Source organism: Pseudomonas sp. 10C3 (assembly GCF_036346185.1).
Lineage (GTDB): Bacteria > Pseudomonadota > Gammaproteobacteria > Pseudomonadales > Pseudomonadaceae > Aquipseudomonas.
In genome coordinates, this window is the sequence record NZ_JASJVE010000030.1 from 1 (window position 1) to 56573 (window position 56573).

Here is a 56573-nt window from a genome sequence, read left to right on the forward strand (position 1 = left end):
ACTATCGAGGCCCCTCCGGGTTGTCGAACGTTGGCCAGGAGCATTACCGCACCGGAGGCGACCTGCGAGCCAATACCGTCGTCATCGCCATGCCCCGCGATCATCGGATGGCGCGACTGATCAGCGGAGTGAACCAACGGGTCAATGCGGCGTGGCAACTGAATATGGCCGAGCAGGTCACCACCAAGGGAACGGCCATACAGGATGCGGTGAAGAGCCGGAATGCATTGCAGAGCGAGTGGATGTATCGGGCGCTGAACTCGACGCCGTTTGCGGCGGCGGTGGGGATGTTGGAGTTGTGGAATTTGAGGAGTGAGTGGAACAGTCGAGAACTGGCCTATAGAGAGAAGGGTGGGGTCAGGGTTGGATTAGGTCTATTAGGCGCTGGAGCTGATTTAACAATTGCGATGGAAGCTTTAACCGTAAAGCTAGTAGGTAGCGAATCTGTTCTAGCCGCAGCTCGCAAGACGCTATTCACTATTTCCGAAACCTCAGTAGAGCGAGTTCTTGGCCCATTGAGTAAGCACTTCTTGAAGGAGTTTACAGGGCGCTTGCTCGCTCAGATCGGTGCAGGATCGATTTTTGTCGGCCTCAACCTCTACGACGCCTGGCATGCCTATCAATGGGGAGACGATGCCATGTGGGGTCATCTGCTGATGGCTGCGGGTGGCTTGACCGGCATTGCCAGCACCTTGATGGTCGGTGGCGCCACCTTCCTTGGCTTAGGCCCAATGGGCTGGATCACGTTGATAGCGATCAGCGTTGGCGTAGGCATCGTTTACTGGCTGAGTGCTTCACCCATCGAAGACTGGCTCCGCGCGGGTCCATTCGGGCCTGACAGTGGCCGAATTTCACACCTGCAAGACCCAGAGCAAGCCTTCTACTACCTGGTCAGTTTATTCGCCGACATTCGGATCACTGTTGAGCACAACCCGGAATACACACTCCCCGCCTACCACCAAGAATGGAATCCGGTGCCCGTTGAGGTACGCAGAGCGGATACCTGCATCCGCATCGAGAGCAACTTGCCCGGCCTGCTGACCGGGCTTGGTGACCTCAGCCTCACGGTCTCGTGCGCGATGCTGAAAGTGCGCAGACTTCATGACCGCTTGAATGGGCAGACTCACGAGGAAACCCAGCTATTCCCCGAGGCGAAGCCCAATGCCTACCGGCGATTGCCCGATGCCTTGGAGATATTCGTCGAGACCCCCCTGAACACGCGCATCGAAGCCTCGCACTCGAACGACTCCGTGTCGGTACACGCTGTATGGAAGGTCCGCGCCCAACTGATAGTGACCGATGGCAGTTCAACCTGGGTGTTCCCTGCACCAATGCCAAAAGACCCTACGCCCTTTGGCCCGGCTCACGCCAAACCGAACTTTGAGAAAGTCGAACAGCTGTTCTGGGCCGATGAAACCACCCATAAAGCGCGGAGCGGCGAATGACGGCCATGAACTCAACTTATTACGCGCCTACAGCCTACCGCTCTGATCAGATTCCCAGCCAACCGCCTTCGGCAGAACGGTCGTGGATCCGACATTTTGCCAAGGTGCGGTTGCCGTGGGGCATGACGCAAGAGGTTGCCCCTGACAATCTCATGACCGGAAGAAAACCAGCCACCCTTCGTCGCCAAGAACTTTTATTAAGGGAGAGGGAAGAGAAACGGGTATTGGGTACTTACATTCCAGCCCTCTATGAACACGTGGACTTTCATCACCGAGAAGACCATGAGCGCTTCAGATTTGCTTTGTGGTCTAGACGTTCGCACTTCTGGATATACATATATGGAGGAGGGAAATTTTTTACTTGGTTTATGATCCCTTTAATCCTATTTGCTTACGTTGGCATAATCACTATTGATACGGGAAAAAGCTGGGAGCACACCTCAATAGAGTTCCTTCCTTTCGTATGTTTTTTTGTTTTGCTTCCCGCCGGTTGCTGGGCACTCGCCTCACTAGTCATCCGCTACCTCCCTAAACTCTGGGTCAAACCTTCCCGAGGCCCGATCTGGGAGATCAACCGTCGCACGGGCCTTGTCACGCTGTTCGATTACAACAACAACGGCGAATACAAAAAGAACGGCACTATCGGTGAACTGACCGCGCCGTTCTATGAGTTCGACGCCTATATCGCCACGACCCCGGACCGTCAGGGCCTGCCGATGAATGTGCTGTACATCGCCCACCGCTATCGCGACATCGTCATCAACTTCGGCGCGCTGGTTCCGCCGGGCGCTGGCGAGTTGTGCTGTGCCCTGTGGGATTTTCTGCAGAACTACATGGACACCAACCGCCCGTTGCCCGACTTGCCGCGCTACGAAGAATTCCGCCACCTCGACCCTGTGACGGCCCAATACGACCGCGAAGTCGGCCGTAATCCACGGTTGTGGATCGACATGGATGACGAAACGTTTGAAGGGGCTCTCTACCACATGCGTGGCCAGATCGATCAGATCGACACCTTCCGCCGCCCTAATCTGATGGCGCGGTATGTGGAGTATGTCGACTGAGTGAGCACCGTCAGGCGGTTCATCCAGGTAACCTAACGTGGTAGGTTGTGCGGCTGGCGCAGAGTCATGCTGGTATTAAAATTTAAAGTCGTTTTAAAACAGTAGTTTAAAATTTATTCGAGTCATTTTGATAGCGTGACGATAAGTCGTAATGACCACAATGGAGTCGTAATGACTAACCCTTTACTGTTGGCACTGGTGCCGCTGGTCGCCGATCTTTCCCGCGAATTGCCGGATGATGAGCGCTATCGACGCCTGCTGCGCGCCCTGCGTCAGATACTGCCGTGCGATGCGGTGGCGCTCCTCAAGCTTGAGGGCGATGTGCTGATTCCGTTGTCGGTAGAAGGGTTGAGTCCGGACACGTTGGGCCGACGATTCAAGGTTGAGGAGCATCCTCGGCTCAAGCTTCTTCTTGAAAGCCGTGGCCCGACCCGGTTTTCCACGGATTGCGGCTTGCCTGACCCTTACGACGGTTTGGTCGAGGGTCATCAGGGGCATCTGGAAGTCCACGATTGCCTTGGCTGTCCGCTGTACCTCCAGGACAAACCCTGGGGCCTGATTACCCTGGATGCGCTGGACCCGTCGAGCTTTGGCAAGGTCGATCTGGACAATCTCGAAGCCTTCGCCAGCCTGGCTGCGGCGACAGTGATGGCCAGTGAGCGGATCAATCAGCTGGCGCGCAGCTTTGAGGATCAGCGCCAGTTGGCTGAGGTCTACAAGCGTGCGGCAGGCGGACGTCGGCCGCGTGAGCTGATTGGTCAGAGCCCTGTTCACAAAGGCATGCTGCAAGAGATTCAACTGGTGGGCAACAGCGCGTTGTCGGTATTGATCACTGGGGAAACCGGCGTGGGTAAAGAGCTGGTGGCGGAAGCCATTCACCTGCATTCGCCACGGGCGCAAAAACCCCTGATCAGCCTCAATTGCGCGGCGTTGCCTGAGCTGCTGGTCGAGAGTGAGTTGTTCGGGCATGTCAAAGGCGCTTTTTCTGGCGCTGTCAGTGGGCGCGGCGGTAAGTTCGAACTGGCCGACGGTGGCACGATATTCCTCGACGAGGTTGGCGAGTTGCCGCTTCCGGTTCAAGCAAAGTTGCTCAGGGTGTTGCAGAGTGGCCAGTTGCAGCGCGTCGGTTCCGATCAGGAGCATCATGTCGACGTGCGAATCATTGCCGCCACCAACCGTGATCTCGCCGAAGAGGTGCGCGCCGGTCGTTTTCGTGCAGACCTCTATCATCGGCTGAGTGTCTACCCGTTACGGGTGCCGCCATTGCGTGAACGAGGGCGGGATGTGCTCCTGCTGGCGGGGTTTTTTCTTGAAGAAAACCGTGCGCGCATGGGGCTGCGCAGCTTGCGCATGAACCAGGATGCTCAAAAACTGTTGGTGAGCTATTCCTGGCCGGGCAACGTCCGCGAGCTGGAGCATTTGATCAGCCGCGCTACGCTAAAGGCCTTATCCAGTCACGTCGAGCGTCCGCGTATCCTCACCATTGATGCCTATGCGCTGGGCCTGGACGAGAAAGTTCCGATGGTTGAACCGGTCACGATTGGTGACGCGCCCAAGGTCAAGGATGGCGAGGGTTTGAAAGCCTCGGTCGATGCTTATCAGAAAGTACTGATCAGTGACGCGTTGATCCGGCATGAGGGAAAATGGGTCGATGTCGCCCGTGAACTCGGTCTGGATCGTGCCAACTTGAGTCGCTTGGCCAGGCGACTCGGGATTCGTTGAGGTATGCCGTCAGGCACCAACGCCGCCAGCAGGGGAGGTACTAAGCAGATCAATCGCGTTGAGGCTTCCTTGGGCAGTTGACCAGGCGGGGATGCTGCTGGAACTTTAGCTCAGATTGAAGCGGTCGATACTCATCCCTTATTTGCCCAAGGCAATCGTTTTAAACCGGCGGCAGACTCAGTGAGCCGTCGCCCAGCGAACGCTGCATCAGCACTGTATCAACCCAACGACCATGCTTGAAGCCGACCGACTCAAAGACGCCTACCCGATGGAAGCCGAGCCGCTCATGCAAACGAATTGATGCATGGTTTTGGCTATCGCCGATGATCGCGATCATCTGCCGCCAATCGCTTCGAATACAGCGATCAATGAGTTCGCCGAGCAATGTCAGGCCAATGCCGTGGCCTCCCAATCCGTCGCGGACATAGACCGAATCCTCGACTGTAAAGCGGTAGGCAGGACGCGGTCGGTAAAGTGTTGCGTAGCCATAACCGACCACCTCTCCAGCCAGTTCTGCGACCAGATATGGCAACCCTTTTGCTAGAATATCGGCGCGCCGGTCGATCATTTGAGCCACGCTGGGGGCTTCCAGTTCAAAGCTGGCGATACCGCCGATGACGTGCTGCGCGTAGATGCTCTGCACCGCTGACATGTCGTCTTCGCAGGCATCACGCACGATCGGAATGGGGTTCATGTTCACTTCTCGTCTTATTCAATGATGGGCTAAGCCTGACTGTCGATACACGCTGGCGAATCCTCGACCGCCAGCGATGCCTCAATCCCTCAAGCGCTCAACCAGTAGGGGCAATAGCTGTTCGCAGGACGCTTCGATTTTCAGGTCCAGAAAATCGTCAGCGCGGGTTTTGCCGAAGTTGATAGCGATCAGCGGCTTGTGCTGTTCAGCCATCGCGCGGCACAAGCGAAAGGCCGAGTAGGCCATCAACGAAGAGCCCACCACCAGCAATCCTTGTGCCTGCTCGACATGCTGTGTGGCCTTGGCTGCGGTGGCCTGGGCGACGTTTTCGCCAAAAAAAACCACGTCCGGTTTTAACCGCTCACCGCTGCAGGAAGGGCAGCGGGGGATCTGGAAGCGCGCTTCGAAGGCCGGGTCCAGCAGCGTATCGCCGTCGGGTGCCTGGGTGGCATCGACCCCCGACAGGTAGGGGTTTTCCGCTTCCATGACGAGCTGGATCGTCTGACGATCAGCACGCTGGTCGCAATCCAGGCACACCACCCGGTGCAGGCTGCCATGCAGCTCAATCACTTCGTGACTGCCCGCCTGATCATGCAGCGTGTCGACGTTTTGGGTGATGAGTCCGGCGATAAGCTGCTTCGTTTGCAACGTTGCCAGCGCTTCATGGGCAGCGTTTGGCCGAGCTTGCCGGATGCGTGGCCAGCCCAGCATCGCACGGGCCCAATAGCGCCGCCGCGCTGCCGGCGTACCGAGAAACTCTTGGTACATCATGGGGGCTTTGCCTCGACGGACACCCTCGCTGTCACGGTAGTCCGGAATACCGGACGGGGTGCTGATGCCCGCGCCCGTCAGGACCAAAAACTGCTTGTTGACCATCAGTTGGTAGAGCATCTCGAGACGGTCGCTGACCTGCCTATCGATCATGTTGAAATCTCCGATAAGGTCAGCTTAATCACCGCGAATGTACTGCTCCAGTTGCTGTATCAGGTCAGCCTGCTCGGCAATGGCTTCTTTAACCAGGTCGCCAATGGACAGCAAACCCAGCAGTTTTCCCTCTTCGACAACCGGCAAGTGGCGCAGGTGTCTATCGGTCATGATGCCCATGCAGGTGTCGATGCTTTGATGCGAATCCACGGTCAATACAGGCGTACTCATGATCTCGCTGACGGACGTGCCCTCCGAGGACCGTCCCTGGAGGACGACCTTGCGCGCATAGTCGCGCTCGCTGATAACGCCTACCACTTGGCCGTTCTCCATCACGGGTAGAGCACCGACATTTTTATCGGCCATCACCTTGAGCGCTTCCAGAACCTTTTGGTCAGGGGCGATGGTGTGAACTTGCTGGTTTTGCTTGGCTTTCAACTTCAGCAGTTGCGCAACGGTCTTCATGCGAGCCTCTCCAGTGTTGTTTTTGGGGTGGCCGCGAACCGGCCTGACAGGGTCATACAGAATCGTAGAGAGAAGCTTGCAGGGCAAGGACTAAAACGGCATGCACACGACGGGAAAACGTCATCCGGGCTGCTCTCAAGACTTGCTCAGCGCTTCAAAGCCTGAAATGACATCAAATAACTCTTCGTCAATAGCGCTTTGGCGCAGACGATGGAAGTCCCGGTTGAGATCCTCCAACAGCTCGCCGATGTTTTTCTCGGCGCGCTGCATGGCCGCAAGACGGCTGGCATTTTCGCTGGCCAGCGATTCGGCGCAGGCTCGAAACAGTGAGACAAAAAGATACTCGCGGATTAGCGCCGGGAGGGTTTGGTCTGTGCCATTCATCACTTCGGGTCGATTTTTGGACGGCCAGTGATTGGCTGCCAGATTACGCCGCCACGTTTCGTCCAGCGGCAATAGTCGCTGGCTTACGGGTGCATAAATCGCACCTGACTGTGGACGGTTGTGGAACAGGTACACCTGAGAGATCTCGCCCTGTTCGCGGCGGGTTTGCATTTCGAGCAAAATCTGCCCGACCAGAGGTGTAATCGCAGTGATGGAACTGGGCAGAACGAAGCTTTGGCCCAAGTGTAAATCGCTGTCTGTCAGGCGTGACTGAATACGTTCGCCGACCGCCCAGACTCTTTTATCCCCTGGCAGTTTGCCTAGCGCATCGATGACGAACTCGACCAGAACATCGTTGAATTGGCCGACCAATCCCTGGTCGGAACCGAAGACGATAACCCCAATCCCTTCCTTCTTTTTCTGTACGCCCCCTTGGTCGGCGGTCGCCTGGCGCTGGAAACAGGCCATCAGGCCCAACTGTACAGTGCGATAGTAATCATTCAGTGAGCTGACCGCGTTTTCATACTGACCGATGTTCGATGCCGCCATTGCTTTCATTGTGCGCACAACGGATTCGAGGTCTGCGGCACCGGTGATTTTACGACGCAGGTTGGCGGGGGTGTCGCTCACGGCGCACTCCCGGAGTCTGCCGGGGCTTGCAAGTGCGCCAAGGCATTGCGCGCGATCTGAATAATCGCAGCCCGGTCGGCGTCACTCAGTTTCTCATCTCCATTGAAACGTGATCTGACCTCGACCGGGATGGCCCCTGTAGCCTCACACACTGCCTGCTCGGCCTGGACCATCTGTTCAAGCGGCACTTTATCGAAGCATCCCGCGGTCAACGCCAGCAGAACCGCAATTTGCTCGGGCACCGACAACGGTGCGAATTCCTGTTGTTTGAGACAGGCCCGGATCCGCAGTCCATGCGCGATCAGTTGGCGAGAGTCTTCATCGAGCCGGGCGCCGAAACGGGAAAAAGTTTCAAGCTCCTCGAACTGGGCATAGGCCAGTTTGAGGTCGCCGGCCACGGCTCGATAGACGCCCCGTTGCGCCTTGCCGCCCACGCGGGAAACCGATTTGCCGACATCGACTGCCGGCAGCACGCCGAGTTCGAAGAGCGCTGGAGAGAGGTAGATCTGCCCGTCGGTTATGGAGATCAGATTCGTCGGGATGTAGGCGGAAATGTCCTGTGCTTCGGTTTCGATGATGGGTAAAGCCGTCAGGGAACCACCGCCGAGCTCGGGGCGCAAATGAGTCGCACGCTCCAGTAAGCGCGAGTGAATGTAAAAAATATCGCCAGGGAACGCCTCGCGACCGGGTGGCCTGCGCAGCAGCAGAGAGAGTTCACGGTAGGCGCGAGCGTGGTGGGTCAGGTCGTCGTAGACCAGCAGAACGTCGCGTCCCTGCTCCATGAAGTACTCGGCAATGCTGGTCGCAGCATACGGCGCAACGTAGGCGAGGCCTGGCGGATCGTTGCCTTCGGTGACCACTACCACGGTATACGCCAGTGCACCTTGTTCACGCAGGGTAGCGATCACTTTGGCGACGCCGGAGGCACGTTGGCCGATGGAGCAGTACACGCACAGAACATTCTGATCGTGCTGATTGAGGATGGTCTCCAGGGCAATCGCGGTTTTGCCGGTTTGCCGATCACCCAGGATCAGCTCGCGCTGACCGCGTCCGACCGGGATCAGTGCGTCAATCACCTTGATGCCGGTTTGCAGGGGGGCGGTAACCGGTGCCCGATCCATGATGTGCGCGGCTGGCCGCTCAATCGGTAGCCGGGCGCTGGACAATAGGGGGCCCAGACCGTCCAGCGGCTGACCCGTAGGGTCGATGATACGACCGATCAGGCCATCGCCGACCGGTACGTCCACCACATGGCCACAGCGCTCGACCTCATCGCCAGTGTGCAGTTGCGAGTAGTCACCGAGCAGCACGACGCCGATTTCGTTCTCGTCGATATTGAAGGCGATGCCATGGATATCGCCTGGGAACTTCACCAGTTCCTCGAAACCGACACCGGGCAATCCGGAGACCTTGGCGATGCCAGACGCAATGCTGGTGACCCGACCGACTTCTGTTGTCTTCAACTGATGGACAAAGCCTTCCCGCGCTTCACCCATGACAGTAAAGGCAGTCGCAAAGACATCCTGAAGGCGCTCGATGCTCATGTGACTTGCCCTTCTTTCAGGAGGGGGGCCGTCACCTCCGGCCGGGCGTAGACCTGCTCCGTCGTGTCCAGCAGTTCGCTGATGCCCTTTTCCATGGACGCCAGATACTCCGCGATACTCCAGGCTACCTTTTGCCCGGCTGCGCTGAGTTCGATACCGCTCACCAAGTCCGGGGCGGTCTCGAAGTGAACGTCAGCGCTCACTGCCAGGAGCGTGTTGATGGCTGCTTGCGTGGCAGTGCGTTGCGCCTCTGGTAACTCGAAAGCGCTACGCACGATGACCGGTTCTGCCGATGCCTTTAGCGCTACCACCAAGCCTTGCTTTTCCTCAGCGTTCAACGTACTCAGACGGTTGACGAAGGTGTCGACCATGCGCTCTTCCAGGGTCGTCCCGGCCAAGTCTTTCAGGGTCTTGCGAGCAATGGCAAAAACTTCTTTCTGAGTGCGCCGCCCCAGTTCGTCATGCAGGCGGCGAGCTTCGCTCTGCAGGGTTTCCAGATGTTTGGCACTCAAGGCCGTGGCGGCCTGGTGTGCGTCATCGAGAAGGCGCTGGCGCTCTACATTCGCCGCGGCTGTTGCCTGTTGCAACAGCGCAGCCCGTTCCTTGTCGAACATCGCGTTTTTTTGCAGAAACTCATCGCGCTCCTTGTTGGCCTCGGCTTCTTTCGCCTCGGCATCCGCCAATTGCGCCGCAATACGCTGCTCTCGCGCATCGATAGCCGCAAGGATCGGGTGATAAAGGAAGCGCTTCAACAACCACATCAGGATGAGAAAGTTGAGCGCTTGAGCGCCGACAGTGAACCAATCGATGAGCATGATCTATTTTCCGGCGACCTGGGCGATGGCGTGATTCCAGAACGGATTGGCGAACAGAAGAATCATCGACACCACGAAGCAGTAAATCGCCACTGACTCGACCATGGCCAGGCCAACAAACAGCGTTCGGGTAATGGTCGCGGCAGCATCGGGTTGTTGCGCCAACGACGTTAACGCCGTCGCCACTGCACGTCCTTCACCAAGTGCGGGGCCAATACTGCCGATGGCGATGGTCAGCCCTGCAGTGATGATGGAAACCACTGCAATAATCGTCATGCTATCCATGGTAATTCCTTCCTGAGTTCAAGTTGTCGAGTCGGAGATGGAGTCTGGCGCGGGCGGGCGTGATCGTGTCGCTGCCGCGATGTAAACCGCTGCCAGAATGCTGAAAATGTAGGCCTGAACCATGCCGGTCAATAACCCAAGCGCACTGAGGGCGATGGGAAAGAGGAAGGGGGTGATGGTTAGCAGGATGGCGAGAATCATCGCGCCGCTCATCATGTTGCCAAACAGACGGGCAGCCAGTGCCAACGTGCGCGAGAGTTCGCTGACGATGTTGAAGGGCAGCATGATGAAGGTTGGCTTCGTATAGGCGCGCAAGTACTCGCCCAGACCGCAATCGGCGATGCCAAACAGGGGCACTGCGATAAACACGCAGATTGCCAACGCAGTTGTCGTCGACAGCGATCCGGTGGGTGGCTCATACCCAGGCACGATCGTAAATAAAGTGGCACTCGCCACAAACAGAAACAGCGTCCCGACAAATCCAAGGTATTTACGTGGCTGGAGGAGGCCAACCTCACCTAACTGCGTGGTAATGCCGGTGACGATGATTTCCAGCAAATTCTGCCAGCCGCTGCGCTCCAATCCACGGGACAGCCGGCGGGTCACCAGTTTTGAACCCAGCGCGAGGAATAGCATCAGCGCCCATGTAAAGGCGATAGTGGCGTTGATCTTGAAAAAGCCGTATTGCCAGAAAATGACGTCGTCCGGGCTAAGGTGCATGGCTGTCCTCCGCGAAAGGCAGGGTTGGCCGAGTCAGTCGCGTAACAAAAAAGCGGGCCACGGTAAACCCGAGCAACGCGACCAGCCAGCGCTGCCAGTCACCGTCGCAGGCAAAATAGAAACCGACCAGCACGACGCCGGTTCGCAGGAGCAGGCTGGCGAAAAACCAGAGCGCTGCCCAACGCGATGACGCTGCCTGACGAACCGTCCACCAAAGGCCACCGAAAAAGAACGCACCGAGCACAACGCCCACCGCAAATGCCGGGACCAGACTCAACATGTCACTCATCCTTATCAGACTCCTGATCGCGAATTTCCCGACCTTCTTTGGCAACCCAATGCCATGCATTGAAGCAACCGAGGCCTAGCCCCAGAGCCAGCAGCGCAAGTGTCCACGAGTGGCTGCCTGGATAGTGCTTATCTAGCCAAAAACCCAACGCGGCGCCGAGCAGCGTCGGGAGGGTCACCGACCAGCCGATCAGGCCCATCATGCCAAGACCGGACCAGACCGTTTGATTAACCTGGCGCTGCGCCTTGAGCTTGCGCGCTGCTTTAACACCGATCTGCTCGCTGAACGCCTTGCCCTTGGCGGGCTTCTTTTCTTCGCGGTCACTCATGATGCATGGCCGCGAAACGGGTAATGAAACCGCCCTCCAGCTTCGCCAGGACCGAACGTACACTGCGCTCCTGCTCATCCAGATTGAGGAACTCCTGCTCGACGGCCTTGTGCAGTTCACCCAGGTCCGTGCCGCCAATGGCGTTACGCACGGAAATGAGGACGTCGCGCCCGGTTTTGACCAATACCCCCTCATCGACCGCCACACATACTTCGCCCTCGGTCGCAGTTTCATAAATGAGAATGCCCGGTGCAAGAGCTGCCACACAGTCCAGCCGCTGGGGCAACAGGCCGAAAGAGCCATTGTGGGATTCGGCGACAATACGCAGTACGTCGACCTTCTCGGCGAAGACCTTGAAGGGCAGCAGAATTTTAAGTTTCATGTGGGTTGACGGCATTTTTAGCCTCCGTTGCAGGCTCGGGGCTGGTTTTGCCCCGCGCTTCGTCAATGCTCCCTATCATGTACAGGGCACTTTCCGGGACGTCCTTGAACTCATCGCGCAGAATGCGCTCGCAGCCGTCCAGGGCGTCCTCGAGGCTGACCCACTTGCCTGCAAGACCGGTAAATTGCTCGGTGGTAAAAAACGGCTGAGTGAGGAAGCGTTCCAGCCGCCGGGCACGGGCAACCACCTTGCGATCCTCGGTCGACAGCTGTTCCAGACCGAGCATGGCAATAATGTCTCTCAGGTCGGCGTATTGCGCCAGTGTGCGGCGGATCTCTTGAGCCAGCGCATAGTGCCGCTCGCCGATGACCCCGGGCGTGGCCATTTTCGAGTTCGACAGCAGCGGATCGATGGCCGGGTACAAACCCTCACTGGCCCGCTTGCGAGACAGCACGATGGAGGCGGAGAGGTGGGAAAAGGTATGCACGGCGGCGGGATCGGTAAAGTCATCAGCCGGCACATAGACCGCCTGAATCGAGGTGATGGCGCCGGTATCGGTGTTGGCGATGCGCTCTTCCAGTTGCGACAGTTCGGTGCCCATGGTCGGCTGATACCCCAGGCGCGAGGGCATCTGGCCCATCAGCCCGGAAATCTCCATGCCCGCCTGGATAAAACGAAAAATGTTATCGACCAGCAGCAACACGTCACGGTGCTCGTCGTCGCGGAAATACTCGGCCATGGTCAAGGCCGCGTGGCCGACCCGAAAACGCGCGCCCGGAGGTTCGTTCATCTGTCCGAAGATCATCACCATGTTCTCCAGGACGCCTGCTGCCTTCATGTCGCGGTAGAGTTCCTCGCCTTCGCGGCAGCGCTCTCCGATGCCGCAAAAGATACTGACGCCTTCGGTCTGCCCCACCATGTTGTGAATCATCTCGGTCAACAGCACAGTCTTGCCGACGCCAGCCCCACCGAACAGCCCGGCCTTGCCACCACGCTCCAGCGGCATCAACACATCAATGACCTTGATCCCCGTTGCGAATACTTCGGTTTTGGTCGAGCGATTGGCCAGTGAAGGTGGCGCGCGATGGACGCTGCGCCAGCCAACCTGAGGCGCGGGCAGACGGTCGATGGCATTGCCAAAGACGTCGAACATGCGTGACAGAATTTCCTTGCCTACGGGGGCAAGCAAGGGCCCGCCGCTGTCCTCGACCCGCATGCCGCGAGCGAGACCTTGTGTCGGCGTCAGGGCGATGCCGCGTACACGATGAGCATCCAGTTGCTCCATCACTTCGATGATGATTTTGCCTTCGGCCCCAGTGTGCAGCAGGGAATGGATCGGAGGCAGATGGGCTTCGAAGCGTATATCAACGACGCTGCCACGCACCGAAGCAACCACGCCTGTATTCGATAAGCAGGCATTGCTTGTCATGCGAGCCCCTTATTTCCGTTGTCAGCCGAGTAGGGCACCGGGAAATCTCATTCTGAAAGGCTGCGCTGGGCATTTCTTGCCGCGTGCGCAATTCCCCAGATAACCCAGTAAGGGTCTATATTGGCCCCAATAAATCCAGGGTGCATAGACCCTGATCAAGGATCGGGCGAAAAATATCCACCGGGCACCCGGTGGACGTCGCTCAACGTTCGACCGGCTGGCGTTCGGTCAGGCTTGAATTCGGCCTCCCGACAGGCGGTAAAAAAACAAGAGTATTTTCGTTCAGGCTGCGATAAATGCGTGAATAAAGTATTGTTGTTCGCATCAGCACGATGTCAGAAGCCTGGGGTGTTCAGGCGTTGTTAAATGATCGAGGGTGTCATGGGTTACGAAAGCATAAAGTGGGACAAGCTGGGATTCGATTACATCAAGACAGATCTGCGCTATTTGTCTTACTGGCGCAACGGTGCCTGGCAGGAAGGCACCCTGACAGAAGACAACGTGTTGCACATCAGCGAAGGCTCGACAGCCCTTCACTACGGTCAGCAGTGCTTCGAAGGGCTCAAGGCGTATCGCTGCAAGGACGGGTCGATCAATCTGTTCCGCCCCGACCAGAACGCGCTACGCATGCAGCGCAGCTGTGCCAGGTTGCTGATGCCTCCTGTTCCTTCTGATGTCTTCATTGAAGCCTGCAAGCAAGTCGTGCGCGCCAACGAGCGCTTCATCCCCCCCTATGGCACAGGCGGAGCGCTATACCTGCGCCCCTTCATCATCGGGGTTGGCGATAACATTGGCGTGCGTACGGCGCCGGAGTTCATTTTTTCGATCTTCTGCATGCCGGTGGGCGCCTACTTCAAAGGCGGCTTGAAACCGAACAACTTCGTGATTTCCAGCTATGACCGGGCTGCACCCAATGGTACCGGGGCCGCCAAAGTGGGCGGTAACTACGCCGCGAGCCTGATGCCCAATTCAGAAGCCAAGAAGCATAACTTCGCCGACTGCATTTACTTGGACCCCCTAACCCATTCGAAAATTGAAGAAGTGGGGTCTGCCAACTTCTTCGCTATTACGCGCAATGATGAGTTCGTGACACCGAAGTCACCTTCGGTACTCCCTGGTATTACTCGCTTGTCGTTGATCGAGCTGGCGCAAACTCGCCTGGGCCTGAAAGTCATCGAGGGCGATGTGTTTATCGACCGCCTTGATGAGTTCAAGGAAGCCGGCGCCTGCGGTACGGCTGCGGTGATTACACCGATTGGCGGCATTGAGTACCAAGGTAAGTTGCACGTGTTCTACAGTGAAGAAGAAGTAGGGCCCGTGACTCAGCGGCTCTATAACGAACTCACGGGCGTGCAAACAGGCGATATCGAAGCGCCTGAAGGCTGGATCGTGAAAGTCTGATAACAGCCCCCTGCATACACTGTATGGGCTCATCCACCCGCATGAAGGTGGATGAGCACCGGTATCTATCGCCGGACAGTGAGGTCTGCACAGGGTGACGTCATGTTATGGAACTCTCCCAAACACAGTGTTCCTGCAACGGGTCACCGGTTAAACCGTTCAACCAGCGCGCGCAAACCACGAGATGTACTTTCCAGTTCGTTGCCACGCATCACCGCTGCATGTGCATTGTTTGCTGTTGTCTCAACGGTCCCTGCAACATTATTGATTTGCCGGGCTATATCTTCAGCGACATGGGCCTGCTCTTCTGAAGCCGCTGCCATCTGGTGACTCATGCTGCTGATGCGCTCAACGGCTTCCCGGATTCCCTGAAGTGCCTGTTGTGCCTCAATGACTTGCAGGACACCGTGATCGGCCTCGTTGATGCCCATCCGGGCAATGCTGACAGCCTCATCGGCACCCTTTTTCAGGGTTTCAATGACGTGTTGAATTTGCTGGGTTGATTCGCGAGTTTTGCCGGCCAGTGCGCGGACCTCATCGGCCACTACTGCAAAGCCCCGACCTTGTTCACCTGCTCTGGCTGCTTCAATGGCGGCGTTGAGGGCAAGCAGGTTGGTTTGGTCGGCAATGGATTGAATCATCCCTGCAGCACTCATGATCTGCTGAGTTTCGTTGGCCAGGTTATCCACGGCGTTGCTGATGTTGGTTACAGTGCTTGCCAGCAGTTGAATGGCTTCTCTAGACGTCCCGGCCACTTCGCCAGCCCGTTGAGCCAGTTCATGTGCTGTTTGTGCTTCATGTGCAGTGTGTTGCACATGACCGGACACCTCGTTGATCGACGCGGCCATTTGAGTCATGGCAGCGGCCGTCATGTCAGTTTCGGCTCTTTGCTCAAGCAAAGCCTGTTCAGTCTGGCTGGAAAGCAGTGAGGAGTGTGCCGCCGCCTCAGACACCTGGGAAGCGAGATCGCTCAGGCGCGTGAGGGCGGTCTTGAGCCGGGCGTCTTCACTGATCAGTATCATCGCCAGCTGCGCCGACGGGCCATAGGCGTCGCTATAGGTGAGCGCACTCACCGGGTCTGTAAACGCGTCGGGTGCACTTTCAATGATGTGCTTTAGTTGGCGCCCGATCCGTTTATATGACCACACACCTACGATTAAAAATAACCCGGCGGTCGCGGCCTGGGCGACCGGATTGGGCAGGTAGTTAGTAGCGCCAATAGCGAGAACAGCCGCTATTGCGGGGAAAAGCATTTGCCCGGCAAAAGCAGCCAGGTGATGTTTTGTGGACACGGCATTTTTACCGGCACGCAAACGCTCGTACAGCCGATGTGCTCGGTCTATCTGCTGTCGGGTCGGCTTGACCCTGACGGACTCGTAGCCGACTAACTTGCCCTCTTCAAAAATGGGGGTTACGTACGCGCTGACCCAATAAAAATCTCCGTTCTTACAGCGATTTTTTACAACACCCATCCAGCTTTTTCCCGCTTTCAAATAACGCCACATCAGCGCAAAAACAGCAGGTGGCATGTCGGGGTGACGCACCAGGTTGTGAGGGCTGCCGATCAGCTCTTGTTGAGAGTAACCGCTTATCTGGGCGAACTCGCTGTTGCAATAGGTGATTTTTCCGCTGGTATCAGTCGCTGAAATCAGGCGTTGTTGAGCCGGAAATATTTGCTCGACAGCAGTGGTAGTACGGGCAGTTCGCAAGGTAAATATGTCCTGAAGAGTTAATGTTTAATGATGTAAAGCCATACGAGTTATGGGTTATTCCCTAACGATGGCTCATGCTAAATCAAGGGCGTAATGATAGTGCGGAGGCCTATTGATTTCAGGTGTGGGTGATAGCAGTTAGCCTCTACGCTTATCAACTATAAAACATGCGCGTGCAGTGAAGTGGTGTGGCTGCTATTCAGGGATAGCTTTATATGCCAAGGGCGGCAATTGCCGCTCCCTACACAGGGCGAAGTCAGGCCGCTAATCTGCTCCCGCGCTTCGAGCGAGCGCTTGGAGTCCTCCATCAAGGCGGCAGGGCTCGTTGGGGGAAGGCACAATCTGCCTTGATAAAAAGGTGTACGCGGATTCTAGCCTGCTTTTTTGTGCCAGAGCGGTTATTTGTCAAATTGTCATACTTTTTGCTCTCACTGAGGCGCGGTGCGTTGAGCAGGCTTTCGAACCAAAGCGCCTATCACGCTTGGCCGCTCTGTTAGAATCGGTGCACTTGATATTCAGAGGTGCACAGATGAGCTCGCCGATTCGCCTTACCCAGTACAGTCACGGTGCAGGTTGCGGCTGCAAAATCTCTCCACAGGTGCTGGAGGTGATTCTGGCTGGCAGTGGTGCGCAGAACCTTGATCCAAAACTCTGGGTTGGCAATGCATCGCGCGACGACGCGGCGGTGTACGCCATCGATGAGGAGCGCGGTGTGGTGTCGACCACCGATTTCTTCATGCCTATCGTCGATGATCCATACGATTTCGGACGGATTGCCGCCACCAATGCCATCAGCGATATCTACGCCATGGGCGGTGATCCGTTGATGGCGATTGCAATTCTGGGTTGGCCGGTCAATGTGCTGGCGCCGGAAGTTGCCCGTGAAGTGATTCGCGGCGGGCGTGCAGCCTGTGATGCTGCCGGCATCCCGCTGGCGGGTGGGCATTCGATTGATACGCCGGAGCCTATTTTTGGTCTGGCAGTGACGGGATTGGTCGAGAAGCGATTCATGAAGCGCAATGACACCGCGACCGAAGGTTGCAAGCTCTATCTGACCAAGCCTTTGGGCATCGGTATTCTCACCACGGCCGAGAAAAAGGGTGTATTGCGCGCAGAGGATCAAGGGGTGGCGCGCGACATGATGTGCGCATTGAACAAGCCCGGCAGCCGTTTCGGCAAGCTGGAGGGGGTCAAGGCGATGACCGATGTCACCGGTTTTGGCTTGCTTGGCCACCTAGTGGAGATGGCGGACGGTAGCCAACTGACAGCGCGCCTCGACTTTGCAGCCGTACCTCGATTGGCCAGTGTCGACTTCTATCTTGAGCAGGGCTGCGTCCCGGGTGGGACCCACCGTAATTTCGACAGTTACGGCGAGCGCATCACCGCGTTGACGCAAATGCAGAAGTTGCTGTTGTGCGATCCGCAAACCAGTGGCGGTCTTCTGGTTGCCGTCGAAGAGGGTGAGCAAGCGAACTTCCTTGCGCTGGCCTCTGAACTGGGGCTGGAGTTGTCTGTAATTGGCGAATTCGTGGGCCGACAGCGTCACGCGGTTGAGGTGTTCTGATGCGTCAAAACAGCACCGACTACCGCGACATTTTTCTCAACGACCGCCCCTTGATGGACGTTCGTGCGCCGGTCGAATTCGACAAAGGTGCTTTTCCCCTGGCGTGCAATCGGCCACTGATGAACGATCTGGAACGGGAGAAAGTGGGCACCTGCTATAAGCAGCAAGGGCAGCAGGCGGCCATTGAACTGGGCCATCAACTGGTGTCCGGCCAGACCAAACAAGCGCGCATCGAGGTCTGGGTGGACTTTGCCCATTCCCAACCTCAGGGCTACCTGTATTGCTTTCGGGGAGGATTACGCTCGCAACTGACCCAGCAATGGCTCAAGAGCGAGGCCGGGATCGAGTATCCACGGGTTATCGGTGGTTACAAGGCTCTGCGAACGTACCTGATCGACGTTACTGATAGCGCGGTGGCCGAGTGCGATTTTGTGCTGGTGGCCGGGCTGACAGGCTCCGGCAAGACCGAAGTATTGACGCAGTTGGCCAATGCCCTAGATTTAGAGGGGCTCGCGAATCACCGCGGCTCCAGTTTCGGCAAGCATGCGACGCCGCAACCGGTGCAGATCAGTTTCGAGAATGCCTTGGCGATCGACATTCTCAAAAAGCGTGCTGGAGGTATCAGTCAGTTCGTTCTCGAGGACGAGGGGCGTGTTGTCGGTAGCCGCGCGATCCCGCTGACATTGTTCCAGGGCATGCAGAAGTACCCGCTGGTCTGGCTTGAGGAGCGCTTCGAGGATCGGGTCGAGCGAATTCTTAAAGATTATGTGATCGATTTGTGCGCCGAGTTCATAGGTGTTCATGGCATCGAGCAGGGCTTTGGCGTCTTTGCTGCGCACCTGCGCCAGAGCTTGTCAGGCATCGTCAAACGTCTGGGCGGAGAGCGCTACCAGCGCCTGGCCTTGATCATGGACAGTGCACTGATCGAGCAGGAAAAGTCCGGTGCGGTCAATCTGCACCGGGACTGGATCATCGGGATGCTGAGTGAGTATTACGACCCCATGTATGCCTATCAGAGAGACAGCAAAGGGCCGCGTATCGAGTTTTCCGGCGATCATGCGGCGGTGCTTGAGTACCTGAGAGAGCGTGGCCGCCGACTCGACTGAGTACCGGGTTCGGCTGTGCGTCATCCGTTGATGACGTACAGACAGATCGACAGGGTCACCAGCGAGCCAAGGGTCGAGATCAGAATCGTGCTTGAAACCACTGATGCCTCGCGCCGGTAGTATTCGGCCAGCATGAACGGCCCGGTACCTGTGGGGAGCGCGCTGAGTAATAGCGCCGAATTGGCCCACAACGGCGGCAGGTGGAATACGCGGAACACCAGAAACCAGGTCAGCAGTGGATGCGCGATCAGCTTTATCAGTACCAGCATCGTTGCGCCTTGCCGTGGGCCTTGCTGTTTCTGGGCGAGGAACAGCCCGAGTGAGATCAGTGCACACGGTGTGGTTGCTGCGCCGAGCAGGCTCAAGAATTTTTCAAGTGCCCCGGGCAGCGGCACGCCGGTATAGGCCCAGCAGGCGCCCAGAATCGGCGAGACCACCAAGGGGTTTTTCGCCAGCGCGAGTAGCACCTTGAGCACGATGCGATGCACCCGACGCTCGCTCTGTAAACCGATCTCGATGCACACCAGCGCCAGCCCGAACAACACACAGACCACCAGCAAGGACGCAATCAGAGCCGGTTCAAGACCCTCTGGCCCCAGCACCATGATGCACAGCGGTATGCCGATATAGCCGGTATTGGCATAGGACGCGCTGAGTGCATCAATACTGGCATCGGCGAAGTGGCCACTCTTTTTCCAGCGAAGTAACAGGGTCAGCACGAACATCGCAAGCGTGCTGCCTGTAAACGCGAGCACAAAGCCTGGGTGCCAGATTTTCTCCCAGGTTGCGGTGGCAGTCGCCGTGAATAACAGCGCGGGCAGACACAGCCACACCACCATGCGGTTGATTTCCGAGGCCGCGTTCGGGCCCAGACGATGGGTGCGTCGGCATACAAAACCGATGAGGATCAGGGCGAAGATCGGCAGCAATACATTCAATACAGAAGACATCGACCCCGACCCCTTGAACCGCTAACAAGCCGGCAAGGTTAAAGTCGGAAATCGTTAGCGTCCAATCTTTATTGATGCGCTCGGGATCTGCAATCTCTCTGTATCAACGGTTTCAGGGCAGCAGAGCGGACTCTTGCCCGGCCACAAAGTCGCTATTCAACGAGAAGATCAACGCCTTCAACCCGCCTTCAGGGTGGATGTCGGCAAACTCGGGCGGGTTTTCCAGGCGCTGCTGAAAAATCAAGTCAGGCGCCTCGACAGCGGCGCTGTCGATTAAAAAGTCCGGGCCGATGGCGGGGTCATTGATACACGCCAGTACAAGACCTTGCGGGTTGAGCAAATCAGGCAGGCGGCGGAGGATTTTCTGGTAGTCCTTGGTCAGCACAAAGCTGCCTTTCTGAAACGAAGGCGGGTCGACGATGATCAGGTCGTAGGGGCCGTCTCTTTTTACTCTCGCCCAGGATTTGAAAAGGTCATGCCCTAAAAAACTCACGCGGCTCAAATCATGCTGGTTAAGGCGGTGATTATCTCGCCCTCGGCTCAAGGCGGCCTTGGCCATGTCGAGATTCACTACGTGCTCGGCGCCCCCGGCAATGGCGGCGACAGAAAAGCCACAGGTATACGCGAACAGATTCAGCACCCGTTTGCCGTGTGCCTGAGCTTGAACCCAGCGGCGACCATAGCGCATATCCAGGAACAGCCCGGTGTTCTGGTTTCTGCCAAAGTCCAGTTTGAAATGCAGACCGTTCTCGGTGACAACCCCATTATCAACGGTCTCCCCCAGCAACCATTCGGTTGTACTGTCTTGAAGGTAGCGGTGTTGCAATAACAGGGTATGCGCCTGGCTGTGCAGCCAGGCGGGAGACTGACTCAGGGCCAGAAGCATGTGCTTCATGGCAGCCAACTCGGCTTCATCCGGTTGCTTGTACAGCGACACCAATAGCACGCCCTGCAACCAGTCAACGGTCACTTCTTCAAGCCCCGGCCAGCGTAGCCCTCTGCCGTGAAACAGGCGGCGAGCTTCGTCAGGTACTGCACTTAAAGCGGAGATTAAATGCTGTTGCAAGATAGAGAGGGCTTCGGAATTCATTGCGGGCTATCAGTCATTCGAAAGCGCGCAGTTTAAGCGTAATCGCCGGGGGGTTGGTGGCGTTTATTTTGTTAGCCTAGGCAAAAGCCGCTCGAGTTTACTGAGCGGCACCACGCGAAATAATCGGGGGAAAGGATGAAAAGCGAAACAAACGACGTGGTAACGGTTCCGTATGAAACTGCTGCTTTCTATACCAGGACAGCTGTCGAGTGATCTTGATCAAAGCGTCAGGGCTGGTCCGAAACGACGCCAAAACCCAGAAGTGTCTGCTTAATCCTACGGATTTCACCTTGGCAGGTGGAGATCGCATCGCCCTCACGGGACCGTCGGGGTCGGGAAAAAGTGTATTTCTTCGTGCCCTGGCGCTGCTTGATCCGCTGGAGGAGGGCCGCGTTTTTTGGCGCGATAAACCGGTGTCGGGTTCCGGGATTCCGGCGTATCGCCGCCATGTCAGTTACATCGCTCAGCGCCCCGCAATGCTTGAGGGCACAGTTGAAGACAATCTGCGTTACCCCTTCAGCTTGAAGGTCTATCACGACCTTACCTTCGACCGCGCCGCCGCCTTGCGGTTGGCCGAGCAGGCGGGTAGGGGGGAGCGTTTTCTCGACCAGCAGGCCAGCGAACTGTCGGGGGGTGAAGCGCAAATTGCAGCGTTGATCAGGGTTCTGCAATTGCAGCCTGATGTGCTGCTGCTTGATGAACCCACCGCGTCACTGGATCCCGAATCATCTCGAGAAATCGAGTCACTGGTGGCGGCCTGGTTCAGTGGCGCCGCGCAAGATGATCGCGCCTACATCTGGATCTCCCACGATCAAGAGCAGGCTCAGCGCATGAGTGAGCGAAGGCTGACGATGCAGGCAGGCACATTGAGCGAGCACACGACCTGATGGACTATCAGAACTTATCGCTACTGGATATTGGAATTGCTTCCTCGTTGATCCTGATTAACGGCGTACTGTCCCTTGTCCTGAAGCTTGATCTGGAACGCAAACTGGTGTGGGCGGCGATCCGCACCGTTGTGCAGCTACTCGCCATTGGTTATGTCTTGGGTTGGGTGTTCAACTTCGCCCAATGGTATGTCGTGCTGCCGTTGATGGCCGGGATGACCTTGATTGCGGGGCTGTCGGCCTCAGGACGAGGCAAGCGGACGTATGCGGGGCAGCGTATCGACAGCATTGCGTCGATCTGGCTGAGTTCATGGCTGGTCACTGCCGTGGGGCTGTTCGCCGTTATTCGGATTCATCCCTGGTATGAGCCGCAGTATGCAATCCCCATTCTCGGGATGATTCTCGGCAACACCCTGACCGGGGTGTCGTTGGGTATTGAGCGGATGACTCAGGAATTGACGACCGGGCGCAACGTCGTGGAAATGAGTCTTGCCCTCGGCGCTACCCGCTGGGAGGCCGCACAAGGCCCGGCCCGCCAAGCGGTGCGTGCCGGGATGATCCCTACGCTTAATCAAATGACTGTGGTCGGGCTGGTCAGCCTGCCCGGGATGATGACGGGGCAGGTGCTGGCGGGGCAGTCGCCAATTCAGGCGGTGCGTTATCAAATCATCATAATGTTCCTGATCGCGGCGGCATCGGCGCTGGGAACGGTGTGTGCAGTACTGCTCACCTACCGGCGGCTGTTTTCAGCGGATCACCGGTTTTTGGCGTCGAGGCTGATGGTGCGCAAATAGTTGGCAATGACATTCCCTTGCGCACTCTGATTTGTCGGCGAGGCATCGCCGCCGTTGATCAGAGGTGCAATATCCGGGGCTACTTCTTGGTATTGTGCGTCACAATTTGTGACGTTTCCCCCTTTTTTAACGAGAAGCTGTAGCAATGCCTGAACCAATTCCCTTGAAGGACCACGAGAAAGAAACGCAGCTGGTCAATAAGCGTTTGCTTGCGTGTGGTCTGCTCGTGGCCGTGTTGAGCTGCATTCTGGTGGGCAGAATGTATTTTCTGCAGGTAACCGAGTTTGCTTATCATTCGACGATTTCAGAGAACAATCGGGTGCATGTCCTTCCGATCCCGCCGGAAAGAGGCATGATTTATGACCGTAATGGTGTGGTGCTGGCGGACAATCGGCCCAGTTTCAACCTGATCATGACCCGCGAGCGGTCCGGGGACTGGAGCCAGGTGCTGGACTCCCTGATCAGTATTCTTCAGTTGCCTGAAGAAGACCGGATTTTGTTCGACAAGGATCTGAAGCAAGCCCGTCATCGCTTCGACCCTGTGACGTTGCTGTATGAGTTGACCGAAGAACAAATTGCCCTGGTCGCCGTCAATCAGTTTCGCCTGCCGGGGATCGACGTCGAGCCGCAGTTTGTTCGACATTATCCGTTGGGCGCGCATTTCGCCCATTCCATTGGTTATGTGGGCAGGATCAACGAAAAAGAGTCCAAGCAACTGTCAGTGGATTATCGCGGCACTCAATCGATCGGCAAGACCGGTATCGAGCGCTTCTACGAGTCTGAACTGCATGGCCGGGTCGGTTATGAAGAGGTCGAAACCAATGCGCAAGGGCGGGTGTTGCGCGTGCTCAAGCACACGGACCCTATCCCCGGTAAAAGTATTGTCCTGAGCCTGGATATCGGTCTTCAGGAGGCGGCGGAAGATGCCCTGGGAGATCGGCGTGGTTCGGTGGTGGCGCTGGACCCGGAAACCGGCGAAGTACTGGCCATGGTCAGCAAACCCAGTTTCGATCCCAACCTGTTCGTCACCGGGATTAGCTTCAAGGAATACGCGGCGCTGCGTGACTCTGTCGACCGGCCCTTGTTCAACAGGGTGCTGCGCGGGTTGTATGCGCCCGGTTCGACGATCAAACCTGAGGTCGCGATTGCAGGGCTGGACAGCAGTGTTGTTACCGCGCAGACCCGGGTGTTCGACCCTGGCTACTTCCAACTGCCGGATTACGATCACAAATACCGAAACTGGAACCACAGCGGTGATGGTTGGGTGGACATGGATGCCGCCATCATGCGTTCCAACGACACCTATTTCTATACGCTGGCGCACAAGCTCGGCATTGATCGCATGCATGACTACATGACCATGTTTGGCCTGGGGCAAAAAGTGTCGCTGGACATGTTTGAGGAGTCGGCGGGGCTGATGCCTTCCCGTGAGTGGAAGCGGGCCACGCGACGTCAGGTCTGGTTTCCGGGTGAAACCGTCATCTTGGGTATCGGGCAGGGGTATATGCAGGTGACACCGCTGCAACTGGCCCAGGCCACCGCGTTGATTGCCAACAAAGGCGTGTGGAATCGGCCTCATCTGGCGAAAACTATCGATGGTGTGTCACCGGTCGATGAACACCCGATGCCTAACATCGTGTTGCATGACTCCAGTGAGTGGGATCAGGTCAATCACGGTATGCAGATGGTGATGCATGACCCGCGTGGCATTGCTCGGGCTTCTGCCCTCGGCGCGCAATACCGGATTGCCGGTAAAAGCGGCACGGCCCAGGTGGTTGCGATCAAGCAGGGTGAGCGCTACAACCGTTTGAAAACCCTGGAGCGCAACCGCGACAACGCCTTGTTCGTTGGTTTCGCCCCGGCGGCACATCCGAAAATCGCGGTCTCGGTCATGATCGAGAACGGTGAAGCGGGCGGTCGCGTGGCGGGTCCTGTCGTGCGCCAGGTGATGGACGCCTGGTTGCTCGACAAAGAAGGCCACTTGAAGCCGCAATATGCGACGCCGGTCAAAGCGCCGGGTGAGCCGCACGTCTGATACGCCGCATCAAGCTCACGTTATGCGCGAACAAATGCGCTCCAACAGGACGCGCATTTGCCCGCGAAGCAGGCTGGTCAGATCCCGGTTTATGCCCGTAAACCGGGCGTTCAAGCTTCATCGTGCACCACTGTGAATCAATAAAAATCTTCCTGAAAATTTCTGCAAAAAAGTCGTTGTATCCGTCTGAATTTGAATGTTATGTTGATAACATATTGAAGATTAATGACCGTCTTCTAACATTTATGGCTGCGCCAAGGCGTTGAATCCGGCATGAACTCCACTGAAAAAAGCAGTTTTCTGGTGACGCTGGAACAGCGCTTCACTGGCCTGACGCCTACAGGGAAGCGTATCGCCGGTTACCTGTTGGCCAACCCTCAGAAGTTGCCCTTCGAAACAGCGGACAGCATCGCGCAGCAAACCGGAACCACGGGCATTTCGGTCGGACGCTTCTTGCGTTCGCTGGGCTACCGTAATCTGGACGACGTCAAACAAAGCTTGCGCGGTGACTCGGGTAATACCTGGCTGATCACCGACCGGCTTGGCGCCTTCCGTGAAGAAGCCACTCACGGCGATGCGCTGGATCGCTCGTTGAGCCGAGAACTGGACGCTATTCAGCACGTGTACGGCCTGGCCCGGAGCGAACAGTTTGCCCACATCGTCGAGCGTCTGTACGCCGCCGATGCGGTATTCATTGTCGGTATTCAGACCACTCGCGGCATTCTCAACGCGTTTCATAGCCACCTCGAATACATCCGGCCAAAGGTCTACTACGTCGATGGCCTGTCCGGGACTTATGCGGAGTCCCTGAACTCAAGTTTCGAGAATCCCTACGCGATCATTTCCGATTTCCGTACCTATTCCAGCGTGGCCCGCACATTCTGCGAGGTTGCCAGCAGCAACAGTCTGCCATTGGCATTGGTCACCGATTTCCACTGTCCGTGGGCCAGGGATTACCCCATGGACCTGTTGCAACTGAAGACCGACGTGGGTCAGTTTTGGGATTCCCTGGCACCGCTGACATGCCTTTTCAACCTGATGGTGTCGGCCGTGGCGGAAAAATACGGTGACCGTCTGGACGAGCGTCTGGCGAAAAATCGGCACCTGCAAGAGCTTTTTGGCCAGTTTGAATAGCGCTGCTCAGGGCTATCAAACCGGCAACATGATGACCAGCGTCTTACTTTTGATTGGAGTGTTTACGTGAACAGCAGCCTACTTGTCGAAGTCGATGCCCACGCGCTGCAGGTCGAAATCGATCTGATCTACGCTGGCGCCGATAACCTGGCTGGCACGCCGATTTATCAAGATCCACGCTGCTTGTTGCACCGCGACGCCGAACGCTGCCTGCGCATGGCCAGCCGTCTGGCGCGCCAGGCAGGGTTGAGCCTGCGCATCCTCGATGCCTACCGCCCGCCGTATGCCCAACTGTTGTTGTGGCAGGCGCTGCCTAACCCGGAATACGTGCGTGATCCAACACTCGGTTCGCACCATAGCCGTGGCGTGGCGGTCGATTTAACGTTGATCGACGCCGACGGCCAGCCGCTGGACATGGGCACCGGTTTCGATGACATGCGTGAGCAGTCTCACCAGTTTTTCGCCGACCTGCCTACCGCCGTGCAGCGCAACCGTTTGTTGCTGCTGGGGATCATGCTGAGCGCCGGGTTCCAGCCGATTGCCAGCGAATGGTGGCATTACGAATTGCCCGACGCCGAGAGCTATCCGTTGATTGACGACGGTTCGATCCGTCCGGCCAACCACTGAATAGATGACACCTGCTTGACTGTGACACAGCCTGACATGACCGGGACGACAATGAATCCCGGCGTAAATTCGGTGCAATCCTTTTCCAGAACAGGCAAGGATTGGCCGTTTTCGAACACTCATTGCGAGTGGTCGAGCTTTAACTGCCCGGTATAGCTTTAATAAAAAACCTGACGAACTTCCACATATCGAATGATCAAGGAACCGGCATGAATCTAATCTTCACCCCGCGCAAATTGGCCATGGCCTTGCTGTGTTCGGCTCTGGGTCTCGGTGCCTGGCAGTCGGCCAGCGCCGCCGTGCCGCAACACACGCTGATGATCGGCAAACCCGCCGACCCGCAGACCCTCGACCCGGCCGTGACCATTGATAACAACGACTGGACCGTGACCTATCCGGCGTACCAGAAACTGGTGGCCTACAAGGTCGAGAACGGCAAGGGCAGCACCGAGGTGCAAGGTGATCTGGCCGCCAGCTGGACCACATCAGCCGACAGCTTGATCTGGGAATTCAAGATCAAAACCGGAAACCTGTTTGATGATGGCGCCGAAGTGGACGCCAACGCGGTAAAGTTTTCTTTCGACCGGTTGATGAAACTCAAGCAAGGCCCGTCCGGTGCGTTCCCCGACGACATGGTGGTGGCGGTGGTCGACCCGATGACCGTGCGCTTTACCCTGAAAGCACCGTATGCGCCGTTCCTCTATACCCTTGCGCATAACGGCGGGGCGATCATCAACCCGGATGTCGCCAAGAAGACCGACGACGTCAACGCATACCTGTCGACCCATACCGCGGGTTCTGGTGCCTTCCGCCTGACCTCATGGCAGAAAGGCCAGTCCTTGACCATGGAGCAGAACACCTACTTTTCTGGCCCCAAGCCAACGCTGAAAAAAGTCGTGATCAAAATCATTGGTGAGGCGTCGGTACGCCGATTGCAACTGGAGCGTGGTGACCTCGACATCATTGAAGACATGCCCGAAGACCAGCTTGATGCGCTGGGCAAAAAAGCCGGCGTAGTGGTTCGCGACTATCCGTCGCTGCGGGTCACGTACCTGTACCTTAACAACAAAAAAGCACCGATGAGCAACCCGGATGCACGCCGGGCTATCGTCGATGCGCTGGATTATGACGGCATCATTAACGGCATTCTCAAGGGCAAAGCCAAACCCATGAACGGGCCGATCCCACAGGGCATGTGGGCGTACGATCCGGCGTTGCCGCCGATGAAGCAGGACGTAGCCAAGGCCAAGGCCGACCTGGCGAAAGTCCCGGAGAAAATCAGCAGCCTAAACTTCATGTATTCGGACAAGGACCCTAACTGGGAGCCTATCGGTTTGACCTTGCAGGCTGGCCTGGCACCGCTGGGGGTCAATCTCAAGTTGGAGAAGCTGGCCAACGCGACCCTGCGTGAGCGCCTGGGCACGGGTGATTTCGATATTGCCATCGGCTCCTGGAGCCCGGACTTCGCTGATCCCTACATGTTCATGAACTTTTGGTTCGACTCCAAGCTGCAAGGCCTGGCGGGCAATCGCTCGTTCTATGACAACCCGGTCGTCGATAAACTGATCCGAGAGGCCGCGTCGAACAACGACACCGCCAAGCGCACCGAGTTGTATCAGCAAGCGCAGAAAATTGTCCTTAACGACAGTGTCTACGCCTACCTGTACCAGAAGAGCTACACGCTGCCGATGCGTGACGCAGTCAAAGGTTACGTGTTCAACCCGATGCTTGAGCAAGTATTCAACATCGACACCATCACCAAGTAAGTCGTCGTTATCGCTCCAGCGACCCACCTGTAAAAGGTGGGTCGTTGCAGCGTTGTGCCCACGGCAGACGTTTATCGCTGCCGATCCGAAGCGTTACCGAGGTGCCTGATGGCCTTCCTGAATATGTTGCGCAAACGCCTGTTCGGCCTGTTGCTGGTCGTTGTGGGCGTTTCGTTGATCACCTTTGCGATTTCCCATCTGATCCCCGGCGATCCGGCCCGACTGATTGCTGGCGACCGTGCCAGCGATGCCATCGTCGCCAACATCCGTCATCAATTGGGGCTGGACCTGCCGCTGTATCAGCAATATGGCCGCTACATGCTTGACCTGTTGCAGGGCGACCTCGGCACTTCGATCCGCACCAGTCGACCGGTGCTCGAAGATTTGCAGGCGTATTTTCCGGCGACTCTGGAGCTGGCGTTGGCGGCCCTGACCCTGTCGATACTGATCGGAGTGCCATTGGGCGTGTTGTCTGCGGTATACCACAACCGGGCCATTGATCAGATTGCACGGACCCTGGCCGTCACCGGTATTTCAACGCCCGCGTTCTGGCTCGGACTGGGCTTGATCGTGCTGTTTTACGGACATTTGGGCTGGCTGCCCGGCAGCGGTCGTCTCGATGAAGGGCTTGAGCCGCCACCGACCTTTACCGGTTTCTACTTGATCGATTCACTGCTGGCAGGCGATGGAGCGCTGTTCTCCAATGCTCTGCAGCATTTGATCCTGCCAGCTGTAACCCTGGGGTTTGTCAACCTGGGGGTGGTGGCGCGGCAGATACGCTCGGCGATGCTCGACCAGCTTGGTGAGGACTACATCCGCACTGCGCGCGCCTACGGCTTGTCGCGTTGGGCGGTAATTCTGCGCCATGCGATGCCGAATGCGTTGATCCCGTCGGTGACGGTATTGGGTCTGACGCTGGGCGACCTGCTCTATGGTGCGGTGCTCACCGAAACGGTCTTCGCCTGGCCAGGCATGGGCGCTTATGTGGTCAAGTCGATTCAGTCCCTGGATTTTCCGGCAGTGATGGGCTTCGCGATTTGGGTGTCCTTCATTTATGTACTGCTCAACATGGCCATCGATCTGCTCTACCGCGTGATCGACCCCCGCATTGGCGAGGTCAACTGACATGTCTATTCCCGTTAACCCGCTGACCGTCGCGCCGCTTGCCCACCCCCCGCGCGGGAGGGAAAGGTTCGCCTACCTGGCCTACCAGATTCGTCGCAGCCCGCTGACCATGGCGGGCCTGGCGATCTCCCTGGTCGTCCTGCTGTGCATGGCGTTCGCGCCGTGGCTGGCGCCCCATGACCCCAACGCACTGGACCTGGTGCATCGCCTGGCACCGCCTTCCGCCGCGCACTGGTTCGGCACCGATGAAGTCGGCCGTGACCTGTTCAGTCGAGTGTTATACGGCAGTCAGCAATCGGTCGGTGTCGGCCTGTTCGTGGCCTTTTCCTCGTGTCTGATCGGCGGGTTGCTGGGCTGCATGTCCGGGGTCATTGGTGGGCGTTTTGACAGCCTGACCATGCGCCTGATGGACATCATGCTTTCGGTGCCGTCGCTGGTGTTGATCATGGCCCTGGCCGCCGCGTTGGGCCCGAGCCTGTTCAACGCCATGTTGGCGATCACTCTGGTGCGGATTCCGTTCTATGTGCGACTGGCCCGAGGGCAAGCGTTGAGCATCCGTCAGATGGGTTACGTCAAGGCCGCGCAGACCTTCGGTGCCGGGCGCTGGCACATCGTGCTCTGGCACGTGGCGCGCAATGCGATGCCGCCGTTGTTGGTGCAACTTAGCCTGGACATTGGCAGCGCGATCCTCATGGCTTCGGCCCTGGGTTTCATCGGACTCGGCGCGCAACAACCGACGGCGGAGTGGGGGGCAATGGTTGCCACGGGGCGTAACTACATCCTCGACCAATGGTGGTATTCGACGTTCCCCGGCCTGGCGATTTTGGTCACGGCGACCGGATTCAATCTGCTGGGCGACGGCGTACGGGACTTGCTCGATCCGCGTCAACAGGGGAAATGACCATGCAGACCTCTCCAGAAGTGAGCGCACACGTGCCGAACGCGAATACTACGGTCCTGACCATCGACAATCTGAGCGTGGAGTTTCCCGCTTACCGCAGTACGGTCAAGGCCCTCAACGGCGTTTCGCTGCACGTCAATCCTGGCGAAATCGTCGGCGTGATCGGCGAGTCCGGTTCAGGTAAATCCGTCACAGCCATGCTCAGCCTGCGCCTGTTGCCCGAACGCAGTTACCACGTCAGTGGCGGCAGCCTGCACATTCTGGGTCGCGACATGCTCGCGGCCAAAGAAAAAGACCTGCTTAAAGTCCGTGGCCGTGACGTCGCGATGATTTTCCAGGAGCCGATGACTGCGCTTAACCCGACCCGCCGTATCGGTCGACAGATGCTTGATGTGATCATTCATCACCAGCACTTGAGCAAGGCCGATGCACGGGCCAAGGCCATTGCTCTATTGCGTGACATGCACATTGCCGACCCTGAGCAGGTGTTGGAAAGCTACCCCTTCGAGCTGTCGGGCGGCATGCGTCAGCGGGTGATGATCGCGTTGGCTTTTTCCTGCGATCCACAGCTGCTGATTGCCGACGAACCGACCACTGCGCTGGACGTCACTGTGCAGCGTCAGGTGCTGCTGCTGTTGCGGGAAAAAGCCCGAGAGCGTGGCACTGCAATCCTGTTGATCACCCATGATATGGCGCTGGTGTCGCAGTTCTGCGATCGGGTCTACGTGATGTATACCGGCGCCGTGGTGGAGCAGGGGGCGACTGGCGAGGTCATGGTCGATCCGCGCCATCCCTATACTCGCGGTTTGCTCAGCGGCCTGCCGGAGCAAGTGCAGCCGGGTGAAGACCTGATGACTATTCCTGGCCAGGTTCCGAATCTTGCCGCGTTGCCCGCAGGTTGTACGTTCCGCGACCGCTGTCAGTACGCGATGCCGGTCTGCAGCAAACGCCCGCCCTTGCAAGCCATTGACGCCGAAGGTCTGCGCAAGAGCGCTTGCTGGCTGACTGTACAGGAGCAAACATCATGATCAGCACTGCACGTAAACGACTGCCCAGCGACAATGCGGCGATTCTCGGCCTGAGCGATGTGCGGGTGCATTTCCCGGTGGGCAGCGATTGGCTGGGGCGTCCCAAGGGCATGGCTCATGCCTTGAACGGTATTGATCTGGACGTTCGTGCTGGTGAAACTCTCGGCGTGGTCGGTGAGTCCGGTTGTGGCAAAAGTACGTTGGCGCAACTGTTGATGGGGCTGATCAAACCCACCAGCGGGACGCTGGACTGGATCTATAACGACGCCCGCGAGCGCAGCAGTAATGTGCAGATCGTGTTCCAGGACCCGCAGTCGTCTCTCGATCCGCGTCTGCCGATCTGGAAAATCATCACCGAGCCGCTGTTCGTCCAGCGCGCCGTCCCGCGTCGAGAGATGCGCGATATCGCAGCCAAAGTTGCAGCTCAAGTGGGCATTCGCACCGAGTACATGGACCGCTTTGCCCACCAATTTTCCGGTGGGCAGCGGCAACGCATTGCCATCGCCCGAGCACTGTCGTCCAACCCGGACATCATCGTCCTCGACGAGCCGACCTCTGCACTGGACATTTCGGTGCAAGCGCAGATCCTCAACTTGCTGAGTGAACTGCAACGCAGTCGCGACCTGACCTACATCCTGATCTCGCACAACGTTTCCGTCGTCCGGCACATGGCCGACCGTGTGGCCGTGATGTACCTGGGGCAGATAGTCGAACTGGGCAGCGCCGCCGAAGTGCTTGATCACCCGAGGCACCCTTACACGCAATTGTTGCTGGACGCGGTGCCACGTCTTGGCGCGCCGATTGATAATGCCCAGGTCGCCGCCCCCACTGAACTGCCCGGTAACCGCAACCTGCCCACCGGCTGTTTCTTCCGCGACCGCTGCCCGCGTGCCACTGCTGGCTGTGACAAACCGCAGGCGTTGGTGGCGACGAAGGGTGAGGCAAGGGACCGCCTGGTGCGCTGTCACCTGGAGTCTGTGATGTTGTGATGTTGTGATCAGGAGGGAGGTTGGGTACGCGGCGGGTCGAAAAAACGGGTCTTCTTCAAGCAACGGCTTCCTTTTCAAGGCGTAAGTCCGTACAACGCTGCATCGCCATTCCCCTGTTCGCACTTGCGTTGCGAATATGCGGTTGTCATTCCTTGTAGTGGATTTGCTCGCATGATCAAAAGTCTGGGTTTCAGTAGGAAGATTCTGCTCGCCGCCACGTTAATTATTGTTGTCGCATTTACGAGTTTTATTGCCGTGAATGACTATCGGCAACGTCAAACCGTGCGTGCCAATGTTTTTCTTGAACTGCAACAGTTAGCCAGTCTCACTACGCATAACATCCAGACCTGGCTGGAAAGCCGCACTCAGTTGCTGCAATCGATGGCCCAGCAAATTGCCGTTGACGGCACATCCCCGAGTACGCTGCAACGGGTGGTCGGGCTGCCAGCTTACGTCGATAATTTTCAGCTGAGCTATTTTGGCGGTAATGATGGCGTGATGTTTTCCGTCCCGGCGGGCAACCGCGCTGCGGATTACGACCCACGCCTTCGCGGCTGGTACAAGGCGGCTGAAAGCGCCCGTACGACCATCGTGACGGAACCGTATATTGCTGCGTCTTCGGGCAAACTGGTGGTCACCCTGGCCACTCCCGTCAAACATGACAATCAGTTTGTCGGGGTGGCGGGCGCCGATATCGCGCTGGACAGCATCAGCAATACCATCAACGCTCTGAATTTTGGTGGTCACGGCTATGCATTCATCGTCAGCGGTGACGGCAAAATTCTGGTTCACCCGGACAGCAAGCTGGTCCTGAAAAACCTGAGCGATGCCTACCCGACCGGTACGCCAAAAATTGCTCCCGGGGTTACTGAAGTCGACTTGCCCGGCAAGTCGGAATTCATCTCCTTCACCCATGTCGACGGCCTTGCTTCGGCGAATTGGTACGTGGCGCTGGTACTTGATCAAGACGCGGCCTATTCGATGCTCAGTGAGTTCCGCACTTCGGCGCTGACCGCCATGGTGGTGGTCGTGGTCTTTATCATCGTGCTGTTGGGCCTGCTGATTCGTGTGCTCATGCAGCCGTTGCACCTGATGAGCCGAGCGATGCAGGACATCGCCGACGGTGAGGGTGATTTGACCAAGCGTCTGTCCATCCATTCTCAGGATGAGTTCGGCGCGTTGGCGCAGTCATTCAACCGTTTCGTTGAACGTATCCATGCGTCGATTCGAGAAGTGGCCAACACCGCCGCTCATCTCAGCGAGGTGGCTGCGCGGGTCGTGTGTGCTTCAAACTCGTCCATGCTCAACTCCGACGAGCAAGCCAACCGGACCAGCAGTGTTGCTGCGGCTATCAACGAACTGGGTGCGGCGGCCCAGGAAATCGCGCAAAACGCATCCTTGGCCTCGCAGCATTCCAGCGCTGCCAGCCACCTTGCCAGCGATGGTCAGAAGGTCGTGCAGCAGACTATCCAGGCGATGAATCTATTGTCGGAAAAAATCAGCTCGTCTTGCGTCAACATTGAGAGCCTCAACAGCAAGACCGTCAACATTGGCCAGATTCTTGAGGTGATCACCAGCATTTCGCAGCAGACCAATTTGCTCGCGCTCAATGCCGCCATTGAAGCGGCAAGGGCGGGCGAGGCAGGCCGAGGCTTCGCCGTGGTGGCCGATGAAGTGCGCAACCTTGCGCATCGCACCCAGGATTCGGCTCAGCAAGTGCAGAAAATGATCGAAGAGTTGCAGGTTGGCGCACGGGAAGCGGTAGTGACCATGACCGAAAGCCAGCGCCAGAGCGAAACCAGCGTCACCATCGCCAATCAGGCCGGAGATCGACTGAGTAGCGTGACTGGCCGCATAGGCGAAATCGACGGTATGAACCAGTCGGTTGCTACCGCGACCGAGGAGCAAACGGCCGTCGTCGAGTCGATCAATGTTGATATCACTCAAATCAACACCTTGAATCAGGATGGTGTAGGCAACCTGAAATCGACCCTTGAAGCCTGTGCCGACCTGGAGCACCAAGCCGCTACGTTGCAGCATCTGGTGGGGACGTTCCGCATCTGAGTCTGCGTTAGACGTCCCCGGCCTTCGCAGAGAGGGCCGAGGCGTCTACAAACCGTCAACCAATCGTTACCTTACTGTCATCCCCGGTTCATGGGCCTGAAACACCTTCTCTTTACTGTCAGTTGCACACAAACGCAGCCGTGCAAAGGCTGTTCAACCAGACAGAGAAGCCCATGAACGCAGCTATCCATGTCGACCGTCTGAACAAGACTTTTGCTCGCAAGGCTGCTTTGATTGATCTTGCGTTGTCTATACAACCCGGTGAAATGGTCGCGCTGATCGGCGCTTCAGGTTCGGGAAAATCCACGCTGTTGCGCCATATGGCGGGGCTCGCGCGTTGTGATCGCACCAACGGCGGCCGGGTGCAGGTGCTGGGCCGCGAAGTGCAGGCCTCAGGCCGCCTCAATGGCAACGTCCGCCAGCTGCGGGCGGATATCGGCTACATCTTCCAACAGTTCAATCTGGTCAATCGCCTCAGCGTGCTGGACAACGTGTTACTCGGTTGTCTGGGGCGCATGCCCGGCTGGCGCGGCAATCTGGGCCTGTTCAATACTCAGGAAAAACAGTGGGCGATGGAGTCCCTGGACCGCGTGGGTCTGGCCGATCTCGCCACTCAGCGCGCCTCGACCCTTTCAGGCGGTCAACAACAGCGCGTGGCGATTGCTCGTGCGTTGACCCAGCGGGCCGACGTTATTCTGGCCGATGAACCTATTGCGTCACTGGACCCTGAGTCCGCACGCAAGGTCATGGAAATCCTCGCCGATATCAATCGCCGTGACGGCAAGACCGTTGTCGTCACCCTGCATCAAGTGGATTACGCCGTGCGTTATTGCCAACGCGCCGTGGCCCTTAAAGCCGGGCGCATTCATTTTGATGGCGCCGCTGAAGCACTCAGCACTCAACTTCTCAACGACCTGTACGGTGCGGATCTGGACAGCAGTCTTCTGTTCTCCGACAAAACGCGTAGCTCCGAAAGACCGTTAAAACTGGCGCTTGCGCAGGCCTGATTTCGTTGCAGTTGCTCTAAAAAACAAACAACCAACGCCACCTTCAGGAATCCTTCCATGTTGAATCGTATGGGTCGTGTTTTCGCGTCTGCCGCCTTACTGGCCACCTGTTTCCTGAGCACCGCTCAGGCTGAAGAAAAAGTCATCAACTTCGGCCTTATGTCCACCGAGTCTTCGACCAATCTGCGAAGCGTCTGGCAGCCGTTCCTCGACGATATGTCGAAAAAAACCGGTCTTAAAGTCAACGCGACCTTCGCCTCCGACTATGCCGGATTGATTCAGGGTATGCGCTTCAATAAGGTCGATATCGCCTGGTTGGGCAACAAGGGCGCGATGGAAGCCGTGGACCGTTCCAGCGGTGAAATCTTTGCCCAGACTGCCGCCGCCAATGGGGCCGCCGGTTACTGGAGCCTGTTGATCGTGCGCAAGGACAGTCCGATCAACTCGGTCGAAGACATGCTCAAAAACGCCAAGGACCTGACCTTCGGCAACGGTGATCCAAACTCCACCTCCGGTTACCTGGTGCCGGGCTACTACGTCTTCGCCAAGAACAATGTGAATGCCGCCACCGCCTTCAAACGTACGCTCAACTCCAGCCATGAAGTGAACGCCTTGAGCGTGGCCAAAGGTCAACTCGACGTTGCCACTTTTAACACTGAAAGCTGGGACCGTCTGGTCGTTACCCAACCGGACCAGGCCGCCATGCTCAAGGTCATCTGGAAGTCGCCATTGATCCCTGCCGATCCGATGGTCTGGAACAAAGGTCTGTCGGATGTCGACAAGGGAAAAATTCGCGAGTTCTTCGCCACCTACGGCGATACCGATCACGAGAAGGCTGTACTCAAAGAGATGCAGTTGGGCAAGTTCCTGCCGTCCTCCGACGATCAATTACTGCCGATCCGCCAGCTTGATCTGTTCAAGCAGCGCACCGAAGTCAATGCCAGCACCACCCTCGACGCCAAAGAAAAAGCCGAGCGACTGAAAGAGCTCGATGCGGGTCTGGCCAAGCTGCAAGAACGAATCACCAAGCTGGAAAAGAAGAGCACCTCCAGCGCCAGCGCCGGTTGACGCCTGCCGACGCGACGCCCCCGCGCGTCGCGTCATCGCAGCCTTTTATGGCTGCCCTATTTGAGAGCCGTTTATGACTTCCAATGCTGCACATGCTGAAGCCGTCGGCAAACGTACCTGGCCGCAATATGTGGGCTGGGGCCTGTTCCTCGCCATGCTGGCCTGGGCCTGGCATGGCGCTGAGATGAACCCGCTGGCGCTGTACCGCGATGCAGGGAACATGGCGACCTTCGCAGGTGACTTCTTCCCGCCAGATTTCCGCGAATGGCGCTCGTACCTCAAAGAAATGATTGTCACGGTGCAGATCGCACTGTGGGGCACGGTGCTGGCGATTGTCTGCTCGGTGCCGTTGGGGATTCTGTGCGCCGAGAACATCACCTCGTGGTGGATTCATCAGCCATTGCGCCGAGTCATGGACTCGTTCCGTTCGATCAACGAAATGGTGTTCGCGATGCTGTTTGTGGTCGCGGTCGGTCTGGGCCCGTTCGCTGGCGTTCTGGCGTTGTGGATCAGCACCACGGGGGTCCTCGCCAAGCTGTTTGCTGAAGCGGTCGAGGCCATTGATCCAGGCCCCGTCGAAGGCGTGCGCGCTACCGGCGCCAGTGCTCTGCAAGAAGTCATCTACGGGGTCATCCCGCAAGTCATGCCGCTATGGATTTCCTACGCCCTGTATCGCTTCGAGTCCAACGTACGCTCGGCCACGGTGGTCGGAATGGTCGGTGCCGGGGGGATTGGCGTGATCCTTTGGGAGAACATCCGGTCTTTCCAGTTCGTCCAGACCTGCGCCGTATTGCTGGTGATTATCGTCGTGGTGAGCGTGATCGACATCCTGTCGCAACGCCTGCGTAAACAGTTCATTTAACGGAGAGGGTGCCAAACGGCGCTTTTTTTAAACCATGCAGTTGTCTAGACAAATTGAACCCGTTTACCGCGAACTGGCGGACACTTTGCGCCGGGAGCTCGGCGATTATCGGGCCGGGGATTACCTGCCAGCGGAGATCCGCCTGGCCGCGCGATTTTCCGTCAACCGGCATACCGTGCGCCGCGCCATTGATGAGTTGGTGCTCGATGGCAGCGTGTTGCGTCGCCAGGGCCGTGGCACCCAGGTGCTGGAGCGTCCGCTGATCTATCCGCTGGTTGCAGAAAGCGCGTATAGCCAGTCGTTATCGGCGCTCGGGCATGGGGTTGAAGCCCGGCTGCTGCAGCGGCGTAGTTGCCTGGCCAACCGCGATGAGGCGAGGCACCTGGGACTGGCCGATCAGGCACCGCTGATTGAGCTGCAAACATTGCGCATGGTCGACGGTCAGCCCGTGAGCTTGATCCGCCACCGTTACTGCGCCAGCCGAACCGAGCTGCTGGCGCCTTATACCGGGGGCTCGCTGCGCCAGTTTTTCGCTGAGCGCGACCTGCCGTTGACCCGCACATTCAGCCTGATTGGCGCGCGCCTGCCGAGTCGTGAGGAGGCGGGTCTGTTGCTCATGCCCCGTCATTTGCCCGCGCTCAGTGTTTTTACCCTTTCCCGTGATTCGTCCGGCCAGCCGGTGGAGCTTGCGCAGTCCACCAGCCGCTCGGACCGTTTCCAATATCAGGTCATCACATGATGGAGATGCCGACGATGAGTTCCGCTCCTGTAGCCCCGCACGCAGCCCGACAACAGTGGATCGGCGTACTCGCCCGTGCCCACCGTGGCGAATTGAGTGGCCATGAAGCGACCCTGCGTGACACCGAATATCAACTGATTCGCGTTCCGGAAATCGGCATGACCCTGGTCCGTGGGCGCATGGGCGGCACCGGTGCGCCGTTCAACGTCGGTGAGATGAGCGTGACCCGCTGTGTAGTGCGCCTGGCGGATGGGCGCACCGGTTACAGCTATCTGGCCGGGCGCGACAAGGCTCATGCCGAACTGGCCGCGTTGGCCGACGCGCATCTGCAAGGCCCGCAACAGGCGCGCTGGTTGAGTGAGTTGATCGAACCCCTGGCCCGCGCCCACGCCGCACGCCGCGCCGAAAAAGACGCTGAAACCGCAGCGACCAAGGTCGAGTTCTTTACCTTGGTCCGAGGAGAAGACTGATGAGTACAACCCTTTTGCAACCGGCATTCGCCGACCCGGTGCTGGACGCTCAGCGCAGCTTCCGTGCGGCGCTCAAGGCCCTGGCTGGGCCGGGTGTGGCCCAACCGCTGGAACAGGCTCCGCCGCTGGAAGGGCTGGCGCCAGCGAGCTACGCGCTGTGTCTGGCGCTGCTCGATGTCGACACGCCGCTGTGGCTGGCGCCGGCATTCGATACACCGATGATTCGCGCCAACCTGACCTTTCACTGTGGCTGCGCGATGGTCAGCCGTCGTGAACAGGCACGTTTTGCGTTGCTTGATGACAGCGAACTTGGTGATTTACAGGGCTTCGATCCGGGCAATGACCGTTACCCCGATCAGTCCTGCACCTTGTTGATCCAGTTGGATCAGCTCGATGGCGGGCGTCCTCTGGCGTGGCGCGGCCCGGGCATCCAACACGAAAACCGGGTCGCCTTGCCACTGTCTGACGGGTTCTGGAGCGAGCGCGACGCACACAACAATTTCCCCCGAGGGCTGGATGCGTTTTTTCTCGCCGGGCACAGCGTCATCGGTCTGCCGCGCAATACCCGCATCAGCCACGTGAATCCAACAACCCTGGCTGAGGAGTTTGCCTGATGTACGTAGCCGTAAAAGGTGGCGAGCAGGCCATCGACAATGCCCACCGTTTGTTGGCGAAAAAGCGCCGCGGTGACACCACGATTGCGGAGTTGGCAGTCGAGCAGATTCGTCAGCAACTGCCATTGGCCGTGGCCCGAGTGATGAGCGAGGGATCGCTGTACGACGAGCAGTTGGCCGCCCTGGCGATCAAGCAAGCCGCCGGGGATTTGATCGAGGCGATCTTCCTGCTGCGCGCCTATCGCACCACGCTCCCACGTTTCAGCGCCAGCCTGCCGATTGATACCTCGGTCATGCAACTGAGCCGACGCTTATCCGCAACCTTCAAGGATGTGCCGGGCGGGCAACTGTTGGGCCCGACTTTCGACTACACCCATCGCTTGCTGGACTTCACATTGCTGGCTGAAGGCGAACATCCGGGACCGCACGTAGAGGAGGGCGCGACACTCGAGCCTTGCCCGCGCGTCCTCGGTTTGTTGGCCAAGGAAGGCTTGATCAAAACTGAGAGTGACAGTGGCGAAGCCGTTGCCGACATCACACGTGATCCTCTGGAGTTCCCTTCCAGCCGTGCCCAGCGCTTGCAGGCCCTGGCCCGTGGCGATGAAGGATTTCTGCTGGCGCTGGGCTATTCCACCCAGCGCGGTTATGGACGCAATCACCCGTTCGCCGGGGAAATCCGCATCGGTGAAGTGGAGGTCTGGATCGAACCGGAAGAGCTCGGCTTTCCTATCGCCATCGGCACCCTCGAAGTGACCGAGTGCGAAATGGTTAATCAGTTCGTTGGCTCTGGCGCGGAACTCGCTCAGTTCACCCGAGGCTACGGTCTGGCGTTTGGGCATGCCGAGCGTAAAGCCATGGGCATGGCCCTGGTGGATCGCTCACTGCGGGCTGATGAGTTCAACGAAGAAATCCAGTCGCCGGCGCAGCAGGAGGAGTTTGTCCTCAGCCATTGCGACAACGTCGAGGCGGCCGGTTTCGTATCGCACCTCAAGCTGCCGCACTACGTCGACTTCCAGTCCGAGCTGGAACTGATCCGCAAGCTGCGCAAGCCCGCAGCCGTGCAGGCCACTGTGCAGGAGAGTCAGCAATGAACAGCGTGACGCATGACCGTCCTGTGCGCGACGAGGCCTACAACTTCGCTTATCTCGATGAGCAAACCAAACGCATGATTCGGCGCGGCCTGCTCAAGGCCGTGGCGATTCCCGGTTATCAGGTGCCCTTCGGCGGCCGCGAAATGCCGCTGCCGTATGGCTGGGGCACGGGTGGCATGCAAATGACCGCAGCCATTCTTGGGGCTGATGACGTGCTCAAGGTCATCGATCAGGGCGCGGACGACACCACGAATGCGGTCTCGATTCGGCGATTTTTTGCCCGCACCGCTGGCATTGCGACCACCGAACGCACGCCGGAAGCAACGGTGATCCAGACCCGTCACCGGATCCCGGAAACCCCGCTGCACGCGGATCAGATCATGGTCTATCAGGTGCCAATCCCGGATCCGCTGCGCTTTATCGAACCGTCGGAAACCGAGACCCGGACCATGCATGCGCTGAACGACTATGGGGTGATGCACGTGAAACTCTACGAGGACATCGCCACCTTCGGCCACATCGCCACCAGCTACGCCTACCCGGTGATGGTCGATGATCGCTATGTGATGGACCCGTCGCCGATTCCCAAATTCGACAACCCGAAGCTCGACATGAGCCCAGCGTTGATGCTGTTCGGCGCCGGTCGTGAAAAGCGCCTGTACGCCGTGCCGCCTTACACCCGGGTGGTGAGTCTGGATTTTGAAGATCACCCGTTTGCAATCCAGACGTGGGAAGAGTGCTGCGCGATCTGCGGCAGCCGCGACTCTTATCTGGATGAACTGATCCTCGACGACGCCGGCACCCAGAGCTTCGTCTGCTCGGACACCGACTATTGCGCCCAGCGCAGCAGCGAACAGGAGGCCGGTCAATGAACAACCCAGTGCATCACTCCCAGCGGTTGCGGGACCGGCAAGCCGACCGTGCGCAGCCGCTGCTCGAAGTACGGGGTCTGTCGCGTTTATACGGGCCGGAGAAAGGCTGTCAGGACGTGAGCTTCGACCTGTACCCCGGCGAAGTGTTGGGCATCGTCGGAGAGTCCGGCTCGGGAAAATCGACCTTGTTGTCCTTGCTCAGCGGCCGTTGCCCGCCCGACAGCGGTGCCGTCGCGTATCGACGTAAAGAGGGCGACTGGCTCGACCTCTACAGCGCCAGCGAAGCCGAACGCCGCACTTTGCTGCGCACCGAATGGGGGTTTGTGGAACAGAGTCCGCGCGATGGCCTGCGCATGGGCGTGTCGGCTGGCGCCAACATCGGTGAGCGACTGATGGCTCAAGGCGTACGTCACTATGGGCAATTGCGGGCCGCCGGAATCGACTGGCTGACCCAGGTGGAAATTGACCCGCTGCGCATTGACGACCTGCCGCGTACGTTTTCTGGCGGCATGCAACAACGCTTGCAGATCGCCCGCAACCTGGTTTCCGGTCCGCGCCTGGTGTTCATGGACGAGCCGACAGGGGGGCTCGACGTCTCGGTCCAGGCGCGCTTGCTTGACCTGTTGCGTGGTCTGGTACGGGAGCTGGACCTGGCGGTGGTGATTGTCACCCATGACCTTGCCGTGGCGCGGTTGTTGGCCGACCGGCTGATGGTCATGCGGCGCTCCAACGTAGTGGAAGCCGGGCTGACCGATCAGATCCTTGATGACCCGCAGCATCCGTATTCGCAGCTGCTGGTGTCTTCGGTGCTGCAACCGTGATCCGTCCATCCGCCGGGCGATCCCCGGCCGCCGTCGTCTTTTTGGGGTGTGCTTGATGAACAGGCTGATCGAGGTCCGCGACCTCTCGAAAACCTTTACGCTACATCAGCAGAACGGTGTGGTGCTCAACGTACTGGACGGCCTGAGCTTTACCGTCAATGCAGGCGAATGCCTGGTGCTGCATGGGCAGTCCGGTGCGGGTAAAAGCACCTTGCTGCGCACGCTGTACGGCAACTATCTACCGGCGGGTGGCAGCATTCTGGTGCAACATGAAGGTGGCTGGCTGGAACTGGTCGGGGCCCAACCGCGTGATGTGTTGGCCGTACGCCAGCAAACCCTTGGCTATGTCAGCCAGTTTCTGCGGGTGATCCCGCGTGTCGCCAGTCTGGACGTGGTCATGGAGCCGGCACTGGCGCGAGGCTGGTCGAAGACGTTGGCCAAGGCCCGCGCAGAAAACCTGCTGGCACGACTGAATATTCCGCAGCGCCTGTGGCAGCTGGCGCCCGGCACCTTCTCTGGCGGCGAGAAGCAGCGGGTGAACATAGCTCGGGGCTTCATGGTTGCCTGGCCCGTGATGCTGCTGGACGAACCCACGGCGTCACTGGATGACACCAATCGTCAGGTTGTACTCGAACTGATGAACGAAGCCAAAGCGGGAGGGGCTGCCTTGATCGGTATTTTTCACGACCGTGCTGCCCGTGAAGCGGTCGCCGACCGCCATCTCGACATGACCCCGAATGCCCCGACGGCAAAGGAATCACTGCCATGCTGACTGAACAGATCCTTAGCAACGCGCAACTGGTCACCGCCGATCAGGTTTTCAACGGCACGGTGGTGCTGCGCAACGGCCTGATCGTCGAGGTGGACGAGGGCCGAAGCAGGCTGCCTCAAGCACACGACCTGCAAGGTGATTACCTGCTGCCGGGTTTGATCGAGCTGCACACCGATAACCTGGAAAAACACATGACGCCGCGCCCCGGTGTTGACTGGCCATCGACCTCGGCTGTACTCAGCCATGACGCGCAGATCGTGGCTGCGGGCATCACAACGGTGTTCGACGCGCTGTCCATCGGTGACGTAAACCCCAAGGGCAATCGCATGCAGAAATTGCCCGCGATGCTCGACGCTATCGCTACGGCCAATGCCGCCGGTCTGACCCGCGCCGAACACCGTTTGCACCTGCGTTGTGAACTGTGTCACCCGGATACCCTGAGCGTGTTTCGCGACCTGGTGGAGAATCCGCTGGTGCAACTGGTGTCGGTTATGGACCATTCGCCAGGTCAGCGTCAGTTCGCTCTGGAGTCCAAGTACCGCGAGTACTACATGGGTAAGTACCACCTGACGACGGTCGAGATGGACGCGTTCATCGTCACCCAGATGGCTAACTCCCGTGAGTTCAGTAGCCGTTACCGGCGCGCCATTGTCGAGGATTGCCTGGCACGCGGTCTGTCGGTGGCCAGCCACGATGATGCGACCCTGGCGCACGTCGAAGAATCGGCCAGCTACGGGATGACCATCGCTGAGTTCCCGACCACCCTGGAAGCAGCACGGGGCTCCCATCGTCTGGGCATGGGGGTGTTGATGGGCGCACCGAACATCGTGCGTGGCGGTTCGCACTCGGGCAATGTGGCGGCGGCCGACCTTGCTAAAGAAGGACTACTGGATATCCTCTCCAGCGATTATTATCCGGCCAGTCTGTTGCAGGCGGCATTTATGTTGGCTGCCCGGCACGAAGACCAGCGGCATAGCGATTGTGATCTGCCTCAAGCCGTCGGCATGGTCAGTCGCGCCCCGGCCCAGGCCGCCGGGCTCAATGACCGGGGTGAGATCCGGGTCGGGCTGCGTGCCGACCTGATTCACGCTAGACGTCAGGACGGATTACCGGTGATTCAACAGGTTTGGCGACAAGCGAAGAGGGTGTTTTGATGGCGGGCAGGTTGATCTATCTCATCGGACCTTCAGGTTCGGGCAAGGACAGCCTGCTCGACGCTGCACGTGAGCCGTTAGCCGATCAGGGCTGCCGGATCGTGCGGCGGGTCATCACCCGTTCGGCTGAAGCGGTCGGTGAGGCGGCGCAAGCGGTCAGCATCGAGCAGTTCATGGCGATGCAAGACGAGGGAGCGTTCGCCTTGAGCTGGCAAGCCAATGGCTTGCACTACGGGATCCCAAAGGAAATCGACGAATGGCTGGAGGCCGGGCTGGATGTTTTGGTCAACGGCTCGCGTGCTTATCTGCCTCAAGTGCATCAACGCTATCCGAGGTTGCTCGCGCTGCTGTTAACGGTGGATCAGGCCGTGTTACGTCAGCGTTTGCAGGCCCGTGGTCGTGAATCACTGCCGGAGATCGAAGCACGATTGGCGCGCAATGCCGATTTCGCTGCGGCCTTGATGGCAGCTGAGGATAAGGCGTTGTGGCTGCTGGATAACTCCGGCCCCATCGAACAGACCCTTGAGCGGCTGCTGCAACTGATAGGTAAAGAGCCCGCATGCACCTGACTTTGCTGGGCACCGGCGATGCGCGTCAGGTACCGGTCTACGGTTGCGACTGCCCGGCGTGCGCCGCTGCACGCTCGGACCAGCGTTTGCGCCGTCTACCGTGTAGCGCTCTGATTGAATGCGCCGGCCAACGCTGGCTGATCGACACGGGCCTGACCGACATTACCGAGCGTTTCCCGCCGCGCAGCTTTGACGGCATCCTGCAAACCCATTACCACGCGGACCACGCACAAGGCCTGCTGCATTTGCGTTGGGGCCAGGGATGGGTCATTCCGGTACATGGGCCGGTCGATCCAGAAGGCTTTTCCGACCTGTACAAACACCCGGGTATTCTCGACTTCAGTCGGCCCTTTGCTGCCTTTGAAACGCGGCAGTTCGGTGCCCTGAGCGTGACCGCGGTGCCGTTGATGCATTCAAAGCCCACGCTGGGCTACCTGCTTGAAGGTGAGGGGCGACGCATCGCTTACCTCACCGACACCGTCGGCCTGCCAGAGTCGACTCGCGATTTTCTGCAATGCCAGCCCCTCGATGTATTGGTGCTGGACTGCTCCATGCCCCCCCAAGCCCAGACACCCCGCAACCACAACGATCTCAACCTGGCGCTGGCTTGCATCGCCGACCTGCAGCCGCATCAAGCGGTGTTGACCCATATTGGCCACACGCTGGATGCCTGGTTGCTGGATGAGGCGCATCAACTGCCGGCAAGGGTGATCGTTGCGCATGATGGTATGGTGCTGTGACAAGGCAGTGGATTTCACCCGGCGCTGTGTTGCTGAGCGTTGTGATTCAGCGTGCGGCTGAAATTGATGATATTAGCCGCCTGTTCAATTGAGCCTTTCCCAATCCATCGAATCCTGCTTGGAGAAATACCGTGGCTAAAGCGTCTGCAACGATCGAAATTCCAGCGACTGCCGATCAAGTCTGGCAGCTGATAGGGGGGTTCAACTCATTGCCCGACTGGTTGCCGTTCATTGCCAAAAGCGAAGCGAGCGAGGGTGGGCGCGTGCGTCACCTGGAGACTGACGACGGCGCGGTGATTGTCGAACGACTCCAGACTTTCGATAACAAGGCGCGCACCTACACTTACTCCATTGATCAGGGGCCATTTCCGGTTACAGATTATCTGGCGAAGGTGCAGGTCCGGGAAGTGGCGGGCAAACAGGTGACTCAGGTCGAATGGTCGGGCAGCTTCACCCCGGCCGGCGTGACCGATGCAGAAGCCGTCGGGCTGTTCAGCGGTGTCTATAACGGTGGTCTTGAGGCACTCAAGGCTAACTTTCCAGGCTGAAGTTCATCGTGTCGTCATGTGTAAGATGGGCCGCTGACAAGTGTTCCTTCTTATACTCCAGGCTCTTTTCGATAAACCCTGGAGGCACCATGAAGTTGTATGGCTGGTTGGTATTGATGGGGGCAATGTCGTGCGGCGTTGCCCAAGCCGCGTCGAAAGAAGTCTCGATGAATCTGGTGAGCGCTGACGGTCTGCCTCAGGCCATTGGCTCGGTTACGCTTAGCGAAACAGAATATGGGGTACTGTTCACGCCCAACCTGAAATCCTTGCCTGTTGGGGTACATGGTTTTCATGTGCATCAGAACAGCAGCTGTGAGGCCGCATTGAAAGACGGTAAAAAGTCTGCGGCAGAGGCGGCCGGAGGTCATTTCGATCCGCAGGGCACCAACAAACACCTTGGGCCATACGGTAAAGGTCACTTGGGTGATCTGCCTGCGATCTACGTAAATACCGATGGCACCGCGACCTATCCGGTGCTCGCGCCGCGGATCAAAAAGATTTCCGACATTGATGGCCATGCGTTGATGGTCCATGCCGGGGGCGACAACCATGCCGACACGCCAAAACCGCTGGGTGGTGGCGGTGGTCGCATGGCCTGTGGGGTCATCTGATTTTGGCCAGACAGGGCAAGGAAATTTTTACCGAAGGCTTGACTTGCCCTTTTCAATCAGTAACATAGACCACATTCCGCGATAGCTCAGTTGGTAGAGCAAATGACTGTTAATCATTGGGTCCCTGGTTCGAGTCCAGGTCGTGGAGCCACTTCCTTCAAGGTGCAAGTTTCAGGCCGTTGAGCGCTGGCTTGCACGCTTCTGATTAATCAAGGCACGCAGCTGGCATTGTCGCTGCTCCGGTGCCGCAATCATCATGCGGTTCGCTAGATTTTCAGCTCATTGCCCAAAAGCGCTACGTGGGCAAAGCTGGTCCTCCCAGTACCTTACCCAATCTTTTTCATCCCCTCCAGCTATCCCTCCAGCACCCTTTGCAACCTGTTTCTGCACGTTGTTTGTGTGCGTTTTCGTCTGAAAAAAGCCAAGTGTCAGCACGCGCGATGGCTGTGCATTATTTTTTACATTTCTGGTTAATCTTTAGTTCGTTGCTGTCGATACAGAAGCGATAGCCCAGAAAAGACTGAAGAACGCGGATGCTCCTCAAGGGAACGGAGGAATAACCGGTTTGCCCTCCAAAAAATAATGGCCATTTCGCGCTCTTTCGGAGAAAGGGAGCCCTTGGTCATGAAGACCCGAGCGGACACTAGACGCCATGAATAACAATTTGCGCTTCAGCCATAAAATTCTGCTGGCCGCTTCGCTGATCGTGATTACAACCTTCGCACTCTTTACCCTGTACAACGATTACTTGCAGCGCAATGCGATTCGCACCGATCTGAAGAACTACCTGCAAGAAATGGGTAGCGCCACTGCAGGCAACATTCAGACCTGGCTGAACGGGCGGACCCTGCTCATTGAAAACCTCTCGCAATCTGTTGCGCTTAATCCCGACGCAACGAACGTGGGCAATATGCTCAACCAGAAAGCCCTCACTTCCAGCTTTATGAGCGTTTACCTCGGCGGTTCGGATGGCAGTTTTACTATACGGCCAGACAGCAAGATGCCGGACGGCTACGACCCACGCATACGGCCTTGGTATAAAGGTGCGCAAGGCAGCAACGTTTCGGCACTGACTGAACCCTATATTGATCTGGCAACTGGCGAGTTGGTGATTTCCATTGTTGATGCCGTGCAAAAGGCCGGTCAAAACCTTGGAGTAGTGGGTGGTGATTTGAGTCTGAAAACCATTGCCGACAGTATTAACGCGCTGGACTTCGACGGCATGGGTTATGCCTTTCTGGTCAGCTCCGACGGCAAAGTTCTGGTTCATCCAGACAAAGCCTTTGTGATGAAAACCCTCAAAGACATTTACCCGAAAGACACGCCACCGATCAGCGGCAATATCAGTGAAGTCCAGGTCGACGGTAAAACCCGTATCGTCACCTTCAGTCCTATCAAAGGCCTGTCCTCGGTTAGCTGGTACATCGGCCTGTCCGTGGATAAGGATAAAGCCTACGCAATGTTGAGCGAGTTCCGGGCCTCTGCGATTGTCGCGACCATCATCGCGGTCGTCATCATCATTGCGTTGCTTGGCATGCTGATCCGTTTTCTGATGCAGCCCCTGTATGTCATGACCCGCACCCTGCAGGACATCGCCGATGGTGAGGGTGACCTGACCAAGCGCCTGACCATCCAGACTCAGGATGAGTTTGGCATTCTGGGTACCGCATTTAACCGTTTCGTCGAGCGAATTCACGGCTCTATCCGCGAAGTGTCCTCGGCCACTGAACACCTCAACGAGGTGGCAACGCGGGTGGTCTGCGCCTCCAACTCATCAATGCTCAACTCGGACGAACAAGCCAATCGTACCCACAGCGTCGCAGCTGCGATCAACGAATTGGGCGCGGCGGCGCAGGAGATCGCGCGCAATGCGGCGCAAGCTTCCCGTCAGGCCAGCGATGCGCGGCAATTGGCCGGGGAAGGTCAGCAGGTGGTCGATAAAAGCATTCAGTCGATGAATCAGTTGTCCGAGATGCTCAGCGCCTCCAGCAGTAATATCGAGTCGCTCAACAGCAAAACCGTGAACATCGGGCAGATTCTCGAAGTGATCACCAGCATTTCTCAACAAACCAACCTGCTGGCGCTCAATGCGGCCATTGAAGCAGCGCGGGCAGGGGAAGCCGGACGTGGATTTGCGGTGGTGGCTGACGAGGTCCGCAACCTGGCTCATCGCACTCAGGAATCGGCCCAACAGGTGCAGAAAATGATCGACGAGCTGCAAGTCGGTGCCCGTGAATCGGTCAGCACGATGGCTGAAAGCCAGCGCCATAGTCAGGACAGCGTCGTCGTTGCCAACCTTGCGGGGGAGCGTTTGAGCAGCGTGAACCAACGCATCGGCGAAATCGACGGTATGAACCAGTCGGTCGCTACCGCTACCGAAGAACAGACCGCCGTTGTCGAGGCGATCAACATGGATATCACCGAGATCAACACGCTCAATCAGGAGGGGGTGGAAAACCTTCAGACAACGTTGCGCGCCTGCTCTGATCTGGAGCAACAGGCGGGTCGCCTTAAACAGTTGGTGGGCAGTTTCCGGATATAGGCTTTAGTCCTGATGCTGATTGTCATCAGAGTGACCGCTGGCAGCGGGCCTCTGATGACCCATTTAACCACCTACCCGGGTTGGATCAGCTCCGTATACTCACGAAGGGATTCTCAATGGGCTGGGTGTAAGCCAGGTTGGCCATCGCTGGAGCGTCCGGCTCTGGAAAATCCACGGTTGCCCAATGGCGGGCTACCGAGCATCGTTGACTTTGTGCTGCCGTGAGCGACATTGAAACCAAAGCATCTTCAGGGCGTGGTTGCGTGATGGGCACTCTGGCCTAAGCTTCAGGTCAGTGCAGCCGGATGCGCCTTGAGCTTGAGGCCGCACGGATGCAATTCTCAACGAACGATGCGTGGTATCGAAAAAGGAGATGCGTATGCTCATCCGGTCACTGATCCTTGCCATGCTATTCGCTAGCGTCGGTCCGGTGCTGGCTGCCGACAGCGATGCCCCCTTGACTCAGGATCGCGGACGATCCCGTCCGTTGATCATCATCGCCCCCAGTGCCGTGGACCCAACGCTGGTTAACCTGAAAAAAGCCCTGGAAGAGCCTGCCAACCGCGCGGCCTTCGCCGAACGCAACATGGTGCTCTACACCGTGGTCAACACCATCGGCCAGCGCAACGGCAAGGACCTGGACGCGCAAACTACCATGGCGCTGATCCGCGAACTGAAGCTGGGCGCCAGCGCCCAGGCCAAGGTCATTCTGGTGGGCAAGGACGGCGAGAAGAAGATCGAACACTCCGGCCCCATCGATCCAAAGGAGATTTTCAGCACTATCGACCAGCTGCCCGCGCAAGAAAAAGAGACCTCGGCACCGCCACCGCCACCTGCGCCCGAGGCCACGTCAACTCGTACGGGCAAGACGGGCAAGCCTGATAAGCCGGGTAAACCCGGCGTGCCACCCAAGGCGCTGGATGATTGAAAGGGCGAGAGGGTGGACGTTTATCCAGGTAGTTCAACCTCCACCCTGATCGAAACGGTCAGATCGCTTCAATGTAGTGGGCAAAGCGGGAGGTCCCCAGGATGTGAGGCAGCAGCGAGCCAAGGCGGGTGTTGAAGGCATAAACCGGCAGACCGCTCACCCTCCTCTCTCAATGCCCTGAATGGCGGCACACTCGTGGTGCTGGGCGAACGCTTCAGTGATGCGCTGGGCCAGGAGCCAGGCGGCATTTCCCCAGAGAAACTTGTCCAGGTCTGTGCAGGGGTCTGCTTTTGGATCATCGGCTTGACTGACGTCGTTCAAATGCACGTCTTCAGTGAAGGTCGGCATCTCCGGCACCGGACAGTTCTGCGCATCGTAAGGCGAGCGGGCCAGATAGCGCGGCACCACCATGGCGACGTAGCGCGAATTCTCGCTGTCACGGAACGCCAGCCAGTCCATGCACTCGATGCTCTCGAATATCGTTGATAACTCGCGTGGCCGGTCCAGGTCGTCAAAACACCGAACGGACCGCCACCCAAGGAGCTATCTCGATGCTTGGGCACCCGCGGGAACAACAGGCTTTGGTCGAAATCGACGGCGCTTTCCAGGTCAAGGCGCAGCTCTTCCTTGGTCACGTCAAGCAGGCGCAACGTCAGCAAAGGCCCCGACTCTGTATTCATGATCCGTTGGTGCAGTCCGCGCCATGATGCTTCAAGGGCTTACAGCGGTTTACTGTGAAGAATCAGATTGATCTGGGCATGGACCTGGTCACTGGAAAGATCCTGCAACTCAGGGACCTGGCTCAGGATTTTCTCCGGGCTGAAATCGCTGAAATCGCTGAACGTGTTGAAGGTCAGCTCGATATTCAGGGGTTCTACACGTCCGGATAGCGCGCTTTGGACGGTGAACGTGATTCGTTTCTGGAGGCTGGAGGCTGCCGAGCAAGACACTTGTGTGGTTCCTCTTGCCTGTGCCGTTGTGGAAAGCGGGGCGGGCGAGTCAAAACTGACCTACAGTCTCTTGGCTGTTGGCATCTTGCCATTTGATCGAACGTGGCGCTGCAAGGTCTCTTGGCATTGGCACTGGATGAGAGCTGTAGAGTCGGGACTTTGGCAACTGCCCACGCAGCCTTCCCTTACCTTAAAACAAGAGAATTGGCCCATGAAGTTCCAACCCTTTGCCAGATCGCTCATTGCGACGGCATTCGTTATTGGTTCCATCGGTGTACACGCGGCTTCGCAAGCCCCTGTTGCCGCAGAGAACGGCATGGTAGTCACGGCCCAGCATCTGGCCAGCCACGTCGGTGTCGATGTCCTCAAGGACGGCGGCAACGCGGTCGATGCGGCGGTGGCGGTCGGTTATGCGCTGGCGGTGGTCTATCCTGCGGCAGGCAACCTTGGCGGCGGCGGTTTCATGACCATCCAGTTGGCCGATGGCCGCAAGACCTTCCTCGATTTTCGCGAGAAGGCACCCATGGCGGCCACTGCGAACATGTACCTCGATAAGGATGGCAACGTCATCCCGAACCTGAGCACAAAGGGATACCTGGCAGTCGGCATCCCGGGCACCGTGTCAGGCATGGAGCTGGCGTTAAAGAAATACGGCACGATGAAGCGTGCCACGGTCATCGCGCCGGCAATCAAGTACGCCGAGGACGGCTTCGTGCTTGAGCAGGGTGACGTCGACCTGCTTGAAACCGCCACCGACGAGTTCAAGAAAGATATGCACGACTCAGGTTCGATCTTCCTGAGCAAAGGCGAGCCGATGCAGGTTGGCCAGAAATTGGTGCAAAAGGATTTGGCCAAGACGCTACGGGAAATTGCCGCCAAGGGTACCGACGGCTTCTACAAGGGCTGGGTTGCCGAGTCCATCGTGGCTTCAAGCCAGGCGGGCAAGGGCATCATCACCCAGGCCGACCTTGATAAGTATCAGACCCGCGAACTAGCGCCTATCGAGTGCGACTACCGTGGGTATCACGTCGTCTCGGCTCCGCCGCCGAGTTCGGGCGGTGTCGTTATTTGCGAGATCATGAATATCCTTGATGGCTACCCAATGCAAAGCCTTGGTTTCCATTCGGCTCAGGGGCTGCACTACCAGATTGAGGCCATGCGGCACGCCTATGTCGACCGCAACAGCTATCTGGGCGATCCCGACTTTGTCAAAAATCCGCTGACTCACCTGCTGGATAAAAATTATGCGGCGAAGCTCCGTGCTTCTATCAATCCGCAAAAAGCCGGTATTTCTCGCGATATCAAGCCGGGGGTGGCTCCTCACGAGGGCAACAACACCACGCACTATTCGATCGTAGACAAGTGGGGCAACGCAGTCTCGGTGACGTACACACTGAACGATTGGTTTGGTGCGGGGGTCATGGCCAGCAAGACCGGGGTCATCCTCAACGACGAGATGGACGACTTCACCTCCAAGGTGGGCGTTCCCAATATGTATGGTCTTGTACAAGGTGAGGCGAATGCTATCGCTCCAGGGAAAACACCCCTGTCTTCAATGAGTCCGACGATCGTCACCAAGGACGGAAAAACCGTGATGGTCGTCGGCACCCCAGGTGGTAGCCGCATTATCACGGCGACATTGCTGACAATGCTCAATGTGATCGACTACGGCATGAACATTCAGGAAGCGGTCGATGCCCCACGATTCCATCAGCAGTGGTTGCCGGAAGAGACCAATCTTGAAGCGTTCGCTGTCAGCCCTGATACCCAGAAAACTCTCGAAGGTTGGGGGCAGCAGTTCACCGGTCCACAGCCGTTCAACCATGTTGCGGCGATTTTAGTCGGAGCGCCTTCGCTCGGCGGAAAACCCGTCGGCAAGAACCGTTTCTATGGCGCGAATGATCCGCGGCAGGGCTCGGGACTTTCACTGGGCTATTAATGAGTGATGCGAAGCCCTGTTTCAGGGTTTCGCTGACCGGTGCAAGTACATGCCCGCATCCGACGCCGCGAATCAATCACGATGCGCGGTTTCCGGCATAGGAGTACGAACATGACCCCCTCACTGCGGTTCTTCCTGAGGTTTTTTTGAAACCTTGAGCGTCCGCATGTTGTCGTAATACTCAATGAGTCCATACAGTTTCCAATGGTTCACATCAGGAGGTTTAGTCATGAATGCCCTGACGATCGAAGGCTGGTGCAAAATCAGCGGCGAGCAAAAGTCCACCCCTGTGGGGGAGATCCATTTTTACGTCAGTGGACCCGTCCATTTGCTTCTAGAGCAAGCCGAAGAACACTTACAGAAGACCCACGAGCCTGAAGTCATGGTCGATGTCGATATGAGCTCGATCGACTTGATCCTCCCGGAGGGATACGGCCCTCTCTCCGATTGCCAATTGCGCGTCTATTTGAGTGACCAACGCGGTCAGTTCCATTTGGTCGGGCATCGGGCGAGTGATGGCAGCTTAATCTATACCAACGCGGTGATGGTTGATCAGCTGGGTTAGCCGTTCACGGGTCAGCTAAGCAGGCATTCCCCTGCCATCGATGAACTGGAGCGTGACCGACCTCCTGAGACTGCGAGTTCGGTGTGCAGATAAAGGTTGAGGCGACGTAGTACCGCCGTTCCACGGGGCTCATGTTCTCGCGGAGCTTGTCGTTGGCGTAAGATTCCACCCGCAGAATCGTACCGTCAGGCTTGAGTGACTGAAACCTGTTCGGCGGTGGTCGCGATCAATAAGTGTCATCCGCCTCTAAGCAATACGCAGTTGCTCTTCGTCGCTGCCTCGGCAGATCTGGCGCTTGCGCTGGGTGAGGTAGATTCAAGGAAAGAGGATCAGCGGTCATACGCAAGGCTCGGGAGGCTGCTATTCCTTCCCATGGGAGCAGTCGTTTCAGGCCTGCCAGGGTGTGGCCCGGGAACAGACGCGTGGCCGTGGTCGCGGCGCCAGCCAGGTGCGTGAAGAGAAGAACAGGTGCCAATCCCTATCAGGAGGTGGCAGATGCTATTCATTGTCAGTTGGTCAATCAGTCCCGAACGTCGTAATAGCGCGATTGAGCGTTTTCTCAAAACAGGAGCCGTTCCACCCGCAGGCGTGACCATGCTGGGACGCTGGCATGCCATAGGTCGCATGACGGGCGTTGGCGTCGCAGAAACCAGTGATCTTGCGCTGATGCAGAAATGGGTGCTTGAGTGGAATGACCTCATGAGTATGGAGATTCACCCGGCACTGACCGATGAACAGGCTGCTCCGCTACTGGCAGCAGCGGTCAGCAAGCACTAGTTTCCGTCGAGAAAGCGTTGATAAAAAAGGGACACCCATTAGGCTTGAGTTGAGACCGGCTAATGGGTGTCCCTGTTTCAGGGCACCAGGCGCTTACGCGATAACAGGGCTGATTAGTGCCTCAGGTCCGGCCGTTATTGCGCGTTAGGCAACGCAACCCCTTTTGGCCACAGCAGCCAGATCTCGCCCTGCTGTTTCATGTTGCCTGCCAACTCACCGGCCTCGGTGCCGGTGCCCCAGAACAGATCGGCGCGAACTTCGCCGGCGATGGCGCCCCCCGTGTCCTGAGCGGCGACGGGCCGTACCACCGCGCTGCCATCAGGGCGTGTGGTGGAGAGCCAGAGCAGGCTGCCCAAGGGGATGACCTTGCGGTCGATCGCCACGCTGTAACCCGCCGTCAGCGGCACGTTCAATGAGCCGCGCGGGCCTTCATTGCTGTCAGGTCGTCGGCTGAAGAATACGTAGCTAGGGTTGCTCGCCAGTAACTCCGGAACCCGATCCGGGTTGGCACGGGCCCAGTCGTGGATCCGGCCCATGGTCACGTCTTCTTTTTTGAGTTGACCCTGCTCGACCAGCCAGCGGCCCACCGGCTTGTAGGGATGGCCGTTCTGGTCGGCGTAACCAATGCGCAATTGCTGACCGTTATCCAGTTGGATGCGGCCAGACCCCTGGATCTGCAGGAACTGCAGGTCCATTGGGTCGCTCAGCCACGCTAGCACAGGGGCGTTCACACCTTGGCGTGCAATGGTGGCTGCATCGTCATAGGGCTTGAGTGTTCGGCCTTCGAGGCGACCGCGCAGGCGTTTGCCTTTGAGTTCGGGGTAAAGGCTGTCCAGCGCCACCACCACCAGATCGTCGGGAACGCCGTGGACCGGCACTGCAGTTTCCTCGGTACGTTCGAGGCTGCCCCGATAGATAGGCTCGTAATACCCGGTGATCAGTCCGTGCTTGCTGCGGTCGGCCGAACGCAGGGCGTACACCTGCAGCTGTGTCTTGAGAAAATCGCGAATCGCAGTGGTGGTGGGTGGCACCTGAGTGGCTGCGCTGCACGGGCCTTTCCAGACGGGATCACTGGCCAGTCGTACGCACGCTGAATACCAGGCGTTGAAACCAGCCTGCAGGTCGCTATCGCTGACGGCGGGCAGATCGTCCCAGTTGCCGATGACATAGGTGGCTGCCGCAGGTGGTTCTGTCTTTTGGGCGCCGCCATCGCAACCCGCCAGCAGGGCGATGAGGGGAGCCGCGCAGAGTAAAAGCCTGCGCCAGTGAAAACGGTGGTTAATCACGCAATGTGTTCCAGATGGACGATTCGAGGGCCGTAGCTTGGTGAAACCTGCCACTGGCGTCAAATCCAGTAGCCGGGCCCAATGGTGATCCTCATGTTTACGAGCCGACCCCGGCTGACGCTCAGGCCTTGAAAAAGGCTGACGTGGCGTTCGTCAGTGGTTTTCATCTCGAAGAGTGGCTTGATCGCCTGATCAACGCCTTCAAGTATCAAGGCGAGTCAGTGGTCCTGTCCACGAGATCAAGACCCGCAGCATGGAAGAGGATGGGAAGCACGTCACCGACCCTCATGCCTGGAACAGTGCGGCCGCAGTCGTTGGTTCCCGGTTGGAAGAGGACAATGTCTGTGCCGATCGGAATTGCGCGTTCCAGCCTATTGCGCTCATCTTCTGTTGTGTCGCCACTTGAACCCTGATTTACGACATTTACATTAAAACCTTCTGTTCTCAATCGCCGCTCCAGTTGCGATGAGTATGCTTGGTCCCGATTGACAATTTTCCCTGCGGTCTGGCTAGCTCCAAACGCGACGATTTGAATCGGCTTGGACGCCATCTCTTATCAAATGAATATTCGCCCTCGTAAGCGATTTGGCTTCAAATACCCGATTGAAGTGTTTACTGAGGTGATGGGTATGTATCATGCTGCACCGTCTTCAATTCAATAACCGTGTTGCACTCAGCTCCTGCAACCGCCGTAATTGAATATTTCAAATTTTTGTGGTTTTAACCGAATAAGGTTTTTTTGATTTTCTTGTAATTGCCAAGGGGCTGACGTTCGGCGTTTGACGAACGGGTAGGGGCGGTAAACACCCCGCGGCTATTCAATCGCCCCTTTACACTTTTACGCGCCATCTATTACGGGCGTGGAGATAGGCCGTCAAATCGTTATAGCCCAACTGGTCAGCAATCTCTGCTCGAGATTCTCCCTGCAATTCAAGATGCAATTCCAGTTCTGCGCGAACCTGATCAAGCAACTGCCGGAACGTCGTGCCTTGCTCTTCCAAGCGTCTACGTAATGTGCGCGGTGTCTGGTGAAGGGTCTCTGCCAGGTTTTCCAGAGTCGGGGGTTCACCTCGCGACATTGCCCGTCGCGCCCCAGCCGCCACCTTGGCGGCCCAGCCGCTGAAATTTCGATACACTGCAATTCGCCGGTCCAGTTCCTGAGTCAGCAGTTCCAGCATACCGTTATGCCGAGTCAGCATCGGAAGACCCAGGCTACGCGAATCAAAGTAAAAACAGTTAGCCGGGCAGTCAAACTCAATACGCTCTCCGAACGATTGCGCGTATTGCTTGTAATACGACGGACGCGAATGGGTGAATTTTGCCAGCACGGGACAAACTTCCTGGCCAGTTCCGCG

Annotated in this window: 54 protein-coding genes, 1 tRNA gene and 6 pseudogenes (1 of these 61 running past the window's edge); 40 read left to right on the forward strand and 21 right to left on the reverse strand. The window is 57.8% G+C overall.

Annotation, left to right across the window (positions count from 1 at the left end):
* The 3 genes and pseudogenes from QN399_RS22535 to norR all read left to right on the forward strand — a co-directional run.
* Positions 1 to 1445, forward strand: a pseudogene (locus tag QN399_RS22535) (hypothetical protein); the annotation flags it as partial.
* A 476-nt stretch (positions 1446 to 1921) separates the two neighbouring features.
* Positions 1922 to 2509 (forward strand): hypothetical protein, encoded by a 588-nt coding sequence (locus QN399_RS22540; protein WP_330201692.1) that lies wholly within the window; start codon positions 1922 to 1924, stop codon positions 2507 to 2509.
* Positions 2510 to 2680: 171 nt separating this feature from the next.
* On the forward strand, positions 2681 to 4231 hold the full coding sequence (norR, locus tag QN399_RS22545; RefSeq protein WP_322215726.1) for a nitric oxide reductase transcriptional regulator NorR: 1551 nt from the start codon (positions 2681 to 2683) through the stop codon (positions 4229 to 4231).
* 160 nt (positions 4232 to 4391) lie between these two features.
* Here norR and QN399_RS22550 read toward each other — a convergent pair whose 3' ends face one another.
* The 12 genes from QN399_RS22550 to atpD form a co-directional block, all read right to left on the reverse strand.
* Positions 4392 to 4925, reverse strand: coding sequence for an N-acetyltransferase family protein (locus QN399_RS22550; RefSeq protein WP_330201693.1), 534 nt, complete (start codon positions 4923 to 4925; stop codon positions 4392 to 4394).
* Between the two features lie 81 nt (positions 4926 to 5006).
* Complete coding sequence (locus tag QN399_RS22555; protein WP_330201694.1) at positions 5007 to 5849, reverse strand: NAD-dependent protein deacetylase; 843 nt, start codon at positions 5847 to 5849, stop codon at positions 5007 to 5009.
* 24 nt (positions 5850 to 5873) lie between these two features.
* Entirely contained in the window at positions 5874 to 6314 is a 441-nt protein-coding gene (locus QN399_RS22560; protein WP_322215731.1) for a CBS domain-containing protein, read from the reverse strand.
* Between the two features lie 135 nt (positions 6315 to 6449).
* Positions 6450 to 7328: a F0F1 ATP synthase subunit gamma gene (locus QN399_RS22565; RefSeq protein ID WP_322179659.1), complete on the reverse strand. Its 879-nt coding sequence runs from the start codon at positions 7326 to 7328 to the stop codon at positions 6450 to 6452.
* Positions 7325 to 8872, reverse strand: a complete 1548-nt coding sequence (locus QN399_RS22570; protein WP_330201695.1) for an alternate F1F0 ATPase, F1 subunit alpha — start codon at positions 8870 to 8872, stop codon at positions 7325 to 7327. Before QN399_RS22570 ends, QN399_RS22565 begins: the two co-directional genes overlap by 4 nt.
* Entirely contained in the window at positions 8869 to 9687 is an 819-nt protein-coding gene (locus tag QN399_RS22575) for a F0F1 ATP synthase subunit B (protein WP_330201696.1), read from the reverse strand. The genes QN399_RS22570 and QN399_RS22575 overlap by 4 nt, the downstream gene beginning before the upstream one ends.
* Before the next feature lie 3 nt (positions 9688 to 9690).
* On the reverse strand, positions 9691 to 9972 hold the full coding sequence (locus QN399_RS22580) for a F0F1 ATP synthase subunit C (protein WP_219060682.1): 282 nt from the start codon (positions 9970 to 9972) through the stop codon (positions 9691 to 9693).
* Between the two features lie 18 nt (positions 9973 to 9990).
* The gene (locus QN399_RS22585; protein ID WP_322215739.1) at positions 9991 to 10692 is read right to left on the reverse strand and encodes a F0F1 ATP synthase subunit A; all 702 of its coding nucleotides are present in this window, start codon (positions 10690 to 10692) and stop codon (positions 9991 to 9993) included.
* Positions 10682 to 10981, reverse strand: a complete 300-nt coding sequence (locus QN399_RS22590) for an ATP synthase subunit I (RefSeq protein ID WP_322179655.1) — start codon at positions 10979 to 10981, stop codon at positions 10682 to 10684. The genes QN399_RS22585 and QN399_RS22590 overlap by 11 nt, the downstream gene beginning before the upstream one ends.
* Positions 10974 to 11309 (reverse strand): AtpZ/AtpI family protein, encoded by a 336-nt coding sequence (locus QN399_RS22595; protein ID WP_322179654.1) that lies wholly within the window; start codon positions 11307 to 11309, stop codon positions 10974 to 10976. The genes QN399_RS22590 and QN399_RS22595 overlap by 8 nt, the downstream gene beginning before the upstream one ends.
* The gene (locus QN399_RS22600; protein WP_322179653.1) at positions 11302 to 11691 is read right to left on the reverse strand and encodes a F0F1 ATP synthase subunit epsilon; all 390 of its coding nucleotides are present in this window, start codon (positions 11689 to 11691) and stop codon (positions 11302 to 11304) included. Before QN399_RS22600 ends, QN399_RS22595 begins: the two co-directional genes overlap by 8 nt.
* Positions 11681 to 13120: a F0F1 ATP synthase subunit beta gene (atpD, locus tag QN399_RS22605; protein WP_322179652.1), complete on the reverse strand. Its 1440-nt coding sequence runs from the start codon at positions 13118 to 13120 to the stop codon at positions 11681 to 11683. Before atpD ends, QN399_RS22600 begins: the two co-directional genes overlap by 11 nt.
* Positions 13121 to 13501: 381 nt before the next feature.
* On the opposite strand from atpD, the gene QN399_RS22610 reads away from it, so the two are divergent.
* On the forward strand, positions 13502 to 14521 hold the full coding sequence (locus QN399_RS22610) for a branched-chain amino acid aminotransferase (RefSeq protein WP_322182730.1): 1020 nt from the start codon (positions 13502 to 13504) through the stop codon (positions 14519 to 14521).
* A gap of 143 nt (positions 14522 to 14664) precedes the next feature.
* Here QN399_RS22610 and QN399_RS22615 read toward each other — a convergent pair whose 3' ends face one another.
* Entirely contained in the window at positions 14665 to 16230 is a 1566-nt protein-coding gene (locus tag QN399_RS22615; protein ID WP_330201697.1) for a PAS domain-containing methyl-accepting chemotaxis protein, read from the reverse strand.
* A gap of 532 nt (positions 16231 to 16762) precedes the next feature.
* Here QN399_RS22615 and selD point away from each other — a divergent pair.
* On the forward strand, positions 16763 to 17797 hold the full coding sequence (gene selD, locus QN399_RS22620; RefSeq protein WP_322179650.1) for a selenide, water dikinase SelD: 1035 nt from the start codon (positions 16763 to 16765) through the stop codon (positions 17795 to 17797).
* Positions 17797 to 18903 carry a tRNA 2-selenouridine(34) synthase MnmH gene (gene mnmH / locus QN399_RS22625; protein WP_330201698.1) on the forward strand — a complete coding sequence of 369 codons (1107 nt, stop codon included), beginning with the start codon at positions 17797 to 17799 and terminating at the stop codon, positions 18901 to 18903. The genes selD and mnmH overlap by 1 nt, the downstream gene beginning before the upstream one ends.
* Before the next feature lie 20 nt (positions 18904 to 18923).
* On the opposite strand, the gene QN399_RS22630 is transcribed toward mnmH, so the two are convergent.
* Positions 18924 to 19853, reverse strand: a complete 930-nt coding sequence (locus QN399_RS22630; RefSeq protein WP_322179648.1) for an AEC family transporter — start codon at positions 19851 to 19853, stop codon at positions 18924 to 18926.
* A gap of 112 nt (positions 19854 to 19965) precedes the next feature.
* Positions 19966 to 20943, reverse strand: a complete 978-nt coding sequence (locus QN399_RS22635; protein ID WP_322179647.1) for a class I SAM-dependent methyltransferase — start codon at positions 20941 to 20943, stop codon at positions 19966 to 19968.
* A gap of 209 nt (positions 20944 to 21152) precedes the next feature.
* Between QN399_RS22635 and QN399_RS22640 the strand changes: the two genes are divergently transcribed.
* The 29 genes from QN399_RS22640 to QN399_RS22780 all read left to right on the forward strand — a co-directional run bounded on the left by QN399_RS22640 (position 21153) and on the right by QN399_RS22780 (position 49701).
* Positions 21153 to 21830 carry an ATP-binding cassette domain-containing protein gene (locus tag QN399_RS22640; protein ID WP_322215750.1) on the forward strand — a complete coding sequence of 226 codons (678 nt, stop codon included), beginning with the start codon at positions 21153 to 21155 and terminating at the stop codon, positions 21828 to 21830.
* A complete protein-coding gene (gene fetB / locus QN399_RS22645) occupies positions 21830 to 22624 on the forward strand; it encodes an iron export ABC transporter permease subunit FetB (protein WP_322179645.1) in 795 nt (264 codons plus the stop codon). Before QN399_RS22640 ends, fetB begins: the two co-directional genes overlap by 1 nt.
* 145 nt (positions 22625 to 22769) lie before the next feature.
* Positions 22770 to 24659, forward strand: a complete 1890-nt coding sequence (gene mrdA / locus QN399_RS22650) for a penicillin-binding protein 2 (RefSeq protein WP_322179644.1) — start codon at positions 22770 to 22772, stop codon at positions 24657 to 24659.
* 273 nt (positions 24660 to 24932) lie between these two features.
* Positions 24933 to 25793: a MurR/RpiR family transcriptional regulator gene (locus tag QN399_RS22655; RefSeq protein ID WP_323569197.1), complete on the forward strand. Its 861-nt coding sequence runs from the start codon at positions 24933 to 24935 to the stop codon at positions 25791 to 25793.
* Between the two features lie 66 nt (positions 25794 to 25859).
* The gene (gene ddpX, locus QN399_RS22660; RefSeq protein ID WP_322179642.1) at positions 25860 to 26420 is read left to right on the forward strand and encodes a D-alanyl-D-alanine dipeptidase; all 561 of its coding nucleotides are present in this window, start codon (positions 25860 to 25862) and stop codon (positions 26418 to 26420) included.
* 209 nt (positions 26421 to 26629) lie between these two features.
* Positions 26630 to 28186 (forward strand): ABC transporter substrate-binding protein, encoded by a 1557-nt coding sequence (locus QN399_RS22665; protein ID WP_323569196.1) that lies wholly within the window; start codon positions 26630 to 26632, stop codon positions 28184 to 28186.
* A 108-nt stretch (positions 28187 to 28294) separates the two neighbouring features.
* Positions 28295 to 29311 carry an ABC transporter permease gene (locus QN399_RS22670; RefSeq protein ID WP_323566065.1) on the forward strand — a complete coding sequence of 339 codons (1017 nt, stop codon included), beginning with the start codon at positions 28295 to 28297 and terminating at the stop codon, positions 29309 to 29311.
* Between the two features lies 1 nt (position 29312).
* Entirely contained in the window at positions 29313 to 30212 is a 900-nt protein-coding gene (gene ddpC, locus QN399_RS22675) for a D,D-dipeptide ABC transporter permease (RefSeq protein WP_330201699.1), read from the forward strand.
* Between the two features lie 2 nt (positions 30213 to 30214).
* Positions 30215 to 31240 (forward strand): ABC transporter ATP-binding protein, encoded by a 1026-nt coding sequence (locus QN399_RS22680; protein ID WP_323566064.1) that lies wholly within the window; start codon positions 30215 to 30217, stop codon positions 31238 to 31240.
* The gene (locus QN399_RS22685) at positions 31237 to 32229 is read left to right on the forward strand and encodes an oligopeptide/dipeptide ABC transporter ATP-binding protein (RefSeq protein ID WP_322179637.1); all 993 of its coding nucleotides are present in this window, start codon (positions 31237 to 31239) and stop codon (positions 32227 to 32229) included. Before QN399_RS22680 ends, QN399_RS22685 begins: the two co-directional genes overlap by 4 nt.
* Before the next feature lie 171 nt (positions 32230 to 32400).
* On the forward strand, positions 32401 to 34293 hold the full coding sequence (locus QN399_RS22690) for a methyl-accepting chemotaxis protein (protein ID WP_322215755.1): 1893 nt from the start codon (positions 32401 to 32403) through the stop codon (positions 34291 to 34293).
* Between the two features lie 173 nt (positions 34294 to 34466).
* Complete coding sequence (gene phnC / locus QN399_RS22695) at positions 34467 to 35300, forward strand: phosphonate ABC transporter ATP-binding protein (RefSeq protein WP_323569194.1); 834 nt, start codon at positions 34467 to 34469, stop codon at positions 35298 to 35300.
* Positions 35301 to 35357: 57 nt separating this feature from the next.
* Positions 35358 to 36368 carry a phosphonate ABC transporter substrate-binding protein gene (gene phnD / locus QN399_RS22700; RefSeq protein WP_330201700.1) on the forward strand — a complete coding sequence of 337 codons (1011 nt, stop codon included), beginning with the start codon at positions 35358 to 35360 and terminating at the stop codon, positions 36366 to 36368.
* 73 nt (positions 36369 to 36441) lie between these two features.
* Complete coding sequence (phnE, locus tag QN399_RS22705) at positions 36442 to 37230, forward strand: phosphonate ABC transporter, permease protein PhnE (RefSeq protein ID WP_330201701.1); 789 nt, start codon at positions 36442 to 36444, stop codon at positions 37228 to 37230.
* 34 nt (positions 37231 to 37264) lie between these two features.
* Positions 37265 to 37969 (forward strand): phosphonate metabolism transcriptional regulator PhnF, encoded by a 705-nt coding sequence (phnF, locus tag QN399_RS22710; protein WP_219060709.1) that lies wholly within the window; start codon positions 37265 to 37267, stop codon positions 37967 to 37969.
* A 14-nt stretch (positions 37970 to 37983) separates the two neighbouring features.
* Positions 37984 to 38439, forward strand: coding sequence for a phosphonate C-P lyase system protein PhnG (gene phnG, locus QN399_RS22715; RefSeq protein WP_330201702.1), 456 nt, complete (start codon positions 37984 to 37986; stop codon positions 38437 to 38439).
* Positions 38439 to 39053: a phosphonate C-P lyase system protein PhnH gene (phnH, locus tag QN399_RS22720; protein ID WP_322215762.1), complete on the forward strand. Its 615-nt coding sequence runs from the start codon at positions 38439 to 38441 to the stop codon at positions 39051 to 39053. The genes phnG and phnH overlap by 1 nt, the downstream gene beginning before the upstream one ends.
* Complete coding sequence (locus QN399_RS22725) at positions 39053 to 40144, forward strand: carbon-phosphorus lyase complex subunit PhnI (RefSeq protein WP_330201703.1); 1092 nt, start codon at positions 39053 to 39055, stop codon at positions 40142 to 40144. The genes phnH and QN399_RS22725 overlap by 1 nt, the downstream gene beginning before the upstream one ends.
* A complete protein-coding gene (locus QN399_RS22730; protein WP_322215764.1) occupies positions 40141 to 41016 on the forward strand; it encodes an alpha-D-ribose 1-methylphosphonate 5-phosphate C-P-lyase PhnJ in 876 nt (291 codons plus the stop codon). Before QN399_RS22725 ends, QN399_RS22730 begins: the two co-directional genes overlap by 4 nt.
* Complete coding sequence (gene phnK / locus QN399_RS22735; RefSeq protein WP_322179627.1) at positions 41013 to 41837, forward strand: phosphonate C-P lyase system protein PhnK; 825 nt, start codon at positions 41013 to 41015, stop codon at positions 41835 to 41837. The genes QN399_RS22730 and phnK overlap by 4 nt, the downstream gene beginning before the upstream one ends.
* Positions 41838 to 41892: 55 nt before the next feature.
* Positions 41893 to 42609 carry a phosphonate C-P lyase system protein PhnL gene (phnL, locus tag QN399_RS22740; protein WP_330201704.1) on the forward strand — a complete coding sequence of 239 codons (717 nt, stop codon included), beginning with the start codon at positions 41893 to 41895 and terminating at the stop codon, positions 42607 to 42609.
* Complete coding sequence (locus QN399_RS22745; protein WP_322179625.1) at positions 42603 to 43763, forward strand: alpha-D-ribose 1-methylphosphonate 5-triphosphate diphosphatase; 1161 nt, start codon at positions 42603 to 42605, stop codon at positions 43761 to 43763. Before phnL ends, QN399_RS22745 begins: the two co-directional genes overlap by 7 nt.
* Positions 43763 to 44332, forward strand: coding sequence for a phosphonate metabolism protein/1,5-bisphosphokinase (PRPP-forming) PhnN (gene phnN / locus QN399_RS22750; RefSeq protein ID WP_322179624.1), 570 nt, complete (start codon positions 43763 to 43765; stop codon positions 44330 to 44332). Before QN399_RS22745 ends, phnN begins: the two co-directional genes overlap by 1 nt.
* Positions 44323 to 45072 carry a phosphonate metabolism protein PhnP gene (gene phnP, locus QN399_RS22755; RefSeq protein WP_322179623.1) on the forward strand — a complete coding sequence of 250 codons (750 nt, stop codon included), beginning with the start codon at positions 44323 to 44325 and terminating at the stop codon, positions 45070 to 45072. Before phnN ends, phnP begins: the two co-directional genes overlap by 10 nt.
* A gap of 131 nt (positions 45073 to 45203) precedes the next feature.
* Complete coding sequence (locus QN399_RS22760; RefSeq protein WP_322215769.1) at positions 45204 to 45620, forward strand: SRPBCC family protein; 417 nt, start codon at positions 45204 to 45206, stop codon at positions 45618 to 45620.
* Positions 45621 to 45709: 89 nt separating this feature from the next.
* Positions 45710 to 46231, forward strand: coding sequence for a superoxide dismutase [Cu-Zn] SodC (sodC, locus tag QN399_RS22765; protein WP_322179621.1), 522 nt, complete (start codon positions 45710 to 45712; stop codon positions 46229 to 46231).
* Between the two features lie 75 nt (positions 46232 to 46306).
* Positions 46307 to 46382: transfer RNA gene (locus tag QN399_RS22770), tRNA-Asn, on the forward strand.
* A gap of 501 nt (positions 46383 to 46883) precedes the next feature.
* Positions 46884 to 48773 (forward strand): methyl-accepting chemotaxis protein, encoded by a 1890-nt coding sequence (locus QN399_RS22775; protein WP_330201705.1) that lies wholly within the window; start codon positions 46884 to 46886, stop codon positions 48771 to 48773.
* 379 nt (positions 48774 to 49152) lie between these two features.
* The gene (locus tag QN399_RS22780) at positions 49153 to 49701 is read left to right on the forward strand and encodes a DUF4174 domain-containing protein (RefSeq protein WP_323569190.1); all 549 of its coding nucleotides are present in this window, start codon (positions 49153 to 49155) and stop codon (positions 49699 to 49701) included.
* Positions 49702 to 49857: 156 nt separating this feature from the next.
* On the opposite strand, the pseudogene QN399_RS22785 reads toward QN399_RS22780, so the two are convergent.
* Positions 49858 to 50381 (reverse strand): annotated as a pseudogene (locus tag QN399_RS22785) (type VI secretion system contractile sheath large subunit).
* Positions 50382 to 50420: 39 nt separating this feature from the next.
* Entirely contained in the window at positions 50421 to 50651 is a 231-nt protein-coding gene (locus QN399_RS22790; RefSeq protein ID WP_330201706.1) for a type VI secretion system contractile sheath small subunit, read from the reverse strand.
* A 211-nt stretch (positions 50652 to 50862) separates the two neighbouring features.
* On the opposite strand from QN399_RS22790, the gene ggt reads away from it, so the two are divergent.
* Both ggt and QN399_RS22800 read left to right on the forward strand, forming a co-directional pair.
* Positions 50863 to 52590: a gamma-glutamyltransferase gene (gene ggt / locus QN399_RS22795; protein ID WP_330201707.1), complete on the forward strand. Its 1728-nt coding sequence runs from the start codon at positions 50863 to 50865 to the stop codon at positions 52588 to 52590.
* A gap of 229 nt (positions 52591 to 52819) precedes the next feature.
* Positions 52820 to 53155 carry a hypothetical protein gene (locus QN399_RS22800; protein ID WP_322179617.1) on the forward strand — a complete coding sequence of 112 codons (336 nt, stop codon included), beginning with the start codon at positions 52820 to 52822 and terminating at the stop codon, positions 53153 to 53155.
* 55 nt (positions 53156 to 53210) lie between these two features.
* On the opposite strand, the pseudogene QN399_RS22805 reads toward QN399_RS22800, so the two are convergent.
* Positions 53211 to 53366: pseudogene (locus QN399_RS22805) on the reverse strand (SAM-dependent methyltransferase); the annotation flags it as partial.
* A 284-nt stretch (positions 53367 to 53650) separates the two neighbouring features.
* Between QN399_RS22805 and QN399_RS22810 the strand changes: the two are divergent.
* Complete coding sequence (locus tag QN399_RS22810; RefSeq protein WP_322215776.1) at positions 53651 to 53932, forward strand: DUF3303 family protein; 282 nt, start codon at positions 53651 to 53653, stop codon at positions 53930 to 53932.
* Positions 53933 to 54066: 134 nt separating this feature from the next.
* On the opposite strand, the gene QN399_RS22815 is transcribed toward QN399_RS22810, so the two are convergent.
* Positions 54067 to 55215, reverse strand: a complete 1149-nt coding sequence (locus QN399_RS22815; RefSeq protein WP_330201708.1) for an MltA domain-containing protein — start codon at positions 55213 to 55215, stop codon at positions 54067 to 54069.
* Between the two features lie 71 nt (positions 55216 to 55286).
* Here QN399_RS22815 and QN399_RS22820 point away from each other — a divergent pair.
* Positions 55287 to 55525, forward strand: a pseudogene (locus QN399_RS22820) (metal ABC transporter solute-binding protein, Zn/Mn family); the annotation flags it as partial.
* Between the two features lie 39 nt (positions 55526 to 55564).
* Here the strand turns inward: QN399_RS22820 and QN399_RS26860 are convergent.
* A pseudogene (locus QN399_RS26860) lies at positions 55565 to 55768 on the reverse strand (hypothetical protein); the annotation flags it as partial.
* Here QN399_RS26860 and QN399_RS22825 point away from each other — a divergent pair.
* A pseudogene (locus tag QN399_RS22825) lies at positions 55758 to 55880 on the forward strand (IS30 family transposase); the annotation flags it as partial. The pseudogenes QN399_RS26860 and QN399_RS22825 sit on opposite strands and share 11 nt — an antisense overlap.
* Before the next feature lie 168 nt (positions 55881 to 56048).
* On the opposite strand, the gene QN399_RS22830 reads toward QN399_RS22825, so the two are convergent.
* Positions 56049 to 56573, reverse strand: partial view of an AraC family transcriptional regulator ligand-binding domain-containing protein gene (locus QN399_RS22830; RefSeq protein WP_322179615.1) — the 3' portion only. The gene runs 438 nt beyond the window's last position; the window shows 525 of its 963 coding nt (coding positions 439-963); its start codon lies off the right edge, out of view — the gene reads right to left on this strand; its stop codon occupies positions 56049 to 56051.

What these genes read in the sequence shown, in the direction of transcription:
- QN399_RS22780 (WP_323569190.1), top strand. Translation starts at nt 49,153, where the DNA reads ATGCTCATCCGGTCACTGATCCTTGCCATGCTATTCGCTAGCGTCGGT.
- phnC (WP_323569194.1), top strand. Translation starts at nt 34,467, where the DNA reads ATGAACGCAGCTATCCATGTCGACCGTCTGAACAAGACTTTTGCTCGC.
- QN399_RS22580 (WP_219060682.1), bottom strand. Translation starts at nt 9,972, where the DNA reads ATGGATAGCATGACGATTATTGCAGTGGTTTCCATCATCACTGCAGGG.
- fetB (WP_322179645.1), top strand. Translation starts at nt 21,830, where the DNA reads ATGGACTATCAGAACTTATCGCTACTGGATATTGGAATTGCTTCCTCG.
- QN399_RS22665 (WP_323569196.1), top strand. Translation starts at nt 26,630, where the DNA reads ATGAATCTAATCTTCACCCCGCGCAAATTGGCCATGGCCTTGCTGTGT.
- QN399_RS22600 (WP_322179653.1), bottom strand. Translation starts at nt 11,691, where the DNA reads ATGAAACTTAAAATTCTGCTGCCCTTCAAGGTCTTCGCCGAGAAGGTC.
- phnH (WP_322215762.1), top strand. Translation starts at nt 38,439, where the DNA reads ATGAGTACAACCCTTTTGCAACCGGCATTCGCCGACCCGGTGCTGGAC.
- QN399_RS22800 (WP_322179617.1), top strand. Translation starts at nt 52,820, where the DNA reads ATGAATGCCCTGACGATCGAAGGCTGGTGCAAAATCAGCGGCGAGCAA.
- QN399_RS22635 (WP_322179647.1), bottom strand. Translation starts at nt 20,943, where the DNA reads ATGAATTCCGAAGCCCTCTCTATCTTGCAACAGCATTTAATCTCCGCT.
- QN399_RS22630 (WP_322179648.1), bottom strand. Translation starts at nt 19,853, where the DNA reads ATGTCTTCTGTATTGAATGTATTGCTGCCGATCTTCGCCCTGATCCTC.
- QN399_RS22585 (WP_322215739.1), bottom strand. Translation starts at nt 10,692, where the DNA reads ATGCACCTTAGCCCGGACGACGTCATTTTCTGGCAATACGGCTTTTTC.
- QN399_RS22555 (WP_330201694.1), bottom strand. Translation starts at nt 5,849, where the DNA reads ATGATCGATAGGCAGGTCAGCGACCGTCTCGAGATGCTCTACCAACTG.
- ggt (WP_330201707.1), top strand. Translation starts at nt 50,863, where the DNA reads ATGAAGTTCCAACCCTTTGCCAGATCGCTCATTGCGACGGCATTCGTT.
- ddpC (WP_330201699.1), top strand. Translation starts at nt 29,313, where the DNA reads ATGTCTATTCCCGTTAACCCGCTGACCGTCGCGCCGCTTGCCCACCCC.
- QN399_RS22685 (WP_322179637.1), top strand. Translation starts at nt 31,237, where the DNA reads ATGATCAGCACTGCACGTAAACGACTGCCCAGCGACAATGCGGCGATT.
- QN399_RS22570 (WP_330201695.1), bottom strand. Translation starts at nt 8,872, where the DNA reads ATGAGCATCGAGCGCCTTCAGGATGTCTTTGCGACTGCCTTTACTGTC.
- phnE (WP_330201701.1), top strand. Translation starts at nt 36,442, where the DNA reads ATGACTTCCAATGCTGCACATGCTGAAGCCGTCGGCAAACGTACCTGG.
- QN399_RS22725 (WP_330201703.1), top strand. Translation starts at nt 39,053, where the DNA reads ATGTACGTAGCCGTAAAAGGTGGCGAGCAGGCCATCGACAATGCCCAC.
- QN399_RS22590 (WP_322179655.1), bottom strand. Translation starts at nt 10,981, where the DNA reads ATGAGTGACATGTTGAGTCTGGTCCCGGCATTTGCGGTGGGCGTTGTG.
- QN399_RS22610 (WP_322182730.1), top strand. Translation starts at nt 13,502, where the DNA reads ATGGGTTACGAAAGCATAAAGTGGGACAAGCTGGGATTCGATTACATC.
- mnmH (WP_330201698.1), top strand. Translation starts at nt 17,797, where the DNA reads ATGCGTCAAAACAGCACCGACTACCGCGACATTTTTCTCAACGACCGC.
- mrdA (WP_322179644.1), top strand. Translation starts at nt 22,770, where the DNA reads ATGCCTGAACCAATTCCCTTGAAGGACCACGAGAAAGAAACGCAGCTG.
- QN399_RS22745 (WP_322179625.1), top strand. Translation starts at nt 42,603, where the DNA reads ATGCTGACTGAACAGATCCTTAGCAACGCGCAACTGGTCACCGCCGAT.
- QN399_RS22560 (WP_322215731.1), bottom strand. Translation starts at nt 6,314, where the DNA reads ATGAAGACCGTTGCGCAACTGCTGAAGTTGAAAGCCAAGCAAAACCAG.
- QN399_RS22680 (WP_323566064.1), top strand. Translation starts at nt 30,215, where the DNA reads ATGCAGACCTCTCCAGAAGTGAGCGCACACGTGCCGAACGCGAATACT.
- phnP (WP_322179623.1), top strand. Translation starts at nt 44,323, where the DNA reads ATGCACCTGACTTTGCTGGGCACCGGCGATGCGCGTCAGGTACCGGTC.
- phnD (WP_330201700.1), top strand. Translation starts at nt 35,358, where the DNA reads ATGTTGAATCGTATGGGTCGTGTTTTCGCGTCTGCCGCCTTACTGGCC.
- QN399_RS22550 (WP_330201693.1), bottom strand. Translation starts at nt 4,925, where the DNA reads ATGAACCCCATTCCGATCGTGCGTGATGCCTGCGAAGACGACATGTCA.
- QN399_RS22670 (WP_323566065.1), top strand. Translation starts at nt 28,295, where the DNA reads ATGGCCTTCCTGAATATGTTGCGCAAACGCCTGTTCGGCCTGTTGCTG.
- QN399_RS22775 (WP_330201705.1), top strand. Translation starts at nt 46,884, where the DNA reads ATGAATAACAATTTGCGCTTCAGCCATAAAATTCTGCTGGCCGCTTCG.
- phnG (WP_330201702.1), top strand. Translation starts at nt 37,984, where the DNA reads ATGAGTTCCGCTCCTGTAGCCCCGCACGCAGCCCGACAACAGTGGATC.
- QN399_RS22810 (WP_322215776.1), top strand. Translation starts at nt 53,651, where the DNA reads ATGCTATTCATTGTCAGTTGGTCAATCAGTCCCGAACGTCGTAATAGC.
- phnK (WP_322179627.1), top strand. Translation starts at nt 41,013, where the DNA reads ATGAACAACCCAGTGCATCACTCCCAGCGGTTGCGGGACCGGCAAGCC.
- selD (WP_322179650.1), top strand. Translation starts at nt 16,763, where the DNA reads ATGAGCTCGCCGATTCGCCTTACCCAGTACAGTCACGGTGCAGGTTGC.
- sodC (WP_322179621.1), top strand. Translation starts at nt 45,710, where the DNA reads ATGAAGTTGTATGGCTGGTTGGTATTGATGGGGGCAATGTCGTGCGGC.
- QN399_RS22575 (WP_330201696.1), bottom strand. Translation starts at nt 9,687, where the DNA reads ATGCTCATCGATTGGTTCACTGTCGGCGCTCAAGCGCTCAACTTTCTC.
- phnL (WP_330201704.1), top strand. Translation starts at nt 41,893, where the DNA reads ATGAACAGGCTGATCGAGGTCCGCGACCTCTCGAAAACCTTTACGCTA.
- QN399_RS22655 (WP_323569197.1), top strand. Translation starts at nt 24,933, where the DNA reads ATGAACTCCACTGAAAAAAGCAGTTTTCTGGTGACGCTGGAACAGCGC.
- phnF (WP_219060709.1), top strand. Translation starts at nt 37,265, where the DNA reads ATGCAGTTGTCTAGACAAATTGAACCCGTTTACCGCGAACTGGCGGAC.
- atpD (WP_322179652.1), bottom strand. Translation starts at nt 13,120, where the DNA reads ATGACAAGCAATGCCTGCTTATCGAATACAGGCGTGGTTGCTTCGGTG.
- QN399_RS22595 (WP_322179654.1), bottom strand. Translation starts at nt 11,309, where the DNA reads ATGAGTGACCGCGAAGAAAAGAAGCCCGCCAAGGGCAAGGCGTTCAGC.
- QN399_RS22730 (WP_322215764.1), top strand. Translation starts at nt 40,141, where the DNA reads ATGAACAGCGTGACGCATGACCGTCCTGTGCGCGACGAGGCCTACAAC.
- phnN (WP_322179624.1), top strand. Translation starts at nt 43,763, where the DNA reads ATGGCGGGCAGGTTGATCTATCTCATCGGACCTTCAGGTTCGGGCAAG.
- norR (WP_322215726.1), top strand. Translation starts at nt 2,681, where the DNA reads ATGACTAACCCTTTACTGTTGGCACTGGTGCCGCTGGTCGCCGATCTT.
- QN399_RS22690 (WP_322215755.1), top strand. Translation starts at nt 32,401, where the DNA reads ATGATCAAAAGTCTGGGTTTCAGTAGGAAGATTCTGCTCGCCGCCACG.